The sequence below is a fragment of the Caballeronia sp. INML1 genome (genome assembly GCF_023631085.1).
GTDB lineage: Bacteria > Pseudomonadota > Gammaproteobacteria > Burkholderiales > Burkholderiaceae > Caballeronia > Caballeronia turbans.
Genome location: NZ_JALQDT010000075.1, coordinates 57,672 through 115,342, shown reverse-complemented (window position 1 = coordinate 115,342; position 57,671 = coordinate 57,672). Strand labels below are relative to the sequence as shown.

Genomic DNA, 57,671 nt, shown 5'->3' with positions numbered 1-57,671 from the left:
CAGCCTGTTGATGCGCACCGCGCGCAGCGTCCGCGACGAGACACCGCCTGCATGGAAGCCGGCGCTGATCGAGATGGACGAACGCTGGAATTCGCCTGAAATCTGGCGTCTTTTGAAGCGCGCAGCGACCTCGCCGACGCCGGACTATCTGCTCGCCGCCGTCGATGCGCAAGTGACGCCGCAAGGCAACGTCGCATTCGTGCCGGATAACTCGTCGGTGTATCGACAGGCGTTCCTTCGCACGATATCGATCAGCGCGTCCGTCACGCTGTTGTGCCTCGTGCTCGGTTATCCCGTCGCATGGCTGCTCGCCAATCTGCCCGCGCAGAGCAGCAATCGGCTGATGCTTTTCGTGATCGTGCCGTTCTGGACGTCGCTGCTCGTGCGCACGACGGCGTGGTATGTGCTGCTGCAACCGGGCGGCGTCATCAACGGTCTGTTGATGGGGCTCGGCCTTGCGACGCATCCGGTGCCGCTCATCTTCAATCGCACGGGTGTGTTGATCGGCATGACGCACGTCCTTTTGCCATACATGATTCTCGCGATCTATTCGGTGATGAAAGGCGTATCGCCCGTATACGTGCGCGCGGCGCAATCGCTCGGCGCGCATCCGTTCACCGCCTTCGTGCGCGTCTATATTCCGCAGACGCTGCCGGGCGTCGGCGCGGGCTGCTTTCTCGTCTTCGTGCTTGCGCTCGGTTACTACATCACGCCCGCGCTGCTCGGCGGCGCAGGCGATGAAATGATCAGTCAGCTCATCGCGCTGCAAACGAACACGCAGCTCAACTGGGGGCTTGCGGGCGCGCTATCGGCGTATCTCGTGATCTTCACGGCGATCTTCTATTTCCTGTTCAACCGCATCGTCGGCATCGACCGGTTGCGATTCGGTTGAGGAGTCCTCCTTCCATGAAAGAGCAACGCAACAAGGTATTGACCGAACGCATCGCATCGCGCTGGGTGCGCGTGCATACCGCAATCGTGCTGTTCTTTCTCGTCGCGCCGATTCTCGCGATCATTCCGCTCTCGTTCAATTCAGGATCGTATTTCTCGTATCCGTTGCAGGGTTTTTCGCTGCGCTGGTACGAACAGGCGCTGACGAGCCCCGACTGGCAGCGCTCGTTATTGAACAGCATCGGCATCGGCGCGGCATCGACGTTGATCGCCACGTGTCTCGGCACGCTCGCGGCGCTCGGTCTCTCGCGTTCGCAGTTTCCGCTGCGCTCGGTGATCATGCCGATCATCATCTCGCCGATGATCGTGCCGATCGTCGTCGTCGCGGCGGGTTTCTATCTGATCTTCGCGCCGCTCGGGCTCGTGAACTCGTATCCCGGCGTGATTCTCGCGCACGCGGCGCTCGGCACGCCGTTCGTCGTGATCACGGTGACGGCTTCGTTGTTGTCGTTCGATCAGAGTCTGCTGCGCGCGGCATCCGGCCTCGGCGCGACGCCCTGGACGGCGTTCCGGCGGGTGACCTTGCCACTCATCACGCCTGCGGTCGCCACGGGCAGCGTGTTCGCTTTCGCGACCTCATTCGATGAAGTGATCGTGATCCTGTTCATCGGCGGGCCGGATCAGCGCACCGTGCCGCGTCAGATGTGGAGCGGTATCCGCGATTCGATCGATCCTTCGATTCTCGCGGTTGCGACGATGCTGATTGTGTTTGCTGTGCTGCTTTTTGCGAGCATCAACTGGTTGCGGGGGCGGGCGGCTGCGGCCAGCCGTGCCCTCGTTTGAATGCTTTCTTTTTTCGCCGGATCCCGGTTCTTGTTGGTCTATTGGCACTGCCCCTGTGCGGCGCAACGCTGATAAACCAACATCAATACGGAATCCGGCGAAAATCGCTCAAACCGTCGCTTCCACCTGCCGACGCGGCAGCATCCGATCGAACTCGCGCTTAACGATGCCGTAGCATTCACACGCGCGCTCTTCCAGCTCTGCGCGATCCAGGATCTTGATGCAGCCGCGGCTATGATGAATCACGCCCGCGTCATGCAGCTTGCCTGCGGCTTCGGTCACGCCTTCACGGCGCACGCCGAGCATGTCCGCGATCATCTGCTGGGTGACACGCAGTTGATCCGACGGCGTGCGATCCGTCTGGATCAGCAGCCAGCGGCACAGTTGCTTCGACAGCGAGTGATGGCGGTTGCATGCGGCCGTCTGCGCGACTTGCGTGAGAAGAGCTTGCATGTACAGCAACATCACGCGGCGCAGAAAGTCCGAGCGACCGAAGTGCTCGCGCAGCGCGCCCGCACTCATGCGATACGCGAATCCCGCGCATTGCACCTGGACGCGCGTGGGCATGGTGTCGCCGCCCGTGAGCACCGGAACGCCGGACATCCCTTCACGACCGACCGCCGCGACTTCGACGGAGCCGCCGTCTTCCATCGTATGCAGCAGCGAAATAATCGCCGTGGTCGGGAAATAGACGTGGTGAATGCGCTGACCGGAATCGCACAGCAACTGCTCGGTGCGCAACTGGACAAGTTCGAGATGCGGCGCAATGGCTTGCCATTCCTGTGCCGGAAGCGCGCCCAACAGATGATTGCCGTGCAGATCGGATTGGAGAGTCAACATTTTTTTTAGTCTCGTGCGTGTGCGCCTGGCGCTTTTGATTTCTTCTGGCTCGCAACAGGATTCGCGTATGCATCTGTCGGCGTACATCGAACCCTGTTGCGACCAGCCCCGTAGCACGAATTCACCGCTCTTATCTGTTGTTGAAGGATCGCGGTGACCTTCGTGCGTGGTCATACATTAGCGAGAGGTGTGCCAGCGCACGCCAATCCTTATACCAGTTGGGGTTTGCGCGAGTCCGCACGCAGCGCGCGGCGGCGCGTGCTCGACTACGAACAAAATTGATTCAAACATGAAAGGCGACCTTCATACGGATCGAACGCGACATCGCGCCCACGCCAAACGTTTTCGTCTGGCGAATGCCTTGTCGGGTGGGGCGCCGGGCGAGGGGTCCGTCATCAAAACGTTGCTGATTGCGGGCCCCGAAGCCTTGTCACAGCGGAAATGGTGCGCGCTCGCAAAATGTTGCAAACGTGGTTAACGGCTTCGGATGCGCCTTTTGAAGATCAGGCGTTGCGCTGGCGTCAGGCCTTATTGCACGGGGCTCCGCGCGCTACGTGCGCGTCGTCGAGCCGAGGCTCGCGTTATGGAGGGCGGTTTAGCGTCGGCGCGAAAAACGTTGCATTGCTTATACCTAAGGGGAATGCCGACTCCACAGAGGCTTAAAAATATCAGAGCGGGTTCCGCGCCGGGTCAGCGTATCTCGTTCGACAATCGCCTGACCAAGGCGGGTTCGTATTCCTTCTCGCGCTGCGGCACCGCACGCGCGACCAAAGATTGTCGAGGATGTGGGTCTCGACGAAGGCACCGGCGTTCGCCGCATAGCCGCTCATGATGATGTGTCGGCTCACAGCGCGACAGCCAATTGCAGAACGAGCCTGTCGGGCACGCCGTTGAAACAGGCATGGCGCAAAGAATCGATCTTCGCGATCGATCGAAATAGTTTTTCCTTTTCGTCCGCTAACTCACTCGGCCTGCAGATATTCGATCAACGGCATTCGTTAAGGCAATCGCTCGGCTGCAAGTTCGGAGCGAGCCGCGATGGCCGCCTTGAACGCGGCGCGTCGCTCCAGGGCACATATCGGCGGGCAGAAGTAGGGAAGAAACACGTTTGAAGAAGCGCGGGCCGCATGGGCGGCAACCCATACGACCCGCTGACCACAACCAACTCATCTGAGGAGTTGACTATGGCTGACGCCAATCTTAAAGCATCAACCGCTCTTGCCGAGCGACACATCAAGAGAAACGGCCGTTCGCGCTCGGCCTGTTGGATCCACGGATAAAGGGGCGCAGGAGTCTTGCGCGGCCGGTAAGCGTGAGAGTGCAAGTCGAACACGGAAGACTCGTCATCACGCCCGCTTGAACCACTCCCACAAACAACAAACCCAGCTCGAAGCAGGGTTTGTTGTTCTGACGCCCCAACCCTGCGTCCCGTACGACACGCCCACGCTCGAACTGCTCGACTCGTTCGTGCTGCGCGTCGAATCCGTGTCCGTCGTGTTGACCAGGTTGACCTGATTCTTCGCCGCGAGCACCACATCGGTTGCGTTGACATTCGAGCCCGCGATCGTCACGTTGCCGCTGCCAGGCGTGTCGCTGCCCGTCGCCGCGAACATTGCCGTACCGCCTGCCTGCACGTTCGAGCCGCGCTGCGTCGTCGTGTCTTCGGTGAACGTGTCCTTGCTGTGGCTGCTGCCAAAGCTCAGTTCGACCTTGACGTCCGGCTTGCCGCTTGCCATCGATTCACCGGCCGCCGCGAGGCTCCCCGCCGCCGCAATCGAATGAAGCGTCGAGGCGCGGGAATCCTCGCTCTTGCCCGACGCGTCCGCCTGATCCGCCGCCGACTGGATCATGTCGACCAGACCGCCCTTGACGCCGAGCGAGACACCGCTTTGCTTCGTCTCATGCGTCTCGTCGTGATGCGACGTGTCGGTCGCCGCATCGATCGTCACGTTCGCGCCCGTACCGATCATGTCCTTCGCCGCGATCAGATCGCTTCCCGTGACGTGCAGGTCATTGCCGGCCGACAGATGCACACTGCCATCCGTGCTACCGATCAGGCTCGCGTTGTTCCTCACCGACGCGTCGTTGCTCGTGTCCTTCTGGTCGTGCGTGCCGTACGAAATGGCCGTACCCGATGCGCCCATGCCGGTCTTCGTTTCCTGATGGAACGATGACGACTGGCTCTTATCCTGCGTCGTGTCGATCGTCAGATCATGGCCGGCGCTCAGCGCCACATCGTTCGTCGCCGCGACCGTCGAACCGCTGATGGTCATGTCACGACCGGCCACGCCCATGACCGTATCGCCCGAGATCGTCGAGCCGTTCGCATACACCGCGTGCGCGTTCGCCGTGTCGGTCGTTTCAGTGTTCGCAAGGAAGCCCGAACTGTTCTGATGCGACCAGCTCTGCGAATCATGCGTTTCGCTCACGCTGCCGATGTTGATGTCGCCCGTCGAAACAAGCGCGATGCCGCCCTTGTCCGCCGTCACGTTCGAGCCGAGCACGGACAGATTGCCGCCGCCGTTCTGACCGGCCGCCAGCGTTACGCCGTTGCCCGCGCTCACGGTCGATCCATTGACCGATTCGTCATAACTCGAACCGATGTGCTGAGCGTTCTTGCCGCCCATCGTGAGTTAGAGCTGCGCCGTCAGACGAACGCGGCGACCATCAGCATCAACTCGGTGGACCGTCAGGGACAGACGGTGATCGGGTCGGGCGTGACGGGCGGCAGCGCGGACGGCACGCAAACCGGCATGATCACGGGGCAAGGCGGCAGCGCGGAAAACATCAGCGGCAGTAAGGCGCAAGCCGTGAGCGGCCAGTCGAGCGCGCCGCAGACGGTCGGTGGCGCGACGGGCGGCATTCCGAACCTGAAACTGCCGGTCAATGGCCTCTACACGTACAACACCGCGCCGGGCGCGAGCTATCTGATCGCGACCGATCCGCGCCTGACGAGCTACACGAAGTTCATCAGCAGCGACTACATGTTGAGCGCGCTGGACCTCGATCCGGCGAAAACCATCAAGCGTCTGGGCGATGGCGTCTACGAACAGACGCTGATTCGCAACCAGATCACGCAGTTGACGGGCCACACGTTCCTCTCGGGCTTTAACGATGCGATGGACGAGTACACCGCGCTGATGAACAACGGCGTGGCGTATGCGAAGCAGTTCGATCTCGCCATCGGCATCGCGCTGACGCCGGCGCAAATGGCGCAACTCACGACCGACATGGTGTGGCTCGTCGAGCAAGACGTAACTTTGCCCGACGGCTCGCATCAGAAGGTGCTCGTGCCTACGGTGTATCTGGCGCAGGCAAACGCGGTCGATCTGACGCATAGCGGTGCGCTCGTCACGGGCAACACCGTGAACCTGAACGCCAGCGGCGACGTGACCAACAGCGGCCACGTGACGAGCAATCTGGCGACGACGATCATCGGCAACAACATCGTCAACGGTGGCGTGATCGGCAGCGGCGGTACGACGGCGGTGGTCGCGGTGCAGGACGTGCGTAACACGAGCGGGCGCATCGGCGGCGGCGATGTGCTCGTGCAGGCCGGGCGCGATGTCATCAACGAGACGCGCACGTATGGCGTATCGAGCGATTTCGTATCGAACGGCGTGGCTGGACGCGTGACCGGAACCGGCGTGGATGCACTCGGCACGATTTCGGCGACGAACACTGCGACGGTCATCGCGGGGCGTGACGTGAACCTGAATGCCGCGGTGATACAGGCGGGCGGCAACGCGGGCATCGCGGCGGGACGCGATCTGAACGTCGGCACGACGGAACTCACGAGCACGCGCGAAGTGCATTCCTTCGACGGCCAGAACGGCAGTCACGATGAAGTCAGTCAGCAACTCGGCAGCGCGATCGTTGCGGGCGGCAATGTCACGACCCTTTCCGGGCACGACACGACGTTCACGGGCGCGGCCGTCAAGGCGGGCGGCGACGCGACGATGATCGCGGGCGGCGATCTGACGGTGACGGCATCGAAGGACACGGCCACGCATCACGAACAATCGATGGGCGGCAAGAACGCTCAGCACATCAGTTCGAGTTATGACGAATCGGTCAATGGATCGAACGTGAGCGCGGGCAACGGCGTAACGCTGGCGGCCGGTCAGAACGGCGGCGGCAATCTGTCCGTGCTCGGCTCGAACGTGACGGCGGACAAGGGCGGCATCGCGCTTGTTTCGACGGGCGACATCAACATCGGCAGCGTGAGCGAAACGCATGATTCGCAGAGCTGGTCGGGCCATGCGCCGGTGAAGCTCACGAACGTGGCTGACGGTACGGAGAATCCGGATGCGGTGAACTTCGGTCAGTTGAGCTCGCTGTCGAGCTCGGCTTCGACCGGCCTCGACTCGCTGTCTACGGGCATCAGCTCGCTGTCGACCTCGACCTCCACGGCGGTGAGTTCGCTGTCCACGGGCGTGAGTTCGCTGTCGAGCTCGACCTCGACGGCAATTAGCTCGCTGTCCACGGGTGTCAGTTCGCTGTCCACGTCGACCTCGACGGCAGTGAGCTCGCTGTCCACGGGCGTGAGCTCGCTGTCCACGGGTATCAGTTCGCTGTCCACGGGCATGAGTTCGCTGTCGACTTCGACATCGACCGCGATCAGCTCGTTGTCCACGGGTAACCGCGCGTTCCATCCGAACTAATCCAACCAGTCCCATCAGTGGTCATTTTCGCACCATCTCCAACCCAGGCTTTCCCAAGTTGATCAGCCTCTGCCGCCGTACCAGTCTACGTGCAAGTGTCGAAGCGCTTCGGCGCGATCGGCATTCGCGGCGGCATCCCAGCGAAATACGCGGGTTTCAGCTACGACCTGTTCGCTGGCACGCCCATCTACAAGCCGTCGGCATTTCCGAGTTCGCGTGTGACGGCCGGGTTTCAGGTGGCCGCCGCCGCGCCGCTATTCTTCACGTCGGTGGCGTTGACCGTGACGTCGTTACCGATGACGGTCGCCGTGTTGTCGAGCGTCGCGCTGTGGGTCGTGACCGTATCGCCTTCGATGCGCCCGGCGTTCGTGATCGTTCCCGCCGCGTTGACGGTGGTATTGGACGAGTTGATGTCCGCGCCCGCCGCATTCACCACGGCCTGAGCACTTGCGGTGAGCGCGCCCGCTGCTTCGAGCGTGCCTGTGTTGGTGAGCGTGCCCGTGGCGCTCAGCGTCATGTCGCCATCGGCGTGCAGGTTGTTCGCGGCGTCGTTGGTGTAGTCGCCGGCGACAGCGAGCCCGAGATTGCGGCCTGCGATCATCGCGCCATCGCCCGATACGATGCCGCTCACGCTCACATCGCGATTCGCGCGGATCGAGCCGTTCGCGTTCGAAAGCGAAGCGACGTTCGCCGACACGTCGCGCCCGCCGAGGATCGAGCCGCCGTCGTTGATGACCGTCGTCGTCGCTTGTCCGACGTTCAACGCCGTGCCGCCGAAGAGTGTGCCGCCGGTGTTGTCGATGCGTTGCGCGATATTGAGATTCGCTGCACCGCCCGCGACGAGGTTCGCGCCCGCTTCGTTTTCCAGCGTCTGCGCGTTGACCGTCACGTCGCCGTTACCGCCGAGCGTGCCGCCAGTGTTCTTCACGTCCGACGCGTTGACCGTCATCGCGCCGTCGCCCGCATTGGTCAGCTTGCCGCCGGTGTTATCGACGTTGGCGGCGTTCACGCTCGCCGTGCCGTGCGCGCCGTTGGCGCTGATCGTGCCTTGCGCGTTGACGAGTGCGCCGCCTGCATCGACGGACAGATCGCCCGCCGTCTGCACGGAACCGCCCGTGTTGTCGATGTCGCCTTGCGTGCCGACGCTCAACGCGTTGCCGCCATAGATCGAGCCGCCGCGATTCGCGATTCCCGACGCCGCATTGACTTGCGCGGACTGCATCGCCAGTAACGTGCCGTTCGTGTTGTCGAGGCTCGCGCTGGTCGCGGTGAGCGCGCCGTTGGTCTGCGCACTGCCGTGAACGTTCGAGAGCGCACCGTTCGCGTTCAGGGCGAGCGTGCCGCTGCCCGCGTGCTGAATGTTGCCGCCGTCGTTGACGATGCCTTGCGCATCGACGTTCAGGTTCGTCGCGTTGCTCGCAATCGTTCCGCCGCCGTTGTCCAGCGTGCCGCCTGCGTGAATCGACTGATCGGACGTACCGTATTGCGTGAGCTTGCCGCTTCGATTGATCAGATCGCCCGCGCTCGACACGGATAACGAATCACCTTCGATGTCGCCGTTGGTGTTATCGATTGCCGTAGCCGAGACGGTCGTCGCCGCTCCCGAAAGCGTACCGCCCGCGTTGTTGAGCGTGCCGCTCGTCGTCACGTTCAACGCACCGCCCGCGACCACGCTGCCCGCATGGTTGTCGATGCTCTGCGCGTTGAGCGTCGCATCGGTGGCCGCGTTCAGTTGCCCTTGATTCGACAACGACGCGGCGCTCAGATCGAGCGCGCCATTCGCGCCGATCATGCCGCCCGCGCCGTTCACAAGCGCGCCGGTCGTCGTCACGTTCGTGCCGTCGGCGTTCTACGAAACGATGCGTCCCGCGGTATTGTCGAGCGATGCACTGCCGATATCGGCGCGCCGTGCCGCCTGAATCGTGCCCTGTCGGTTGTTCAGCGCGAGCTCGGCCTGAAGCGCCAGCGCGCCATTGGTGACGATTTGCCCGTTCGCGTTCGAGAGCGCGCCTTTCGAATTCACGGCGAGCGCGCCCGCGCCCGAGTGCAGCAGCGCGCCGCCATCGTTCGCGATGCTTTGCGCGCCGACGCTCAGGTTGTTCGCATTCGATGCAATCGTGCCGCCCGTGTTGTCGAGCGCGCCACCTGCCGTGATGCTTTGATCGCTCGCGCCGTACTGCTTGATCTTGCCGCCACGATTGATCAGCGCGCCCGGCGTCGAAACGGCGAGCGTGTCGCCGTCGATCGTGCCGTTCGTGTTGTCGATCGACGCGCCGGAAACCGTCGCCGTGCCGCCCGACAGCGTGCCGCCCGCGTTGTTCAGCGCGCCGGGTGTCGTCGCCTTGAGCGCGCCACCGGCCGTCATGCTGCCCGCGTGGTTATCGATGCTTCGCGCGTTCACGGTCGCATCGCCCGAGGCCGTGAGCTTGCCCTGATTCGTCAGCGTTCCCGCCGACGCCTCAAGCGCGCCGTTCGCACCGATCGTGCCGCCCGCGCCGTTCACGAGCGCGCCCGTGGTCGTGACCTGCAAGCCGTCGCCATTGAGCGACAGCACGTTGCCTGCCGTGTTGTCGAGCGAACTCGCATGAACCGTCTCGCGGCCGGCGGCCTGCATCGTGCCGCCGCGATTGTTCAGCGCGCCGCTCGCGCTTGCATCGAGCGTCGATTGCGACACGAGCTGACCATTCGCGTTGGAGAGATCGCCAGCCGTGACTTGCATCGCCGCGCCGCTCGACAGCTTGCCGCCGTCGTTGGTGAGCGTGCCCGCGGCGTTGGCGACGAGTGCGCCGCCCGCGGTCGAACTCGCGCCCGCCAGGTTCATGTCGCCGTTCGTCGCGGCCAGCGCGAGCGTGCCATTGGCTGACGTGTTGCTGCCCGCGAGATTGAGCGATGCGCCCTGAATCGTCGTGTTGCCGCCGCCCTCGTTGCGCCCGGTCGCCGAAACCGCGCCGCTCGATGCCACGTTCAAGTCGCCTGAATTGGCGATCGTCCCGTCGCTATTGACGCCAGCGCCGAGCGTGCCGGTCGAAGCGACGCTGCCCGCATTGATCGTCGTGTTGTTCTGCGCAGCCAGCACGCCGCTGTTGGTCAGCGCGCCCGAAGTCGATGCGACGACATTCTGCTGCGCGTAAGTCGTGCCGCTGTTGTCGATGCCCTGCGTGGCGCTCGCACTGATCGAACCGCTCGCGTTCGTCGCACCGGCAAGCACGAGCTGCCCGTTGGATTGAAGCGTCAAGTCGCCAGCCTGCGCCGCCACGACACCGCGATTGCTTACACCGACACCAAACTCATTCGAGACCAGATAGATCCGGTTGGCATACATTCCGCCCAATGCGCTCACATCGATCGCGATGGACGGCGCAGGACCGTTGCCCGCAATAGGCGTCGCAGCAAGCGTGTTGTGATCGATCTGATTCGAACCGGCGATCGCATTCAGATTATTGGCATAGATCGCCGCGTTCACCTGTATCGCACGCGCGAGCAAATCGACCTGATCGACGTTCGTGGCGTTCAGCCCCGCGCCCTGCACGGTGATATTGCCGCCATTGACGTTAAAGCCCGTCAGACTGCCATTCGCCCCGATGTTCGGCGTGCCCGTCGTGAGAATCGCGCGAGAGGTGTTGATGAAGCCGCCGCCATCGACCACGATGCCGTTCGGATTCGCGATCACCACTTCGGCCTTCTGCCCGGCGACTTCGAGATAGCCTCGCAATTGCGAAGGCGAATTGCTCAACACCTGATTGACGATGATGCCCGCCGACTGCCCCGGCGCGAGATTCGGATTGCCGTTGATGTAACCCGCCTGCTGCGTCTGAACGATGGTCGGCGAATTGTTCAAGACCGCGCCCTTGCCCGGCACGTCGAATTGCGAGTAATTATTTAGCGATACGCCGGCACCGGACGGTTTGGCGATGTTGACTTGCTGGAGGCCGTTTTGCGTTTGAATCACCTGCGCACCGGACCCGGGCGCCGCGACGATCTGCGCATACGACACGGACGCGGCGGTGCCCAGCATCAGCATCGCGGCAAACGCCACGGCGCGCATGGAAACGACCAAACCGATATTTCGAAGCGGAGCGACCGACGCACCTTGCGTCCCGCTGCTGCCCCTTGCGCCTTGCCCCGTGGCGAAATCCGCGACCGCCACCATCATCTGCCGCACGCGGCTAAAGACCAGCTTATAAAACCTGTTATTCATTACTTGGATTTTTTTCTTCTTTTCTGGGTGCAGGATGCCGACAGCGGCCCCGCAAAAGGCCCCGAATTCTTCTCGTACCTGACGTCTCGTAATATGGGAGCAGTCTGAATTCAATGCCGCCGCAACAGCGCAATAGCGACGATCTTTCGCAGACTTGATCTGCGTCGCGCGGTGGAAACCGCGTCGCCCTTTTTTGTATGATTGCAGGCCATCCATTTCCGACAGTCCAGGGACCATCGCCATGACCGCCGCAACGCAATTCGATCAGGTTTCCGTCATCAAGCGCGCCAACGTCTACTTCGACGGCAAGTGCGTGTCGCATACCGTTCTCTTCGCCGACGGCACGAAAAAGACGCTCGGCGTGATCCTGCCCGGCACGCTCAACTTCGGCACCGACGCGCCCGAGCTCATGGAAGTGCAAGCCGGCCAATGCCGCATCCGCCTGGATGGCAGCGACGAGTGGAAAACGTACGGCGCAGGCGATTCGTTCCCGGTGCCGGGCAAGAGCCGCTTCCATATCGACGTGATCGAAACGCTCGACTACGTTTGCAGCTACCTCTAAGCGAATCGGTTGTCCAATTTTCAGCGGTGTCCACGTTTCGTGTACACTTCGAATAATTGGACAACGAGCCGCATCATGCCGCCGCCCGCCGACAGCCACGCCGAGCAACTCGTCGAAGCCGCCGCAGCCGCCTTCAGCGACGCCACCGGCCTCGCCGCGCGCCGCGTCAAGCCGCCCGCGCGCGGCGAATACGACGCCGCCATCGAATTCCGCATCGGCGGCGCGCGTGTCAGGCGTCCCGTCATCGTGCGGGAAAACATCGACCGGTTCAGCGCGCTGTCCGCGTTCAGCGCATCGGTCATGCGCGACAGCGGCGCGAATCCCACGCTCGTCACCCTGTATCTCTCGCCGGACATGATCCGTGCGTGCCGCGAAACCGGCGTCGATGCACTCGATCTCGCTGGCAACGCGACCCTCATTGAAGGCAATAGCGTCGTGATCGTTTCGGGCCGTCCGCGCACGGCGCGAGGCAAGGCGCATCGTTCCAGAACCTGGACCAAATCGACACTGCGCGTCACGCTGGCGCTGCTCACCACGCCTTCGCTGCTGGAGCGCGGTTATCGCGACATCGCGCAAAACGCGGGCGTCAGTCACGGCACGGTGCAGAACGCCGTGCGCGCGCTCATCGATCATCGCGACGTGTTCGAACGGCCCGATGGCCGCGGCCTGCAATTCGCCGACAAGCAACGGCTCATCGATGAATGGGTCACGCTCTATCCGCGGCAATTGCGTGAATCGCTCGTCATCGGCCGTTATCGCGCGGAGTCGAACGACTGGTGGCGCGACGCGCCCGATCTGCCGGGTCGATGCCAATTCGGCGGCGAGCCCGCAGCGGCCATACTCACGGAATACCTGAAGCCGGCGACGGTCACCGCCTATTGCGCCGAAACCGTGCCGCGCGAGTGGATCATGCAGGCGCGATTGCGGCCCGATCCCGCCGGAAATGTCGAGTTCCTGCGCGCGCCCATCGCGCTCGCGCCCATCGACGGATTGCCGGCGAACGTCGTCGCGCCGCTGATCGTCTACGCCGATCTCGTCGCGAGCGGCGACCCGCGCAATCTCGAAACCGCCAGGATGCTGCGTGAACGCTACCTCGCCGCTTGAACTGCTGCCGCATCGCCCGCTCACCGGCGTCATGTCGGCGATGCTGCGTGAGGTCGTCGCCGCATCGGTCGCGACCCGCATCGCTTGGTTCGTCGGCGGCGCAAGCGCGCGCGACATCCTGCTCACGCACGTCCACGACATGGAGGCGACACGCGCGACCGCCGACATCGACATCGGCATTTCGATTCGAAGCTGGACCGGCCACGACACGTTGCGGCAAGCGCTGCTCGCCTCGGGCAATTTCACGGCGCCGAAGGGTTCGGCGCATCGGCTGAACTACCGCGCGCCGCAGACCAGCGAGCGCACGTGGCTCGACATCGTGCCGTTCGGCGGCGTGCAGGACGAGCACGGCGAAATCGCGTGGCCGCCGGACGGGTCGGTGCGGATGAACGTCGCCGGTTTCAGGCAGGCGCTCGATGCGGCGATTGCCGTGCGCATCGACCGTGATCTCGTCGTGCCGGTTGCATCGCTGCCCGCGCAGGCGATGCTGAAGATCGTCGCATGGCAGGACCGGCACGCGGCGGATCGCAAGGACGCGATCGACCTGCTCTTTCTGATGGCGCGCTACGCGCAAGCCGGCAACCTCGACCGGCTCTATTCCGATGCCTTCGATCTCGTCGAGCGCCACGGCCACGATCCGGATATCGCGGGCGCGGCGCTGCTCGGGCGCGACACGGCGGCCATCGCAAACGACGGCGAGCTGCGCGCGCAGATTCGCGCGATCCTGCACGCCGACGATCCCGCGCCGCCGATCCTCACGCACATGCTCGGCTCACGCATGCCGGTCTTCGAAGCCGATACGTCGGAACGGACCGCCGCGCTGTTCTACGCGTTCCGCGACGCGTTCTAGAGCTAGCCGTTGCGGAACAGATAACTGTACGCGTTGAGCGCGGGCACGCCGCCGAGATGCGCGTACAGCACCTTCGAGCCTTCGGGGAATTCGCCGTTGCGCACCATCTGGATCATGCCGTCCATCGACTTGCCTTCGTAGACGGGATCGGTCAGCACGCCTTCGAGCCGCGCGCACAGACGGATCGCCTCCAGCGTGCCTTCGTTCGGCAAGCCGTATTCGGGGCCGCCGAAGCGCGTGTCGAGGATCACATCCTCGCGCGTGATGTCCTGGCCGAGCCCGACGAGTTCCGCCGTGTGCTTCGCGATGCGCAGGATCTGGTCGTGCGTCTGCTGCGGTTTCGCCGATGCATCGATGCCGATCACGCGCCGCGCCCGGCCGTCCGCCGCGAAGCCGACGACCATGCCGGCCTGCGTGCTGCCCGTCACCGAGCACACGACGATGTAATCGAAACTGAAGCCGAGTTCCGCTTCCTGCGCGCGCACTTCTTCCGCGAAACCGACGAAGCCGAGCCCGCCCAGCGGATGCTCCGAGCAACCCGCCGGGACCGGAAACGGCTTGCCGCCCGCCGCGCGCACGCTGTCCATCGCGTCCTGCCAGCTTTTGCGGATGCCGATATCGAAGCCATCGGCGACGAGCCGCACGTCCGCGCCCATCATCCGCGACATCTGGATATTGCCGACGCGGTCATAGACGGCATCGGAGTAATTGACCCAGTTCTCCTGCACGAGCACGCATTTCATGCCGAGGTGCGCCGCGACCGCCGCGACCTGGCGCGTCTGGTTCGACTGCACGCCGCCGATGGACACGAGCGTGTCGCAGCCTTCGGCGAGCGCCTCAGGAATCAGATATTCGAGCTTGCGCGTCTTGTTGCCGCCGAACGCGAGGCCGCTGTTGCAGTCCTCGCGCTTGGCATACAACTCGACCTTGCCGCCGAGATGCGCGGAGAGGCGCTTGAGCGGCTGGATCGGCGTCGGTCCGAAAGTCAGCGGATAACGGGGAAAACGTTGCAGGTTCATGATCGGCATCCTCGTGGGGGTGGAACACCATCGTAGAGATTGTCGGAATGGGTCGGGTTGCGAAAAAAATGCTTTCGACCTAACGTTCTCGAAGGACTTGATGCCTATGCAAACTTTTATTTCGCCTGACTCAGACATAGAGCAATGAAAAAAACCACGACCGCTTCGAACCCGCTTCCGGCGGGCGTCCAGACCGATCGCGTCGATCGCGCGATTCTGCGTCAGTTGCAGCGCGATGCGTCGATCTCGAACGTCGCGCTCGCGGAGAAGGTCAATCTCAGCCCGCCCGCGTGCCTGCGGCGAGTCGAGCGCCTGCGCGAAGCGGGACTGATCCGCGCGACCGTCGCGCTGCTCGATCCGAAAGCGCTCGACGCCGGCATGCTCGTGCTGATCGGCGTGATCCTCGACCGCTCGACGCCGGATTCCTTCGCCGATTTCGAAAAGGCCGCGCAGAAAGTGCCCGGCTGCATGGAGTGCCATGTCGTGACGGGCGAGTTCGATTTCTTCATGCTGATCCGCACGCGCGACAGCGAGAGCTTCAACCGGCTCCACGCGGAGAAGCTGCTTTATCTTCCCGGCGTGCGCCAGATCCGCACGTTCGTCGTGCTGCGCGAGATCCTCTCGACGACGGCGTTTCCGATCGGCGAGTCGGCCGGCGCGCGCACGCCGCCACCTCGATGACAAATTTGCGAAAGACCTGCTGAAAAATTACGCTACGATTCAGGGTTTTCCATGTCCGGGCATCCCGTTTCGTTGTGACCGCGTCTGATTTCAAAGCCTTGGCCAAGGCGACTCTGGCTCGCCTCGCGTCGCGGCTGCGTCCGCATCTGCGGCCCCGCACGCTGCTCCTGCTGCCCGCGCTCTTCCTGCTCTACGTGCTGGTGCTGATTCCGTTCACACCCGGCATCCGAGATATCCGCCGTGCAAAGGTGGACCAGCCCGCGCAGATCTATTCCGCCGATGGCAAGCTGCTCGCCGAGTTCAAGCCGACGCATCGCGAATGGGTGAGCCTCAAGCAAATCTCGCCGCAAGTGATCGACGCGCTCATATCGACGGAAGACCGGCGTTTCTATCAGCATCACGGGATCGATTTCAGGCGCACCGCCGGCGCGGCGCTGCATACGTTCTCGGGCGACCGTCAGGGCGGCTCGACACTCACCCAGCAACTCGCGCGCAATCTGTATCCCGAGGAAATCGGCCGCTCGCAGACGCTCACGCGCAAGCTGAAGGAAGCGATCACCGCGTTCAAGATCGAAGCGCTCTATTCGAAGGACGAGATCCTCGAAACCTATCTGAACACGGTGCCGTTCCTCTACAACGCCTACGGTATCGAAATGGCCGCGCGCACCTATTTCGATAAATCCGCGGGCCAGCTCGACGTGCTCGAGAGCGCGACGCTCATCGGCATGTTGAAGGGCAACAGTTATTACAACCCGGTGATCAATCCCGAGCGCGCGCTCGACCGGCGCAACATCGTGCTCGGGCAGATGGTCAAGTTCGGCCACCTGCAAGCCGCGAAGCTCGATGCGCTCAGGAAGCGCCCGTTGCGCATCGACTTCGAGCGGCAGACGGAAGAGCCGGGCCGCGCGCCGCACTTCGCGCAGCAGTTGCGCAAGTGGCTGATCGGCTGGGCCGACGACAACGACTACAACATCTACTCCGATGGTCTCGTCGTGCGCACGACCATCGACTCGCGTCTGCAGGCAATGGCGACGAACGCGCTCGCGCTACAGGGCAATCAGTTGCAGTCGATCGCGAATGCGGCGTGGGGCGCCGGGCGAGGACAAGGCGGCTGCGCGAACACGAACGCGGATCTCGGGCACGCGTTCATCCGCGAGACGGATCAGTATCGCGCGCTGCGCACGAGCGGCGCGAACGACGCCGATGCCATCAAAAAGCTCGGCGCCGACCGCGCATTCATGCAGGCGTTGTGCGAGAACAAGACGCGCGTGCAGGCCGCGTTTCTGGCGCTCGATCCGCGCAACGGCCAGATCAAGGCGTGGGTCGGCAGCCGCGATTTCACGCAGGATCCGTTCGACCACGTCGCGCAGGCGCGCCGCCAGCCCGGCTCGACGTTCAAGCCCTTCGTCTACGGCGCGGCCTTCGAGCGGGGCGCGAAACCGGCGGACACGTTCATCGATCAGGCCGTCGAAATTCCGGTGCGCGGCGCCGAAACCTGGCGTCCGACCGACGACTCGCCGCCCTCGGGCCGCCCCGTGAGCCTGCGCGACGGGATCGCCTATTCGAAGAACCGCATCACCGCGCAACTGATGGAACAGGTCGGGCCCGGACGCGTCGCACGGCTCGCACGGGACATGGGCGTGCGCGACAGTCATCTCGACGTGGTGCCGTCGCTCGCACTGGGCACGAGCCCGGTCACACTCAAGGAAATGGTGTCGGCGTACGGCACCATCGCCAATGACGGTAGTTATATAGAGCCGCTGCTCGTTACGCGCATCGAGAACAAGGACGGCGACGTCCTCGCGCAGTTCGAAAGCGCGCCCGAGCGCGCGCTGTCCGTCGATGCGACCCGCAAGCTCGTCGACGTGATGCGCGACGTGATCAACCGCGGCACGGGCACGGCGATCCGCACGCGCTTCGGCATCCGCGCGGACGTCGCGGGCAAGACCGGTACCACGCAGGACAACGCGGACGGCTGGTTCATCCTCATGCATCCGCAACTCGTGGCGGGTGCGTGGGTCGGCTTCAACGACAGCCGCGTCACGCTGCGCAGCGATTACTGGGGACAGGGCGCGCACAGCGCGCTGCCGATCGTCGGCGACTTCGTGCAGCGCTCGCTGCGTTCGCATCTGATCGACGCACGCGCGCGCTTCGACACGCAGGAAACGCCGGGCATGTGGCAGACGGTGTCCACGCGCGTGAGGACCTGGTTCGACGAGACGTTCTCGAAAGCGCCGAAGCCGGGCAAGCCGAAAACCGCGCAGACGGCGGCCCAGCCTCCGGTGCGCACGAAGCGCGCGGCTTCGGAGCCGGTGGCCGAAGTGACGGAAGAGCCGCCGCAAGCGCCGGTGTTCACGACCATGCCGCCGATTCTGCCGTCGCCGGGCGAAAGCACGAGCGATGCGGCGGCGGCGTCATCGCCCGAAGCCGCCTCCGGCGCGCAGCAATAGCGCATTACGGCCTTTTGTGACGATATGCGCGCCCGCGCACAGCGCACGGGCGCGAATGATGCTCCGATGCTCGATGCGTCAAGGCGAAGCAATCAGCTGAAGATTTCGCCGCGCGAAACGGCGCGCTGTGGCCACACGCGCCAGCCAACAGGAACGCGAACCTGACGTTCCGAACTCCCCACTCCAAGGACGTCGCCGTGTCGCGCGAAACGTCCACTTCATGTCTGGCTGGTTTCGGAGAACAAGTTGATCAAGCAATTCAGTCGCAACAGGCGAGCCCTCGTGGCCACCGCGCTCGCCCTGCCGCTTTCGTCGTCCTGTTTCGCCCAGAGCATCAGCGCCACCTTGCCGTGGACCGGCACATGGAGCGCCGCGCCGATGGTCACCGGAGACGGCGGCTTCAATAATCAGACGATCCGGCAGATCGTGCGCACGAGCATCGGCGGGACGGCCGCCGGCGTGCAATTTTCGAATCTTTACGGCAGCGATCCGCTCGTGATCGGCGACGTGCACGTCGCGCTACGCGCGAGCGGCCAGCGCACCGTGCCCGGCACCGACAAGGCCGTCACCTTCGAAGGGCAGCCGTTCGTCACGATCCCGCCGGGCGGCGCCGTCATGAGCGATCCGATCGCGTTTCAGGTGCCGGCGCTTACGGATATCGTCGTCAGCGCCTATCTGCCGCAGCGGACGCCGAGCGAAACGACCGGGCACGCCGAGGGCCTGCAGGACGTGTACATCGCACCCGGCGACGTCAGCGCCGACCCGGACTTCACGGGCGGCGTGCTCAACGCACTCGGCGCGCAGTCCTATTACTTCCTCACCGACGTCGTCGTGCAGAACGCCAGTGCGACGGGCGCCGTGGTTGCCTTCGGCGCGTCGATCACCGACGGCATCGCGTCGCAGCCGAACACCAACGGACGCTGGCCGAACTTGCTGGCCGCGCGTCTGCAGCAAGCCGGCATGACGGTCGGCGTGCTGAACCAGGGCATCTCCGGCAACGACTTCTTCACGAACGATTCCGGCGAGGCGGGTCTTTCACGCTTCCAGCGCGACGTGCTGAACCAATACAACGTGAAGTGGGTCATCATTTCCGACGACGCGGTCAACAACCTGATCGGTGGCGCGCCGCCGACAGCCGCCAGTCTGACCGGCGCGTTCAGCCAGCTGACGCAAAGCGCGCACGCAGCGGGCGTCCGCGTGATCTGCTCGACGCTCACGCCGTTCGAGGGTGTTTCGTCGTGGACGCCGGACATCGAGGCGACGCGCGCAGCGGTGAACGCGTTCGTCGCCACCGCCGACAGCGGATGCGACGCCGTGCTCGATCAGGCGGCCGCGCTCGGCGATCCTTCGAATCCCCCCGTCATGCTCCACGCATACGACAGCGGCGATCATCTGCATCCGAATCAGGCGGGACTGCAGGCGATTTCCAATTCGGTGAATCTCGGCTGGTTCAAGTAGCGGCGTCATGTCACGCCGCAAAAACGCAAAAAACGCCATGCGGAGATGAGCTTTTCCGCATGGCGTTTTTCCTTCGTCGCCGATTACGACTTGACGATCGTCGGGTTCGTGACGTTGATGCGCGGACCCGAGTTGTCCCACTGCTCGACGATCAGCGGGTACTTCCACTTCGGATTCGAGCTGCTGATCTGGCCGTTCACGATGTAGCCGTCGAGCGACAGACCCTGAACCGCGAACGAACCGCCCGGGCTCGTCGTGTCGACGTGGTTGTTGATCGCGATGGTGACCGTCTTGCTGATCGGACCCGGCAGCGAGCCGAACCACACGTTGATGCCGCCGCCCTTGCAGTTCGCCGTCGTCGGGCTGTTGATCGTGATGCTCTTGAACACGGCCGAGTTGTCGTTCGGTTCGAAATCGAGACCGCACGCCGGCGCCGTGCCGGTGATGTTCTGCCACACCGGGCTGTTGAACGTGATCGTGTCGCCCGAGATGATCGACACGCCCTGACGACGGCAGCCGTCCGCCTTGTGGTTGTCGACGGTCAGGTTGTACGTCGGCGTGTTCTTCTTGGTCTGGCTATCGTTGATGTAGATGCCGTCGCCCCACGTGTTGATCGTCGTCGGCGAGATGAGATGCACGTTCTGGCCGCCGATGATCGAGAAGCCCATGCCGTGCTCGCCGCCCGAAGCCGAGTTCAGCTCTTTGCTGCCGTCGAGATACGCGTTTTCGACGATGACGTTGCTCACGTCTTCGATGAGCATCATCTGGTAAATGTCGGCGTTGTGCGGCAGCAGCTTGATCGAAGCGCCCGACGCAAAGCGGATGTGGCTGTTCGTGCGCAGCTTGAGGCCGGTCGTGTCGATGCGGACCTGGCCGGAGATCAGCAGGATCTGGCCGACGGAGCCGTCGATGGCAGCCTGGAGCGCGGCGCGGTCGTTGGTCGAGCCATCGGCCTTCACGCCGAACGACGACGCGTTGATGGTGCCGGCGGTGTTATCGGCTGCGGCGGACGTCGAGCTGGCAGGCGTTGCCGCGCTGGCGGGGGCCGCCGCGCTGGCAGTCGTCGTGGACGAAGCCGAGCTCGCGGGCGTCGCCGTGGAGGCGCCACCGTTGTTTCTCCTTCTCCAGCGATCCGCGACGGAATCAGGCGTCGCGCCATCGCCGCCGCCGCCGCATGCGGCGAGCACGAACGCACCGCTGCCCGCGATGAGCGAGGTCAGCAGCTTGCGACGGGTTGCAATACGGGCGCCGACGACGGTGTTGTCTGCTTGGGTGTCTGCCTGAGTGTTGTTAGGAAGCATTAGTCTTTCCAATTGGTCGTGCGTTATCGACGGACGATCCCGTTCCTGCGACATCGGCCGCACGCAACGTTTCTTAATGGGCAATGAGATGACCAACGCAAAAAAGCAGGCGCAAACGATTGCGCCGCTCAGCGCTCGACAGCCGCACACGGCGACTCCGAAAGGCATCTCGGCGAAAAACAGGGCGACTTCGGGATAAGGAACCAGATATGCCGGAAGACCTATTCACCCCATGCCCGATCGTCCGTGAACGGACCGCCGGAGCACTGAAGTCTGACGGAAGTAATTACCGTCTTTTATTAATACTACCGATTGTTACGAGGCGTTTCTACCCGCGACTTGTTACAGAATGTACGCTTGTAACTTTTTATTTTCTTTTTTGAGCGCTTTATCGTTACGCATTTTCTCTTTCATTCACCGATGAGTGAATTAATCCAGGTCGTTTTGATTGTTAATACCGTAGATGAATGACACCACTTCAAACCACCTTATATAAGATGATTGACATTCATATGAACATTTGCGACTTAGAACGTGAACCTTCACTCGCCGGGTCGGTAAAACGCGCTCGCGGAAAGCCCCGCAAGGCTTCGCGAAGCGCCTTTCGTATGCCGAAACGACATCGATTCGCCAGATTAATCACCGTTAATGACCGATTATTCGGCCGATAATTGTAATTCCACACGCCAGAATGACCGCTTTCTATCGGATTACATGCAAAAATTACAACATGAAAGGTGGCTTCTTGCTGTTTTCAACTGATCAATACGATTTTGTAAATGCGACGCCGGAAATTTTTTTAAATACGAAACTAAAAGACCCTACCGTGAATACCCTTATCGGGTTAATACGCACGACGGTCTAAACGGCCAGATCGACCGCCGCCACTGGTCGGCGGCTGAATATCTAATAATCTGATTAAACAAATCAGGTATTCAGCAGACAAATTAATCGAAATCGGCAGACCTTGCCGCACGAACCGTCCATGTGTTCCATTTCGCACCGAATGCACCAGCACTAATCACTAGTCTCAACGTTGGCGCCGCTCGCCGTGCTTCTCTCCGAAGCGGCGGGGGAAGTCCTGAAAGCGTCCATGCCAACGAAAAAGACACGCTGCAATGAAAACCTTCGATCTGATCAAGAGCGACCTCTATCGCTACAGCGGCGAGTACAGCCTCATGCTCCTCCTCGAGCAACTGGTGTTGAACGAAGGGTTCAACTACATGTTCTGGCTGCGCCTCGCGAGCGCGGCGTCGTCGCGGCCGGTGCGGCTCGTGCTCAACCACATCGTCCGCCTGAAGCAGCGCAGGTTCGGATTCGTGATCAGCCCCCGCACGAAGATCGGGCCGGGCTTCTATATCAGTCACGTCGGTTCGCTCGTGGTGAATCCGACCGCGGTCATCGGCGCCAACTGCAATATTTCCCAAGGCGTGACGATCGGATCGAACCACGGCAAGGCGGCGACGATCGGCAATAACGTGTATATCGGGCCGAACGTCTGCATCGTCGAAGACGTGACCATCGGCGACAACGTGACGATCGGCGCGGGCAGCGTCGTGACGAAAGACATTCCATCGAACGTGACCGTGGCCGGCTGCCCGGCGCGAATCCTGACGAACGATGCATCGCCCGATCGCGCGGCGCGCTACATCGTGCGTCCCTGGAGCGTGCAATCGTCGTAAGAAAAGACGCGCTTCGCGTCTTCCGGACGGCAAGCGCGCCGTCATCGGCGTTGCCGGGTGCCTTGGCGAACAGTCGCGGCGCCCGTTTTCGTGCATGCTCGTCACTCTCACGCGAAAGCCGGCGGCTTTCGCGTATCTCATCGCATGGCGATTTCAACCTGACGTCGAGCCACGCGACGAAAGGCTCCAACGCAGGAGGAGTACACGTGCTGAGCACAGCTGTGCAATCGGTAAGACGACGTCTCGGCGGCGTGCATCAGGATCACAAGCGGATCGCGAGAAGCGCGGTCGTTCTGCTGATATTCGTGATCGCCGGGAAATGTATCGGCGCGTCGAAGGAAATGGCGATCGCGTATCGCTACGGGATCAGCGGAACCGTCGACGCGTATCAGTTCGCGCTCACGCTCGTCACCTGGCTGCCCTCGATGCTCACGAACGTGCTGGCGGTGCTGCTCGTTCCCGCGCTCGTGTCGCTCAAGGAAGACAAGTCCCAGCGCGACGGCTTTCTCGGCGAGCTGGAAGGCATCGGGCTCGTCCTCGGCCTCGCGTCCTCGCTCCTGCTCTGGCTCTTCTGGCCTTATCTCGCGGATGTGATCGCGGGCAGTCTCGCGGAATCCACGCGCGACATGTGCCGCGACATGATCATCAGCATGACGCCGGTCGGCGTGCTGACCTTCACGATCTGCATCTCGTCGTCGCGCCTGCAGGCTTCGGGCAAGCACATCAATACGTTGCTGGAATGCGTGCCGGCCATCGGCCTGCTCGTCTTCGTGCTTGCCGCGCGCAACAACACGTCGATCATGCCGCTCGTTCTCGGCACGTCGCTCGGCTTCGTGGTTCAGGCTGCGTGGCTGCGGGTGCTGGCCAGACGCGCCGATTCGATGGCCGTACTGCCGCGCGTCTCGGCGCGCGCGACACAGTGGCCGTCGACGATCCGCTCGATGGGCATGCTCATGATCGGTTCGGTCGTCGCGAGCCTCTGGCTTCCCATCGACCAGTATTTCATGGCGCAGCAAGGCGACGGCGCCATCGCGACGCTCGGCTACGCGAACCGCCTGCTCTCGCTCGTGCTCAGCATGGGCGCGCTCGCCATCACCCGCGCAACCTTGCCGATTCTCGCGGAGATTCTTCATCGCGGCGATCATGCGCGCGCGCGCAGCACCGCGCTGAAGTGGTCGGGCATCATGACGATGCTCGGTCTCGTCGGCGGACTCTTCGCGTATGCGCTCGCACCGTACGTGGTCAAGCTGCTGTTCCAGAAAGGCGCCTTCACGGCCGAGGACACGATCGCAGTGACCACGCTCTTTCGCTACGGGCTGCTGCAAGTGCCGTTCTACTTCGGCATGTGCGTGCTCGTGCAGTTGTTCGCGAGTGAAACGCGTTATCGGGCGATCTCCGTCATTTCGCTGATCGGCTTCGGGACCAAGATCATCGGCAACGTCATTCTCGTGCGTCTCTATGGCGCTCAGGGCGTGCTGCTCGCAACCGGCATCGGCGCGATGGCGGTGCTTGCGAGCTACATCTTCTGGACGCGCTTCGCGCCGCCCTTCACCGGTAATGGTCCGCAAACCGAAGCCGGCACGTCCGAATGAAATACGGCCTCCCGAAGGAGGCCGTTCTGTCGTCGATTTCGCGCGCGCTCACGTCTGTTCGAACACATGCCGGAACATCGGCACGAGGAAGCGGTTGCCGTATTCGCTCATGTGGTGGAAGTCGGAATAGAGCGGCCGGCCGTCGTGCGAGCCCATGCATTTGCCGTCCGGGCACAGATACGGGCGCGGGTCGAGCAGATGGATGCCGCACTCGTCGTGGGCCTGGCGCATCGCCTGCAGCAAACCGCCGTTGCGCTGGACGTAATCCGAGAGCGTGATCGACAGATCGGGCGCGTGCGGGTCTTTCATCTTCTCGCGCGCGAGCACCAGCGGCACGTTGAAGTCGAACTCCGGAATCGGCTCGACCAGATAGACGGGCCGGATCTTCGAAATGCGGCAGACCGTCGACAGCAAATGCTCGCGATACGACTCGGTCGAAAACGGCGTGGGCGTCTGCGCAGGCCGCTCCGGATCGACGAACGAATAATCATCCGGGGACGGTCCCGACCAGTACTGCGACCAGTGATTGGCGATGATGACGGGCGTCTTCGCGGTCTGATCGCGGCTCAGGATATCGATGTACTTGCGGTCCTGCTCGAAGCAGTCGCCGTCGCCGCGACGGATGCCGTAGATCGTCGGACAGCCTTCGATCGTGATGAGCAGCACATCGTCCGGCTTGCCGTTCGGCACGGCATCGACGACTGCTTCGGCGATCGCCTCCGCGTGGCTGTCGCCGAGGACGACCGCGCGGCTATCCTTCTGCTTGCTCGCGACGTCGCACGGATCGATCATCATGTGACACTTCGTGCGGTGCGGATTCGTGTCGTAGGTCTCGCTGTCGGCGATGAACACGGAGCGGTCGAAGCGATTCGGCACGCCCTGGTTCGCATAGATGCTGCCGCCGCCGATTGCGAGCAGCAGCGTGAACACGAGAATCGGGCGCAGCGTGATGAACTTCGGAAACGCGCGCGCCTCGCCATGCGACGGCTTTCTCGTCTTCGACTCGACGAGCGCGTACGACAGATACCCCATCGCGAAACCGCCGGCGATGGCGCCCACGCGCCACGGCAGCGAGCCTTCTTTGTCGAAGTACGTGAGCGCGACGACGAACGGCCAGTGCCAGAGATACACCGAGTACGAAATCTTGCCGATGAACTGCGCGAGCGGATTGCACGTGAAGATCGAATGCTTGCGCGCCGCGAGGATCACGAGCGCCGTGCCCAGAACCGGCACGAGCGCGAGATAGCCGGGCCACGCATTGTTTTCGTTGAAGGTGAGCGTGCCGTACACGATCATCGCCAGGCCGGCGATTTCGAGCGTCCGGCGCAGGGGTCTGCGCGGCGTTACCGGGAACAGGTACACGAGACCGCCCGCGAGCATTTCCCATGCGCGCGTCGGCAGCAGGAAGAACGCAGCCGTCGGCCATTTGGTGGGATCGGAGAGATAGACGCACACCGCAAGCGACGCGAGCGCGGTACCGATCATCGCGATCACCGTCCCGCGATGCCCGAACAGCTTGCGCACGAGGAGGATGCCGAGCGGATACAGAAGATAGAACTGCCACTCGACGGAAAGCGACCACGTGTGCAGCAGCCACTTCAGGTGCGAGCGGACATCGAAATAACCCGCCTCGCGCCAGTAGACGATATTGGAGAAGAACCCGAGGCTCGAAGCCGCCGCCTTGCCGAACGCGCGGAATTCGGAGGGCAGGAAAACGAGCCAGCCGAGCACGAAAAGCGCGAAGCAGAGAAACGCGAGCGCCGGAACGATGCGCCGCGCCCGATCGCCATAGAACTCGAGCACCGAGAACCTGCCCTTCGCGATGCGCCTGAAGATGATGCTCGTCATCAGGTAGCCGGAGATCACGAAGAACACGTCGACGCCGAGAAAGCCGCCCTTGAAGCCGGGCACATCGAAGTGGAACAGGACGACCGCGAGGACCGCGAACGCGCGCAAGCCGTTTATGTCGTTACGAAAATTCATCGCACTTCCCCCTTTGTTCTTATCCCCGGCGCGCGCCGGCGCGATGCAATGGCCATCGCCCGTGCATCGCACCCGCGGTGCGGGTCGTTTTCTAGTGTCTTGTTGTTGCTTCTTCGAACTTGGTCAAACGAACAGGCCGAATTCCATCTCCGCAAGCCGGCTCTCTTCGGATTGCGTCGCGCGCGCGACTTCCGCCATGGTCGCGGGCTGCATGCCGTAGGTGTCTCTCAGATGCGCCTGATGCTTGAGCACCGCTTCGAGCACCGCGAGGTTTTCGGCGAGATTCGCGCCGAAGTTATGCGGATGCCACCACAAATGAAACGAGCGTCCCGTGCGCGCCGCCGAAGTCATCGACTGCTTGATCCGATGGATGCGCAGCCATTCCAGCGCAGCCTTGTTGCGCGCATAGGGACGCAGGAAGCGGCTGGAGCGCACATCGACGAGCCCACCACCCGAAGGGCGCGGATCGAAGGCGTGATCGCCCGAGAGATTGACATAGGCATCGGCGAGACGCGCGGCGCGGCGCAGCGCGGCTTCATCGGCGCGCGATGTTTCGCGATACATCCAGTTGCGTTCGGTGCCCCGGTACGCGATCAGTCCCGCTTCCGCGCACACCGAAAGGTACGCGTTGTTCACCTGATTGCGCGGAAACACGATGCTCGCGGGCGGATCGGCGAGACGCCGGATCGACGCGACGGACGCTTGCATGTCGGCGGCGAATTGCGCCTTGTCCTGTCCCGCTTCGAGGCAGTAGTAGTGACAGAAGGTATGGCTTGCGAGCTCGCTGCCTTCGGTATCGACGATCTGTCGCGCGAGCGACAGGCCGTAATGGTAGGGATCGCTTTTCTCGTCCGTGCCGATCGAATCGATATAGCCGTTCGCGTACGGACTGAGTTTCGTATCGTTATAGGTCGGGCGGATGTCGGGCAGATTCGCGAGCAGGTCCTTCTTGTTATCGAAGAGCAGCATGCCGACCGTCGCCCATGTCGCCTTCACGCGGTACTTCGTGAACATCGCGAGCATGGCCGGAATCGCCTCGCGCACGCCGAGGATGTTCTTTCCGTACGTAGCGATCGAGCGATGGTCGCGCACGCCCCACATCAATTCGAAATCGAGCGAAATCAGGAAGTAGGACATCGTCGTCAGGGCATCAGGAAGTAGTGATAGACGCCTTCGAAATAACTCTTCGTTGCGTCGGCGGCGACGGCCACGAACACGCCGAAGGTGATGACGAGAACGGCCGCGTTCTTGAACTTGATTTCCGGCGCGAGGAACGGCAGCAGCAGCGGCACGCAATACCAGACGCGGCCCTTGGCGAACGGGAACACGAAGAACGCGACGACGAGATACACGAACAGGCCGAAATGCATGATCGACAGGCGCGTGTAGGCGATTTCCCGCTTTGTTTCCGGCGAGCGCCACGACGAGTACAGCACCATGACGGAGGCCATCGTGTAGAAGAACAGCAGCGCCAGCAGCTTGATCGTGAAGTTTTCCTGATAGCCGGTGTATTCGTCGATACGGCGTCCGCCGTAGTTCGCGAACAGGAACTTCGCCGCCGACGCCAGCACGATCGCCACCGCGCTGACCACGATGAGCGAGCGCTTTTTCTCGCCGCCGAAACCCGCCGCGAGCAGCAGCGCAGTGGGCACCGCGAAGGTCGTGTGCACGAAGCTCGCGAGGCCCATGCCGAGCGTGGGGCGGTTGAAGCGGCAGGTGAACAGCATGGCAATTGCGAGCCCGAAGCCCTGCCGGATCTGGAACAGGCCGACGGTCGCGAGCGCATACGGAATGACGAGCCACAGAAGCAGGCCCACGAGCGGCCGCCGCGTCTGCAGCAGCGAGTACATCACGATCAGGTTGAGCAGCACGACCGTCGTGCGAATGCCGCCTTCGGGCGTCACGCCGAACGCGTTGAGCAATATGACCCACGAGCGCCAGCCGAGCTCCTCGGTGATCAGGCTGATGAGAAAGCCCATGTCCGACTGGCGGTTCTGATAGAACTGCACGAGCCAGTGCCAGTCCGTCGACCGGAAGTACTGGATGTACGCTTCCTGGTCGAAGATCAGCCCGACGCTGCGCTCGCGGAACGCGACGATCGAAATCGCGGCGGTCGCCAGCACCAGGAACGCCCATCCGGAGGGCGTCAAGAAGTACGCGAATCCGCGCACCCGCTTCGCGGGTGCGCGCTGCTGCGCCGTGTTGTCCATTGTCGTTGCTTGCATCGTTCTGGCCTTTATACGCTTTAGTTATTGTCCGTGGGCGCGGCTGTCATGGCACGAGCCTCAGGTTGGTGACGACGATCTTCGGTCCCGCCTTGTCGTAATCGATGCTCTCGACGGTGGCAAGCCTCGGGCTGACCCACGTCGGCGAGTGGCTCGCGATCTGCCCGGACACCTTTCGTCCTTTCAGCTTGAGCGACGACACGGCGAACGCCGCATCGCTCGCGCCTTCGTCGCGATGATTCGTGATGCCGATATCGACATGCTTGGGCATCGGCCCCACGATCTCTTCCAGCCACACGATGATCCCGTAGCGGCACTTGCGCGTCGTCGGATTGACGATGCGGATGTTCTCGAGAATGTCCGCGTTGCTGTTCGGCTCCGCATCCATGCCCGCCTCCGGCTGCGTGCCGCCGATGTTCTCCCACAGCGGATTCTCGAACACGATATTGCGCCCGCTGATGATCGAGAGGCCCTGCCGGCGGCAGCGGTCCGCATGATGATTCACCACGCGGATGCCGCTGCTGTACTTGAACGGCACGTTGTAGCTGTTGGCGATATAGATGCCGTCGCCCCAGCACCCGACCGTCTTCGGCGAGACGAGCGTGACCTCCGTGCTGCCGGCGATGGAAAAACCCATGCCGTGGCCGTTTTCGCGCAGCTCGGGCTTCGCGGCGTTCAACTCCTTGCTGCCGTCCAGCACCGCGTTTTCGACGAGCACGTTGTTCACGTCCCAGATGCGAAACATCGAATAGAACGACGTGTCGTGCGGCAGCAGCTTGATCGACGCGCCCGGCGCGAATCGCACGTGACTGTCGCGGCGCAGATCGAGACCCTTTTCGTCGATGCGGCACTTGCCCGTGATCAGGAGCGTCTGGTCGACGGACCGGTCGATGGCCGTTTGCAGCGCGGCGCGGTCATTGGTCTTGCCATCGCCCTTGACGCCGAACGACTTGTCGGTGACGACATCGCGCCGTCCGGCCGCGCGCGCGCCGAGGCCGAGCGCACCCGATCCACCGGCGACGGCGCCCATCAGCAGCGAGTGGATCACGCGTCGCCTGTCGACCATTACGCTTTTTCTCCCGTGATGGTGCGCGGATACGCCGTGCTCTTGCCTTCGTCGCCACGCGTGCGCGCGCCGAGCTGCGCGAAGATGGCGTCCCACTGGCGCAGGATGGCCGGCGACGAATAGCGTTGCCGCACCGAGGCCGCCGCCTTGCGTCCGAGCTCGGCGCGCAGCGCGTCGTCCGACATCACGCGCCGCAGCGCATCGATGAGCGCGGACTTGTCGCCGGGCGGCACGAGCACGCCGTCCTCACCGTCGCGCGTCAGTTCGCGCGGGCCGCTCTTGCAGTCGAACGCGACGGTCGCCAGTCCGAGCGCCATGCCTTCGAGCATCGCCATCGGCAAGCCTTCATAGCGCGACGACAGCACGAACGCGTCCGAGCGCGCCATTTCTTCCCAGGGACTCGTAGTCTTGCCCGGCATCAGCACGCGCTCGCCCATCTGCAAGCGGGCGACCTGCGCTTCGAGCGCCGCGCGCTCCGGGCCTTCGCCCCAGATCCACAAGTCCCAGTCTGGAAACTCGGGCGCGAGCGTCGCGAACACGTCGATCAGCAAGTCGAACTGCTTCTGCGTGTTCAGACGCCCCACCGCGACGAGCCGCTTGCGCGCACTCTTCTCGACGGTCTCGGGCTGCAACAGCAATAGTTCGTCCGGCAGCGGATTGGGCACCACCTCGATGCGCTTCACGCGCGGCACCATCTTCCTGAACGATGCCTCCATGTTGTCCGTGAGCAGCGTGAGCAGATCCGCGCTCGGATAGACGAAGCGGCACATCTGGCTCATGAGCTGCGAGCGGCCATCGGCGGAAGGGTCGATGTGCTCGCACGCGATCACCGGAACGCCGAGCCCGCGGGTGGCGAGAATCGTCGTGATGTTCACGTTCGAGAGAAACGACACGACGACATCCGGCGCGCTCTCGCGGATGAGCGCGCGCAATGCGCGGAACCGCGCGGGATATTGCAGCATGCGCGCGCCGGCCTTCACGCGATCGGCGAGAAAGATGCAGCGCACGTTCTCCGCGAGCGGATAGAAGCACGCGCCGCGGCCGCTGTACGTGATGACGAGCGTCACGGTGTCGCCGCGTTGCGCCCACGCATTGACGAGCGAAGCCGCGACGCGCTCGGCGCCGCCGCTTCCCATCGAACTGACGACGAGCATGATTTTCATGGGCGGCTCCTCATCGCTCGGCAACGGGAACGCGCAGGTCCGCCGCGCGCCGCGGAACCTTCACGCCGGACTCTTCGAACACTTCCTGCCACAGCGCGATGGTCTTCGGCAGCGCGAAGGTCTCGTTGACCGATGTCGCGCACAACGCCATGCGATGACGCTCGGCGTCGTCCCTCATCAGCGTTTCGAGCGACTTCGCGAGCGCGGCCGCATCGCCCACCGGATTCACGAGCAGGCCGTTCGTGCCGTGCGTGACGATCACGCGCGGGCCGGAATCGCAGTCGTAGCTGACGGCCGCGCAGCCGCTCGCCATCGCTTCGACGAGCGTCATCGAGAAGCCTTCGAAGTGCGAGCTCAGCACGTAGAGATCCGCGCGCTCGTACCAGTCCGCCACGTTGCCGGCGCGGCCCGGCAGGAACACGCGGCCGCGCAGCCTTGCCTCCTCTAGGCGCCGCTCGAGACTCGCGCGCGCCAGGCCTTCCCCGACGATCACGAGATCCCATTGCGGCAGCGCGCCGGCGATTTTCCTGAACGCGTCGATGAGACTGTCGAAGCCCTTTTCAGGCGACAGCCGTCCGACCGCGAGCAACACGCGGCGCTCGTCACCGACGACGCTGCGCGGCTCGATGACCGGATTCGTCCGCGCGATCGGCAGCGTGAACGGCGGCGGAATCACCTTGACGTCGGTGCAACGGCAATGCGTTTCGATCCATTCGCGGGTTTCGTCGGTGAGCGCGACGACCTTGTCCGCGAAGCGGTACGTCAGCAGCCGCAGACGCTCCCAGAACGGCGTGAGCGGTGCGCGCGGCGGATGCGTGTGCTCGCTCGCGATGATCTTGTAGGGCAGGCCGATGCCCGCGAGAACGGCGAGCACGTTGGCGGTCGCCATGACGCCGAGCGCAACCGTCGGCTTCGTCTCACGCAGCACCTTGCGGAAGGCGAGGACGCGCTTCAGGTTCGCCATCACCGTTCGCAGCATGCCGCCGCCTTCGACGCCGCCCGCGAGTCCGAGCTCGATGCGCTTCACGCGCGGATGGAACGGATAGACGTCGCCCTCACCGGCCGTCAGCGTGACGACGGTCACTTCCCAGCCGAGCGCCGCCCACTCGTTCGCGAGATTGGCGGTGACGCGCTCCGCGCCGCCGCCGTGCATCGAGTAGATGAAAACGACGATCTTCATGCGGGCCTCGCCGCCATGTCGGCTTCCGCCGGCACGAGCCGCCGCTCGGAAAGGAAGCGGATGTACCACGGCATCGCGATCGCGAGCCCGTCCGCAAGCGCAATGGCGTTCGCGTAGCCCAGCAACTGCGCGGCCTTGTCGACGTTGGCCTGCGAATGGCGCACGTCGCCGGCGCGGAACGGCGCGTACACCGGGCTGCCGTCGTTCGGCACGCCGTTCTCGGCGAGCACGCGCTTCAGCGCGTCGTACAGCTGATTGAGCGTCGTGCGATCGCCGACCGCGACGTTGTAGACCTGGTTGCGCGCCGCCGCGTCGGACAGCGCCGCGAGGATGTTCATCTGCACGACGTTATCGATAAAGCAGAAGTCGCGGCTCGTTTCGCCGTCGCCGTTGATGGTCACCTGCTCGTCGTCGATGAGCGCGGCCGTCCACTTCGGAATCACGGCCGCATACGCGCCGTCCGGGTCCTGACGCTTGCCGAAGACATTGAAGTAACGCAGGCCGATGGCGTTCAGGCCATACGTGCGCGCAAACACCGATGCGTACAGCTCGTTCGCGTATTTCGTCACCGCGTACGGCGACAGCGGCTGGCCGATACGATCCTCGACTTTGGGCAAGCCCGGATGATCGCCATACGTCGAGCTCGACGCCGCGTAGGTAAAGCTCTCCACCTTCGCGTCGCGCGCGGCGACGAGCATGTTCAGAAAGCCGCTGATGTTGACTTCGTGCGTCGTGATCGGATCGTTCACGGAACGCGGCACCGAGCCGAGCGCGGCTTCGTGCAGCACGTGGGCGGCGCCCTTCACCGCGGCGCGGCAATCGTCGAGATTGCGGATGTCGCCCTCGATGAAGCTGAAACGGTTCCATTGCGCGGGGCTCACGAGCGAGCGCACTTCGTCCAGATTGCGCTGATGGCCCGTCGCGAAGTTGTCGAGCCCGACGACTTCCTGGTCGAGCTTGAGAAGCGCTTCGAGCAGGTTCGAGCCGATGAACCCGGCCACGCCGGTGATCAGCCACTTGCGCGGAGCGCGCGTCAGTTGCTGGCGGATCGATTCGTAACGATCAGACATGAAAGTCTCCAAGATTACCGACGGGCGCGGCATGTTCGCGGCGCTCGCCTTCGATCGCGATCGAGGGCACCAGCTCGCGATACACGGCCAGCGTCTTCTCGATGACGATGCGTTCGTCGAAATTCTTCAGTGCCTTTTCCCGCGCGGCGAGGCCGAGCTTTCTCGCGAGCGCGCGGTCGTCGTCGAGCTGGCGAATCGCGTCGGCGAGCGCGCGGGCGTCGCGCACCGGCACCTGCAAGCCATCCACACCCGACTCGCTGACCACTTCGCGGCAGCCCGGCGCATCGGTCGTGATGAGCGGCAGCGCGCAGCCGGCGGCTTCGATCAGCGCTTTCGGCAAGCCTTCGCGATAGCTCGGCAGCACCATTACATCCACTTCGGTGAAGAGTTTCGGCATGTCGCTCACATGGCCGAGCCATTCGACGAGCCCTTCCTTCACCCAGCCCTGCACCATCGCCGTGCTCACCGACGCCGGATTCCCGTCATCGGGCGAGCCCGCGAGAAGGAAGCGCACGGTGCGATTCTCGCGCCGCAACATGCGCGCCGCCTCGACGTATTCCTCGATACCCTTGTCCCACACGAGCCGCGCCGCCAGCAGGATGCGCAGCGGCTTGCCCGCGTCTTCGGCCGATTCCTCGCGCACCTTGAAGCGCGTCAGATCGACCCCCGATCCCTTGATGAGGCGGATCCCCTGCGTCTCGACGATGCGCGCGGCCTCGAACAGCTTGATGTCGTCCGGATTCTGCAGGACGAGAATGCTGTCGCGGCCGTTCAGCGCCGTGCGCATCACCTGGCGCACGACCGGCTTCAGGATACGCGCCTTGAGGTCGCGGCTCGTGAAGACGTAGCCCATGCCCGCGACCGCGTTCACGCGCGCGGGGACGCCGGCGAGCTTGCTCGCGAACGAGCCGTACACCGCGCTCTTGATCGTGAAGCCGTGCACGAGCTGCGGCTTTTCGCGCTGGAAGAAGCGCGCGAGCCACAGCACGAGCGCCAGTTCGCGAAGCGGATTCAGGCTGCGACGGTTCATCGGCACCGCGTGCCAGCGAAAACCGAGATCGCGCAGCTTCGGGCCGTACTCGCCGTCGGGTGACAACAGAATGACTTCGAAACCCGCATCGCGCAGTCTGCGAGCGAACGAAAGGCGAAAGTTATATAGATACCAATCGGTGTTGGCGTACAGAACTACCTTGGGCATCTTCATTGCGAACTCCGAACGTCCGGTTGACATCGCCGCGGGCAACCCCCGAATGTCGAGGGCCGAACCGCGGCGATGTTGTGCGACGGCCTGCATCGGCAGTCACGCCGATGCCACCGAGCCTCAGAGACGCATGTCGCTCGACTCGAGCGGCAGGATGTACTTGAGGTCGCACAGCACGTGCTTCGCCTTGCCGTATGCGTGGATGCCTTCCGCGCCTTCTTCGGCGAACTGCTGGTGCGCGACGGCGAGCACGATCGCGTCGTACGCGCCCTTGGCCGGCTGCTCGATCGGATCGATGCCGTACTCGTGCCGCGACTCTTCCTTCGACACCCACGGGTCGTACACATCGACCTGGACGCCGTATTCCTTGAGGTCGGCGATGATGTCGACCACGCGCGTATTGCGCAGGTCCGGGCAGTTTTCCTTGAAGGTGAGGCCCATGATGAGCACGCGCGCACCGGAGATGGCGATATCGCGCTTGGTCATCGTCTTCACGAGTTGCGAGACGACGTAATTGCCCATGCTGTCGTTCAGACGCCGCCCCGCGAGAATGATCTCCGGGTGGTAGCCGATCGCCTGCGCCTTGTGCGTCAGGTAGTACGGGTCTACGCCGATGCAGTGGCCGCCGACGAGGCCCGGGCGGAACGGGATGAAGTTCCACTTCGTGCCGGCCGCGAGCAGCACGGATTCGGTATCGATATTCATCTTGTTGAAGATGATCGAGAGTTCATTGATGAGCGCGATGTTGACGTCGCGCTGCGTGTTCTCGATCACCTTGGCCGCCTCGGCGACGCGGATGCTGCTCGCCTTGTGCGTGCCCGCGGTAATGATGCCGCGATACAGCTCGTCGACGAAGTCGGCCACTTCGGGCGTCGAGCCGGACGTGACCTTCTTGATGTCCGGCAGACGGTGCGACTTGTCGCCCGGGTTGATCCGCTCCGGGCTGTAGCCGACGAAGAAGTCCTCGTTGAATTTCAGGCCCGACATCTTCTCGAGCACGGGCACGCATTCTTCCTCGGTCGCGCCGGGATAAACCGTCGATTCATAAATGACGACATCGCCCTTCTTCAGCACGCTGCCGATGGTCGTCGATGCACCGATCAGCGGCGAGAGGTCCGGACGCTTGTAGTGATCGATCGGCGTCGGCACGGTGGCGATGAAGACGGTGCAGCTGCGCAAGTCTTCGACTTCGGCGCTGTATTGCATGAACGTCGCGGAGGCCAGCTCGGCATCGTCGACTTCGAGCGTCACGTCGCGGCCTTCGCGCAGCGCGTTGATGCGCGCGCGGTTGATATCGAAGCCCACGACGGGATGACGCTTTCCAAATTCAACGGCGAGCGGCAGGCCGACATAGCCCAGGCCCACGATGCCGAGTTTCAACTCATGCGGCGAGAACATATTCACTTCTCCTCGTTATACGACTCAGGACGTTTGTTTAGTACTACTTTTTGATTCGGGGTCCGGCAGGAGCGCATGCCGGATGAGTCAGCCTCTAGTCAGCCTTCTCGGCCTTGTAGGCAGCGTAGGCGTAGCCGCCGTACTGACGCGCCTGGGCGTAGTTGCCGTAATGCACCTTGAAGCCGTTGAGCAGTACGCCGGTGACGCTTGCGCCCGACTGTTCAAGCCGCTTCACGGACTCCGAGATTTCCCCGGAGCGCGTATCCCCATAACGCGCGACCAGGAAGATCGAACCCGCGACGGGCGCCATGATCGCCGTGTCGGACACCGCCAGGATCGCCGGCGCGTCGAGCAGCACGATGTCGTATTGCTCCGATGCGCGGCTCACCGATTCCGTGAACGCGTTCGACAGGAGCAGCTCGGCCGGGTCCGGCGGATAGAAGCCGCACTGCACGAAGTCGAGGTTGTTCAGCACCGAGCGATGCACGGTCTCTTCGAGCGTGCTGGAGCCGTTGACGATATCGACGAGCCCCTTGCCGCGCGGCAGGCCGAAGTACTGGTTCAGGTGGCCGCGGCGCAGGTCGCAATCGACGAGCAGCACGCGCTTGCCGCCGGCCGCGAGCAGCGTCGCGAGATTCGCCGACACGAACGACTTGCCGATACCCGGCAGCGGGCCCGCCAGCATCACGACGTTGTTCGGCGCATCCATCAACGCGTAGTGGAGGGAGGAGCGCATCATGCGCAGGCCTTCCACGGCCGGGTCCGTCGGGTAACGCGAGGCGAGCGCGAGCTGTTCGGGCCGCTTGTCGGCGATGCGCTTCGCGAGTTCCTTCTGGCGTTCGCTGTCCGGAATCGTCGCGAATACCGAAAGACCCGTCTTCGATTCCAGTTCCTTCGGGTCGAGCACGCCCTTGAACAGGAAGTCGCGAGCGAAGGCGAGCACGATGCCGATGAAGAGTCCGAGGCCTGCTGCGATCACGAGCACCAGCGCCTTGACCGGCTTGACGGGACGCTCGGGCACTTCGGCGCGGTCGAGCAGTTCCACGGTCGGCACGCGGCCGGCCCTGATCAGGCGCATCGTTTCGATGTTGTTGCGCAACGCCGAATACACATCGGTGCTCACGCGCACGTCGCGTTGCAGGCGAAGCGCGCCCTGCTCGGCTGCCGGCATCGCCTTGACGCGCGCTGCGAGGTCGTTGATGTACTTCTCGGTCGCCGCAATCTGCTGGTCGATCACCACCACGCTCGGATGCGACGGCGAGAAGTGAACTGCCAGGTCCGAACGGCGGCGCTTCAGGTCGAGCAACTGGGCGTCCGCCTGCGAAGCCTGCTGCATGACGATGCGGCCTTCTTCGTCCGGATTGAACAGCGTGCGGCTGTTGCGATAGGCGTTGTAGTTGTCCTCGGCCGTTTCCATCTGACGTTTCGCGTCGGGCAACTGCTGCTCGAGATACTCGAGCGACTTCGCGGCGTTGATCCCGCGGCGATCGGCGTTTTGCCGGACGTACATCTGCGAGAGTTCGTTGATGATCGCCGCCACGAGCACCGGATCCTTGCCTTCCAGCGACGTGCTGATCACGCCCGACTTGTTGCCCTGCTCGGCGATCGTCAGCGAGTTCTGCAGCCGGTCGATGGCGGACGTGCGCGAATTACGCGTGAGATCGAATTCGACGCCCTTCTCGCCGTGAATGAAGCCGACGAGCAGCGAGATCGGGCCCGCTTCCGTGTCGAAGCGCTGCACGGTGCCGACCTGGCCGCCGACGCCCGTTTCGACGCCCGGACCGCGAACCTGATACTGGCCGTTGCCGAGATAGCGCAGCGTGTATTCCTTGCCTTCGAACTTCTTCGGCACGTCGAACGCGGACACGTCGATCGATTCGGCGCCCCAGGCGTAGCCGCCACGGCCGAAGAGACCCGGCGTCGACGTTTCGTCGTTCATGCGCGCGACCATCCCGCCGATCAGCGGGAAGCGATGCGGCGCGGCCTGGATATACAGCTTGAGGGCATCGACGACGGGTCCGAGCACGAACTTGGAGCCGATGACCTGGATCTCGCCTTCGGCCGTCGCCCGCTGGTCGAACATCGCGGCAGCGGTTCTTACCATGTCGCGTGAATCGGTCGGCGGCGCGGCGGTCGAGTCGTCGACGCGGACCAGCATGCCGGCCTGGTAAATCGGCGCGGAGAAATACGCGTACACCACCCCGATGCTGAAGACGACCGCCACGGTCGTCGCGATCATCTTCCAGTGACGGCCCAGCGTTTCGAGAATCGACGTGAGCTCGATCTCTTTGTCGGTCTCGGCCGTTACGGCTGACGCCTGATTTTTAACTTTCATGGAACGTCTCGTTACAGGCTCTTATGGGACCGGCGCGACATGCGCACCGGATGCGGATCGAAACACTTGCAGCGCGCCCAAAGGGGCGCAAACACTATTTCCTTATTCTTGAATTCAGGTCGACATTCGGAGCCGTTAAAATCCCGCCCCGGCATTGCAGTCGTATTGAAACACACGACTCAAAAAAAGAGAAATTCCAACAGACGATTTTTGTTGTTTAACGAACCTTTCAACGCGATCGAGTGTTCTATAACCCACTTTTAAGAATTTATTGAGTATGCGGGCCATTTGAGCAAATCGGAAGCTATCACAACGCGTATTGCTGTATGCGCGCCACCGCACATATAATCGCTTTTAATCGAACTGCTAATTTTATGAAGAAAGCCGGTTTAGCCGGGGTTCGATTTGCGGACATTTTTTCGCCTGCCGCCGTGGTTCTTTTAGCCTATGCTAGGCGTAGAGACGACCTGACGGCCTTTTGCCGCGGCAAAACGTACCGGCCCCACGAAGAAAATGCGCCCGAAAGTGGGCTTGCGCACCGACGACGCACGATTTCTCTAAAGCGATTTTTTAAGTCCGTTATATGAAAATCGTGTTTTAACGGGATTTTAAAAGCCGGTTTGTATGAATAATCGGGGGAAGTCCCGATATAATCCCGATAGGCTCGGTTTCACACATTAAAGCGCCATAAATGCGTGGACAATGGCGGGGGTTGTACCTACCATACGTTTTCGGGTTTTGATATTCGAAAAGAGATGCGCCCTCTTCGTGAGTGAAAAAAATGTTAAACCTTGCGCTTGGCTTCATCAGTTCTTTCTGCATGACGCTACTTATAGTTCGATTCGCGGGACGCTACGGGGCGCTTTCCCTGGATCACGATTTGAACGGGGTTCAAAAGAATCATTCTCATCCGGTGCCGAGAATCGGCGGCATCGCGCTGATGGTTGCGGCCTGCGTGACCTTTCCCATCGCCGCGATTTTCGGGGGTAATCCGCGTGAGGAGTCCCTGCTGCTGCTGCTCTGTGCGGCGCCGGCATTTGCGAGTGGCGTGATCGAGGATCTGACCAAGCGCGTGAGTGTTCGTGCACGCCTTCTCAGTGCGATGCTCGCGGCGCTCCTGGGCGCGTTCCTGCTCAACGGCGTGGTCAGCCGCGTGGACCTTCCGCTCGTCGATCCGATTCTCTCCGTCGCGCCCATCGCGATCGGCCTGACGGTGCTCGCGGTCGCGGGCCTCACCAATGCGGTCAACATCATCGACGGTTTCAACGGGCTCGCCGCAGTCGTGGCGATTCTGATCTTCGGTTCGATCGGCTATGTCGCGCATGAAGTCGGCGACCTGCTCGTGATGAGCACCGCGCTCACGATGATCGGTGCGATCGGCGGCTTTGCGATCTGGAACTATCCCGCGGCGTCGATTTTTCTCGGTGACGGCGGTGCGTACTTCATCGGCTTCACGATCGCGGAGCTGCTCGTGCTGCTGGTCGCCCGCCACCCGAGCGTCTGCGCGTGGTATGCCATGGTCGTGGCGATCTATCCGCTCTTCGAAACGCTGTTCTCGATCTACCGCCGCAGGATCGTGCGCGGCCGGCCGGTCGGCGCGCCCGATGGCATCCACCTGCATACGCTGATTTTCAAGCGTATCGTGCGCAAAGGCTCCGACCCGCGTCAGCGTCAGCGCAGAAACGCGCGGACGTCGCCGTATCTGTGGGTGCTGAGCATGATCGGCATCGTGCCGGCCTCGCTCTTCTGGCACAACCCGGTGGTGCTCGCGGTGACCGCGGTCGTGTTCGCCGTCGCGTATGTCTGGCTGTACACCGCGATCGTCCGGTTCAAGACGCCGCGCTGGCTGGTGGGCAGCAGACAGCCCGTCGTTCCCCGCGCCGTTCCCGAGCAGCATCACAAGTAGGCGTGCAATTCCGGGCGCGAGGCGCGCCGGAGAATGGCAGAAAGACGAAAGGCCCTGGTCGATCAGACCGGGGCCTTTTGCTTTGGCGGTGCCCTCGTGAGCCGAGCGTCGACCACGCTCTTCGTGGATTCTCTCAACGGGAAACGGGGGAATCGGGCGCGTCGATCGCAGGCGTTCGCGCACGAACAAAAGGCCGTTCGTCATCCGGCCGGGGCCTGACAGATTCGGCGATGGCGTAACCACGCCCTGCCCATGTTCGCCCTTGATGAAACGGGGAGAATCAGGCGCGTCGATCGCGGGCGTGTGCGCGCAAGGAGACGCCCGTGCCGATGCCGTAATCGGCAGCGCATCGGCTACGCCTGCCCATATTTGCCCATCATGAAACCGGGAGAAGATCGCAGGCGTGTGCGCCCAGGCAAAAGGCCCTGGTCCGGTAGACCAGGGCCTTTCGTCATGGATGTCGTCACGGGCGGCGCGCCTGCGCCGCGCAACGATATCAGCTCTCCATGCCAGCGAGATCGGCCGCAGGCGACGTGAACAGCGGGATCGACGAAGCATGCTGATGCTCGAGCCACTGCTGGAACATCAGCACGTTCCACAACTGCCGGTGCCAGTTCTGCTCGCCCGACAGATGCTGCTGCCATTTCGCCCGCACGATCGTCGGATCGAAGAAGCCCTCGCGACGCAGCCGCGATGCGTCGAGCAGCGCTTCGGCCCAGTCGCGCAGCTCGCCGCGCAGCCAGTGCGTGATCGGCACGCCGAAGCCCTGCTTGGGCCGCTCGATCATCGCGCGCGGCACATGACGATAAAGCACCTGGCGCAGCGCCCATTTGGTTTGTCCGTCGCGCACCTTCATCGACTGCGGCAGGCGCCACGCGAACTCCACGACACGATGATCGAGGAACGGCACGCGCGTTTCGAGCGAGACGCCCATCGCGGCGCGATCGACCTTCGTGAGAATGTCGTCGGGCAGATAGGTGATCATGTCGAGCGCCATCATGCGCTGCACGTCGTCGAGGCCGGTGAAGGCCGGCGCGTTGCCGGTCATCAGCGTCGGCGGCTGGTGACCGCCGATCACGAGCGCGGCCGGGTCGTTCCATTGCGACATCAGGTGCAGATAAACCTCGTCGCGCGACTGGCACGACAGCAGTTGCGCGCCCTTGTGCAGCTTGTCGCCGACTTTCACGCCGCGCAGCGACGACGGCAGAATCGGTTCCATCAGCCCCGCCATGCTGTTCCAGCGCTTCGGCGATATCCCGACGATGCCCGATGCCGCCAGCTTGCGCAGCGCCGCTGGCAGCACCGTCATCTTGTCCCACATGTCGGGTGCGGTCCGGTAGCGCTGATAGCCGCAGAAGAGCTCGTCGCCGGCGTCGCCGGACAGCGAGACCGTCACGTGTTGCCTGGCGAGCTGCGACACGAGGAACGTCGGTATCTGCGACGAATCGGCGAACGGTTCGTCGTAGAGTTCGGGCAGACGCGGAATGACGTCGAGCGCCTCACGCGCCGTCACGTACAACTCCGTATGGTCGGTGCCGAGATGCGCCGAGACGGCCTTCGCGAGCTTCGCTTCGTCGAAGTCGCTTTCGTTGAAGCCGATCGTGAACGTCTTCACCGGACGCGACGATTGCTTCTGCATCAGCGCGACGATGGTCGACGAGTCCACGCCGCCCGAGAGGAACGCGCCGAGCGGCACGTCGGAGAGCATCTGCTGGCGGATCGCATCGCTCAGCAGGTGCTCGAGTTCGTCGACGGCGTCCTCCGGGCTGCCCGCGAAGCCGCGTGCCGCACCGTTGACGGCCGCCTCGACGCCGGACCAGTACGGCCAGATGCGCGGCTCACGCCGTTCGAGCGACACGGTGAGCATCTTGCCCGGTTCAAGCTTGTAGATGCCTTCGAAGATGGAATACGGCGCCGGCACGCAACCGTGACGGATCTGCAGCGTCAGCGCGCCGCGATCGACGTTGTTCTCGAACGCGGGATGCTCGCGCAGCCCCTTGAGCTCGGAGCCGAACACGAACGCGGCTTCTTCGCCCTGTCCCTGCCAGCCGTAGTAAAGGGGTTTTTCGCCGATCCGGTCGCGCGCGAGCGTGAGCTGGCATTCCTGCCGGTCCCACACGGCGAACGCGAACATGCCGACCGCGCGTTCGATGGTCGCCTGAATGCCCCACGCATCGAAGCCGGCCATCAATGTTTCGGTATCCGAACTTCCGCGCCAGACAGGCGCGCGCTGCGTGTCCTCGAGCTCATCGCGCAGATCGAGATGGTTATAGATCTCGCCATTGAAGACGATGACATAACGGCCGCTGCCCGATGACATCGGCTGATGCCCCGCCGACGAGAGATCCTGAATCGCCAGCCGGCGATGGCCGAGCGCGATGCCGCGCAGATCATCGGTCCACTCGCCCGCGTCGTCGGGTCCGCGATAGGCGATGGCGAGCGCCATCTTCCTGACCGTTGTCTTCGAGTCGCCCGGGCCGATGCCGCGACCACCCAGAAAGCCGACGATACCGCACATGTTCGTTCTCCTTCAGTTGCGGCCAGAGGCCACGCTTATGCGATGCTCACTTTTCTTCGACGAGCCGCAGGTAGATATCTTCGAAACGCTCGCGCGCGCGCATCATCGTGAATTCGGCATGGATGCGCGCTTTCGCCATCTGGCCGAGACGGATGCGCTCGTCGGGTGTCATGTCGACGACGCGGGACAGTCCGGCCGCGAGCGCGTCGGTGTTTTCCTTCGCGACAACCACGCCCGTATTGGCGACGAGCATGGCCGCATCGCCGACATCGGTGACGACGCATGGCAGCGCCATCGCCATTGCCTCGCCGACCACGTTCGGAAAGCCCTCCGTGCGCGACGAAAGGCAGAACACGTCCATCGCCGACAGGCACGCGGGCACGTCGCGCCGCTCGCCGAGCAGCACGAAGCGCGACGCGAATCCCGTCTGCGCGATCCAGTCGGCGAGCTCGCGATTGTTCGCGTCGAGATCGCGCCCGACCATCATGAAACGCACGTCGGGATGGCGCGCGGCCAGGATGCCTGCCGCGCGCACGAAATTCTGATGATCCTTCACCGGATGGAAACGCCCCAGGATGCCGACGACGACCGTGCCATCGCCGAATCCGCATTGCTGGCGGATCGCGGCGCGTTGCTCGGGCGTCGCGGCAAGGCGTGCGACATCGAATCCGTTCGGCACGACCATCATGCGGCTCGCGTCATAGCCGACCAATACGTGCGCCCGGCGCGATGCCTCGGCCGCGCACACGATCGCCTGCGGCACGGAGTACGACAGCCACGCGCAGACCTTGCGCAGCAGCACGGTCACGCGCGAGCCGCCCGATCTGACGTCGGTGGTGCGCACGCCCCAGACGATGCGCTTGTGCGCCGCGAGCCGTCCCGCGAGTCCGCCGAGAAAGTCGGCGTGATACATCCACGTCTGAATGATGTCGGGGCGTACTGCGCGAATCAGTTTCACGAGTTGCCACAGCGCGCGCGGAAAGCCGAGCGGCGAACGCATGCCGAGGCTATGCACGTCGATGCCGCGAGCGGCAAGTTCCTCACCGACCTTGCCGGTCGTCGTGAGCGAGCAGACGACGTGACGAAACCGCGGATCTTCGATGTGCGACTCGATGAGTCGCTGGAGCATGCGTTCAGCGCCGTCCGCATTGAGCGCAACGATGACATGGAGAAGCTTCATGGTCCCGGCTGCCGTTTTTCTACGATGGGCCCGTCCCCAGGCAACCGACGCGCGCGCCGCTGGCGGAGATGCTGGTGCTGTGACGGGTGTTTTATGGCGATGGGCTGCCTCGCCGGAGGACCTGCGTGACGCGCGCTAAAGACAAACGCGCGATGCGGCTTCCAGTCTCCGATGAATCACCAATGTAAGCCGGCGCCGTGGCACGCACTGTGCGACGTGCCACACGCCGGTTCTCTTGCCCGTGCGCAGCCGCCGACGGGCGCCTGTCGCGTCATGCGCGCCTCATCGGCCCGCGCCAGGGATTCCACTTGCGAAGCTGCGTCTTCAGATCGATGACGGTGATCCCGCCGACTGCATTCCACGTGTGAAGTCCCTGGTGGCCGCGCGGCGGCGTGCGAATCGACACGGTCCGCTCGGCATACGTCGTGGTCGTGAGTTCGGTGATCTCGCGGAACGTCAGCGCGGCGCCATATTCGCGCTCGCAATTCTGCGCGGGACGAATCAGGCGGTTCTGCGCGTCCTTGAACAGGTTGCCGGCCATGCGGGCGAGACGGCAGTCGGAGACGACCGGGTTCATCGGATGCGCGGTCCATTCGCCGAACGGGCTATCCGAATAGAAGATCGACAGTTCGTCCCAGTTCGATCCGCCCTCTTCGGTGATGCTCGTGAACATCCACCAGGTCTTGCCGTCGTGATGGAGCGTCGTATCGGCGGCGACGACATCGCGCATGATCACCTTGTGCAGCGCCCAGTCGGTCGGGAATGAAGCGGCCCGATACATCTCGATCGTGCGATTGCCGCAGGTCTCCGGAATCATGAAGACCTCGCCTTCGTGCTCGAAGAGAAACGGGTACGACAGGTGATAGCTCTTGTCGAGCACGACGCGCGGCGTCTCCTGCCATGTCTGCTTGACCGGATCGAACGCAATATGGCTGATCGTCCCGCGGTTCGTGTCGTAGGGAAGGCTCTCGAAGAACAGATGGTAGTCGCCGTTCTTGCCGCGCCAGAGGAACGGGTCGGCGTGAAATTGCGACGTCATGCCGGGAAGCGTGACCCAGTTGCGGCTTTCGTCACCGTCGACACTGCTCCCCGCGCGCAACTCGGAGGGCGTGTCGGTGCGACGGTACGCCAGCACCCAGTGTCCGCGCTGCACCAGCAGCTTGAGCGGCTGATTCAGCACCTTGCGGCCGAGATGCCGCAACGCGAAGCACGCCGACGTGAGAGCCGAAAGTCGCGCCGGCTGCGCCTTCGCCTTGACGAGCGGAAAGTCACGCGGCGACGAAGCGGACTCCAGACGCTTCTGCGCCCGCCCGACGAGAACGGCGACACGCCGCAGGCTCGTCTGAAGCGACTTCAGGAAGAAGAGCTTCTCCGGTATCGCGACATACGACTCCGCCAGCAGACGCATTTCGTCCGACTCGGGCGACTTCCAAACAACCTGGATATGCGGCGTTCGGCATTGGAGCAGCGCTTTCCACAGCGCTTCGATGTTCTCACAGCCGTCGTACAAGACCATGATCGGTGCACGGACAAGAGAGCGGCTCTGCGGAGTCTCGTCCGAGTCACCATAGAGCCGCTTTTCGACGCGCGTCCACCATTCAAGCACGGAAGGATATGCGGGTTGCGCCATTTCTTTTCCCTCAGACAGCAGCCATTCGCCAGTCGACCCGATGCAGGTCTTTAGCTAAACGCTTAACTGTCTTTATATGTGTTGTGGTCCGGCGCTTTTGAAATGATGAACAGTCCATTTCATGCGTGTGCCGGCGAAGAAAGACTAGAGTCTGGGGAAAGCGCGTGCGGTGCGTTATCGCACAGTTGCGAGAGCTAATTAATGCGAGGGATTTGAACGGATGTGCCGAAAATATGGCACTGCTTCATGATCGGCAGGCTGGTGGCGGCTGTGTCAGCCGGCTCGGGAGGGTACGCTAAGCTGTTGGCGGATCAGGAAAATTTGGCGTCGATCAGGGCTCGTCGCGGCGCACGGCGACTTCGCGCCTGCGATACCAGGTCGGCCGCTTGTGGCCGTGCTTGCTCGTTTCATTTGCCTTATGTTTGGCAAAAGGCGAAAAGATAATTTCGATCACGGCCAGCAATGCAAGACCGATTATTGCGAAAAAAACAATTGCGCCTATGACACCGACTACTGACATGCTTCCTCCGCGCTCATACGCGTTGAATCAAGCATTTGATAAAACCCGTGACTGAAAGTTTTGACCGAATGAACTTTGATTTATCGACGATTATATCACATCTCAAATTCGCCGATTTCCGGCATGCGAACTGTAGGCATGATTTTCGGATGCATCCGACGCGCGCAAATCCCTGAACAAAGGGGTGAAAGCAGGTCTGTTCGATCGACCGTCGACGCGCGCCGCGCCCGGCGGCACTTGGCCCTTGCCCCGCCGGGCCTGGCATCGTCGCGCCGCCGGAGCAAAGGGCGTCCGCGATAATGGAATTATGATGCATCGCTCATTATCACTGTCGTCTGGTTATAGAAAGACAGCATTTCGCATTCGAATGCCTTCAACTGAAATTCGACGTTTCATGGACAGCCGGCTCATCGATTTGACCGACAATTAAACGGTCATTCGGCGGTCTGAAAGAAAGCGCCGTGTTACGCGAGCCGTTCTTTCTCTGCGGGTTTGTCGGATGGCGTCAAGAGAATGTCCGCAACGGCCAATAAGGAAAGGCCGACGACGGCCACGAATCCGACGGTTCCGGCAAACATGCTGACGAGCTTCATGGTTTCCTCCGCCAATCAGGGGCGAATGCTTCCGTTGCTCAATGGCAGGTGCGGGCGCTCGACCTTCGCTCGAGCGCCCGCAACCGTTCAAACGGTAGCATAGGCCCAACGTCGCCGAAAAAGTATTCATTTCGCAGCGAAGTACGCGCCTGCGTGGTTTGCGCAGACAAGAAATACAGTTAGCTGGAAACAAGCCGAAGCGACTTAGCGGCCGCGCCTCCCAAAACCGGCCGCGGCCTCCTGCTCCACCCCACCGTTGCTCCACGCGTGCCGCGTGGACTCACGGCCGCCGCCCATTGCGCGCGTCAGGATCGCCCGGGTGCCCGGAGTCGCGCTGACATGCGCGAGCTGATGCGCCTCCACCCAAAATAGCTCATGGAATCTGGCTCCGGCTTTCGGCCGCAGATGGACGTCGTCCGGTATCGCGATGCGAAAGACATGATGCAGATGATGCGCCGATGCCTGCTGAAACAGAAAAGCGGCGGCGCTCGCCTGCACCCCGGTGTCTTCGTGCAGCGCTCGGATCGCCGCAATAATCGTCAGTTCGTCGAATGCCACCGCGCCGCCCGGCAGCAACCACGGTCCGCCGCGTTCCCGGACCAGCAGTACTGACTGGTGACGAACCAGCAGCACTGTTGCTCGTTCTCTCATCCCCGTCTCTCCGTGTTGCACCCCAATTCGTTGTTGGATTCGATGGTGCGATACGACGCGCGGCGTGCCATTTTGATTTCACCGTCGCGTCGAGCTCAAGCGTGAACTGGCGTGCACGCTCGATCTTCACAGGGTTCGTCGCGCTTCGCAATGCGTGATGTCCCACGTATGTGCGCTGCACGACGAGCCGCGATCGGAAAAAAGTCCCGCATGCGCGGGGTTGGGCATGAGAGTTCGCTGGTCGGCGTTGCCTACTGCGATAAGGAAGTCATTCTTGCGATCGAGATCATTCCCCGAGCGCGGGATCGCTCATGCTGTCGCGGCCGGTCTCGACGTGACCGGCGAGGCGGCGCAAGAATGCGCGATCGGTGTCGACCTTGACTTCGACGTCGTACCAGCCGTGCGCTTCGCGCAAATCGAGGTAGACCTGCTCGGTGTCGCCGCCCCGCACGCGTCGCGTGATCGTCTTCGAGGGATCGTACGCATTGGTCACGCTGAAGGTGCACGCGGCCGTTCCGCGATTCGCGAGCCGCAATTGCAGATTGCCGTTGGCGACGTCGTAACCTTCCGCGACATCGGGCGCGGCCTGCTCGCGCGACCACCAGCCGTGCGACTGCGCGCCCGCCTTGCCGGCGATCCGCCGGAGAAAGCCGTTCGGGCCGTGCACGACGAAATCGAAGCTGCCGTCCGGATTCGCCGCGACGCGGTCCGCGAGACGCTTGCGCGCTTCGACCGTGTAGGTGCGCGGCGCGTCCGCGCTCGCGTTGCGATAGAGCAGAAATACCGCGCCCGCGCTGCCCGTGTTGACGAAATCGAACGAGACGGTGTCCTTCGACGCATCCGCGCGCGTTCGCACGAACAGTTCGTAAGGCAACGCGCGCGCGGCGCGAACGCCCGGCTCCTGCTTCGGGATCGCCTGCGCGACGGGCGGAACAGGCACGTAGTCTGGATGCCGCAGCTTGTCGGGCGGAACGTAGCCGCTCGTGGCGGGCAGCGTGGGCGTCGCGGTGTTCGGATTGCGGAAGTCGAACGCGGATGTGAGATCGCCGCAAATCGCGCGGCGCCACGGCGAGATGTTCGGTTCGGCCAGGCCGTGCGCGCGGCCGAAGCGCTTCTGGATGAAGCGGATCACCGACGTGTGGTCGAAGGTTTCGGAGCACACCCAGCCGCCTTTCGACCACGGCGACACGACGAGCATCGGCACGCGCGCGCCGAGTCCATACGGGCCGCTCGCATATTTCGCGGTGCCCGGAAAGATCTCGCCGCCCGTATCGACGGTCGAAAGTCCGTTTGCGCTCGAAGTCGGCGGGAAAGGCGGAACGAGATGGTCGAAGAAACCGTCGTTTTCGTCGTAGTTGATGAGAAGCGCCGTCTTGCTCCACACATCCGGATTCGACGTGAGCACCTGCAAGACCTGATCGACGTACCAGGCGCCATAGTTCGCGGGCCAGTTCGGATGCTCGGAGAACGCTTCCGGGGCGACGATCCACGAGACCTGCGGCAGCGTGCCGGCTTGCACATCCCGCTTCAGAATCGCGAAGTAGTCGTCGCCGGCGGCCGCGTTCGTGCCGCGACGCGCCTTTTCGTACAGCGGACTGCCCGGCTGCGCGTTCTGATATTGCGTGAAGTAGAGCAGCGAGTTGTCGCCGTAGTTGCCGATGTACGCGTCGTCAGTCCAGCCCCACGCGTTTTTCGCGTCGAGCCCGGCGCCGATGTCCTGATAGATCTTCCAGGAGATGCCCGCGCGTTCGAGCACTTCGGGGAACGTGGACCAGCCGTAGCCGGCTTCCGCGTTGTCGACGACCGGACCGCCGCCCGCGCCGTCGTTGCCCAGGTAGCCCGTCCACATGTAGTAGCGGTTCGGATCGGTCGATGTGTTCGTCGAGCAGTGATAGGCGTCGCAGATCGTGAAGGCGTCGGCGAGCTGATAGTGGAACGGGATGTCGTCGCGTTGCAGGTACGCCATCGTCGTCGTGCCCTTGAACGGCACCCACTGATCGTACAGACCGCCGTGGAATGCGCCCTGCCCGCTCACCCAGTCGTGCGGCAAATCCTGCAGGAACTGCAGGCCGAGGTTCGACGCGCCGGGATGAAACGGCAGCACTTCGCCCGCGCCGGCCGCGATCGGCTGGTTGAAAACGGGCTTGCCATTCGGCAGCGTCACCGCGCTCTTGTCACCGAAACCGCGCACGCCGCGCAAGGTGCCGAAGTAATGATCGAACGACCGGTTTTCCTGCATGAGCACGACGATATGCTCGATGTCCTCGATCGATCCATGACGGTTGTTCGCGGGAATCGCGAGCGCCTGGCGAATGCCGAGCGGCATCACGTTGAGTGCGGCGGTCGCGCCTGCGGCCTCGACGGCCGCGCGCAGAAAGTCACGACGGTTCTTGTTTTTCATTCGTTTCGCGGGGGAAGTGAATAGGAAAGGTTAGTCCACTGTGTGCATCACCGGTGTTGCGAGCGGCTCCGATGCGGCCCGTGCCATGGCGGGTCGCGCGGCTTGAGCGGATGCGCCTCCTGTCGCCTGCTTCGCCCAGTCCTGAAGCTCGCTCGTGGCGGCTGTTTCGGACGGCTCGCTGCGCATGACGGCGACCGGTGACGGCGAATCCGCGTCCGGCTTGCTGCATCCGCAAACGATTGCGCTGACGCATACGGCGAAACAGGCCACGCTCACGTAGCGGCACGAGACGATCGACATCGGGTTCTCCGGCAGGGTCGCGCAGATCCATACAGCGCAGCGAAGCTTAGCCATGACGTGTGTAAGCAATGTGACCGGTCCGCGATACCATAGGCCGGCAGACCGACGACATGACAAGACGAATCGCCATCCATAGGACGACAAGAGCGTGAGACAGCGTGACGATGCGAGCGCAGACCTTCGCGAGAACAGCCCAGCCCCTTCCCGCGCGATCGTCTACGAGGCCGATCGCAGACACGCGCTCTTGCTCGCGGTGGCGTTGTCGCTCGGGAGCGCCATCGCGCTCGGGCTCGCGCGCTTTTCATACGCGCTCCTTCTGCCGCCGATGCGGCTCGACCTCGCGTGGAACTTCGCCCAGGCCGGCGCGATGAATACGGCGAACGCGTTCGGCTATCTGCTCGGCGCGCTCGCGTTCTCCCGATTGTCGATGCGCGTCGCGTCACGCACGCTGTTCATCGCTGGTTGCGCGCTCACCGCTTTGCTGATGGCGGCGAGCGGCGCAACGACCGCTACCGACGCCCTGCTCGTGCTGCGCGTCGCGACAGGCATCGGCAGCGCGCTCATCTTCGTGAGCGGCGGTGTGCTGGCCGCCCGGCTCGCATCGATGTCTCCGCGCGATGCGGGGCTCGTGATCGGCCTCTACTACGGCGGCACGGGCTGGGGAATCGTGATTTCGTCGCTGCTCGTTCCGGTCGCGGTCTTGCCCGTTGCGCACGGCTGGCGCTTCGCGTGGTTCGCGCTCGCCGCCGCCTGCGCCGCTTTTTCCGGCGTCGCGGTCTGGGCCGCGCGGCGGATCGAATCCGCGCATCCGCTTTCGTCGGCGCGCCACGGCACGGATGCCGTGTCCGGCGCACCTGTGCAACGGCGGCGTTTCGCGCTCGCGCTCGCCGGATATGGCTGCTTCGGCATCGGCTATATCGGCTACATGACGTTCATCGTCGCCCTGCTTCGCAACGCGGGCATGAGCGCGGCTGTGGTGAGCGGCTTCTATATCCTTCTGGGTGTAGCGACGGTGGTATCGGCGCGGATGTGGTCCGGGCTACTCGATCGCATGCGCGGCGGCCAGGCGCTGGCGATCCTCAACGGGCTGCTCGCCGCGGCGACGCTCATCCCCGCGATGCTCGTGCATCCGTTGGCGGCATTCATTTCGGGCACGCTGTTCGGTGCGACGTTCCTGTCGGCGGTGGCGTCGACGACGGCATTCGTGCGGCACAATCTGCCCGCGAATCAGTGGCCGACCGGCATCAACGCATTCACGATCGTGTTCGCGCTGGGGCAGATCGTCGGGCCGGTGGTGATCGGGCGGGTGTCGGATAGCGCGGGGCTGACGCGCGGCCTCGTTTATTCCGCGCTCGTGCTGGCGGCGGGCGCGGTGCTCGCGGGTTGTCAGAAACCGCTGAAGCGGCCTGGATGACGGGGTAGTTGGATACTACGAATTGCGGATCATCTCGCAGCGCCTCGTACGAATCAGATCCGGCTGCCCGCGCGCGCCTTCTTCAGCTTCGCGTAGACATGCGCACAGAACGCATCGGCGACCACGCGATTGACGGTGAGAATGTTGTCGGCGCTGACGCTTTCGCGTGAAAGACCCTGTTTCTCGATGAGCCGCTGCGGAATCAACTGGCTTACGAACGAATGGCAAAGCTCCTTGCGCGACGGAGCGTCGACCGATTCGAAATACTCGCGGCCGGCCCGGATCTCTTCGCTCATCTTGGCCTTCGCCGTGTCGTTCTGGACCTGGATGCTGGCTTCGAGGTGCGCCTTCACCGTATCGCGCGAACGGCGGTCTTTCTTGTCGTCCTCGAGTTGCTTCGCCTTGATCGACGCCATCTTTCGATCCGCATCGCCGATCCGGTAGTTTCCCTCCAGCGCCTTGAACAGATAGCCGCGGGGACTGACCGTCACCTTGCCCTCGTTGAGCTTGAAACGCGTGTATTCGATGGCCTGCTCGAGCCGCTCGTCGGTCCAGACGTCGCGGCGCTTGGCGAGGCGCTCGAAGTCGGGCGTATCGAAGGCGAACTCGTTGTGCAACAGGAGATACATCGAATCCTGAATGCCGGCGCGGGCGGCATCCGCGCCCTGCTTCTTCGTGAAGCGAAACCGGATTTTCAGCTTGTCCGCGGTAACGCGTTCGGCATTGGGCTCCCAGCTGACATCGAAATCCGAGACATCGTTGAGCTGGTCGATCGCGGGCTCGAGGAAGCGCTTCTTGAACTCTTTCACTTCCTTGCGCGACTCGCCGACCTTTCCCGGCCACTCCAGCACGTCTTCGAATGCGAACCACTCGGTCACGCCGTGGCCTTCGCATGGGATGAGGCGGTCGTAGATTGCCCGGGCGAGCGAAAGCGAAAACGCCGTCGATGCCCGCAGGCTCAGCCAGTGCGCCTTGTACGGACTGATCAGATACTTGATGACGCGTCCCGCAAGCAGGATGCAAACGACGTTGCGCTCGATGTAGCAATCACCCAGCAGACTGATGGTGCCCCACGAGTCCTTTTCGGTCAGTTCTTCGATCGACGGGGCCGTCATGATTTCGACACGAGCCCGCGCCGCAGATCGCATCTGGGCGATCAGATGGCTGTGGTTGCGGCTGTCATACCGCATCAACCATTTGAAGTAGTTGATGTCGGCCGTGAACGTGTACACCTTGTCGTCGATGAGCTCTTCAGGTGCTTTGGTCGCGACGATGAAGTACGCCGCATCGAGCACGCGCCGCGCGGCAATGCCCAAGCCGCCGACCCGCGTGAAGATGTTGTTGCGCAGGAAACCAATGTCCCGTGTCGATTCGCAGATCGCCGAGCCTTGCGCGGACATGTCTTCGTAGATGTCCAGTGCCAACTGCTTCGGCGTGACAGTGAGGTCTTGGTTTTCCATGCTTCCGATTCGGCTTCGATCCCCGGCACTCTATCAGGCGAGCAAGGGGTGTCAACACAAAAACCACCCCGCGCGATTCACGAGCCTAGCCGCACAAAAACCGCCCCGATCGCTGGACTCGATCACAATTTCCGCCCCGGTCGACACAATTTCCGCTCCCATGAGCCCAATTTGCGGAGCATCCAGCACAAAAACCGTCCCGTGCTTCACAAAAAGCGTCCCTATCCACAGGGACGGTCGTTGATTTTTAAGCAAAATGAGGGTCTTTGTTTGTTGGTGGGTGGGTCTAGGTTTACAAAAAAACAAAACGGACTCGGTGGAAGTTTACGGACGGATTTTGCATTCGAATTGCTAAGTCATTGAAAATGCAGCGTAAATAGAGAAACGGATCGTTGACCAAAAACCGCCCCCCGGGGTGCTTTTTGTGCTGTCGGCGAGAGAGGATTCGGGTGGCGGAAGCGCGTCGGAGCCGTTATGGTCGTGAAAGATAGTCGGTTGATATCCGCTTGGGCATAAAAAGACCCGAAAAATCAATCGGATGTCGGTCTCGATGTAGCCGAAGCGTCATTTCTCGACGCAATACAACCTTGTTTACGCGTATTCGTGTATTCTGCGCTTCGACGTCAATACATGGAGAAAGCGCAGAATGGCAAACGTAGGCACCCTACCTATGGAAGACCGCAAGGTCACCCTTCGCGAAGTGGCGGAGTTCGCCGATAACCTTGAACCCTTTTCGGACAACCTCCGGGAGCAGATCCTCGCTCCGCGCCCTCGCAAGCTCGCGCCTTTTTATACGATCAGCGAACTGGCCGAGATGTGCAATCTGACCCGCCAGCAGATCCAGTATCTGGTGACGAAGGGAGAAGGAGGGTTGCCACCGGGAACGCTGAACGGCAGCGGCCGCAGTCGAACGTTTACTCTGCCCGAGGTACGGGTCTGGGTGAAGATGGCATCCGATATCTATCAGACTCGCCTTGGCGACGGCGACAGTGCCTTCAGGGGCAAAGTGTTGACGACCGCTCAATTGAAGGGCGGTTCGGCGAAGACCACGACGACTGTTTGCCTGGCACAAGCGTTGACGCTTCTGGGCCGCAAGGTGTTGCTCATCGACCTCGATCCGCAGGCTTCGGCTTCGGAGTTGTGTGGTCTTTATGCCGAGAAAGAAATATCCGGCGACGACACGGTGCTACCCTATATCTATGATCAGAACGTGGAAGGAGGTCTCGGAGCAAGCGTCCAGTCGACGTATTGGGATGGCCTCGACATTATCCCCGGACATACCTTCTTATATGGAGCAGAGTTCCTGCTCCCCGCTCGTCAAAAGACGATTCAGGGTTACCGATTCTGGGCAGTGCTGCGCGAGGGACTCGAGCCGCTGCGATCGCAGTACGACTACATTTTGATCGACACATCGCCGTCGCTGTCGTATATGAATCTTAATGCGCTGCTCGCAGCGGACGCGCTCGTCATGCCGATGATTCCGGAGAATCTCGACTTCATTAGTTCACTCGCGTTCTGGCGGCTATTCTCCGATGTTGCCGAGGATTTCCTTCCGTATGAGGAAGACAAAGTCTACGACTTCATTTCCATCCTGTTGTCGAAGGTGGATTACGGCAAGACCTCGTCTGCGCCGGTTGTACGTCAATGGGCGCAAAGCGCGTATGGTCGCTGGCTCGATCCGTTTGAGATTCCGGCTAGTTCTGTAATGAGCGGTGGCGCGCTTTCTTTCTCGACCGCTCTTGACGTCGTCAGTACGCATTCCACGGCGAAGTCGCTTCAACGGGTGCGGCAACCCATGATGCAATATGCCAAATGGCTGGATGATATGTTCGTCAAATCGTGGAAGGAGCCGGCATGAGTAATAACATCCGAGAACAACTCATGGCCAAGACGGCCAACTTGCCAAAGCCGGCGGATTTCAAGAGTGAGACCAAAAAGGATAAGTCGAACCGCGGTCCGCAAACGATGCCGGGCATCACGAGCGCGTTGGCCGCGGCGCAACTTCGGATTCAGGAACTCGAGGCGCGGGGCGTCGAGACGGAGATTCCCGTTGACGCCATTGTGCCCAACCCGTGGCAACCGCGTCGTCAGTTCAGCGAGGCCAAACTCGCTGAGTTGGCCCGCTCGATCGGAGAAGTCGGATTGCTGCAAGCAGTTACCGTCCGGCGCGTCGGCGAGGCGTTTCAGCTCGTCGCGGGCGAGCGACGCTGGCGCGCGCACAAACTGATTAACAAGACGTCGGTTCGTGCGGTGGTGATCGAGTGCACGGACCAAGATATGGCTGCGTTGGCGCTCATGGAGAACGTCACGCGCGATGATCTCTCTGACTACGAGATTGCGATTGCGATTCGCCGGGCAGAGTCGGAGTTTCCTAATCGGACGCGGCTTTCGGAAGCGATGGGGATTACGCGGAGCGATCTCTACCGATTTCTCGCCTACGATTCGCTGCCGGACTTCGTGAAGCGCGATTTGGATTTGAATCCTTCTGTTCTGGGGGCCTCGGCAGCGCAAGATATCGTCAACGCGCTGAAGAAGACTGGCGAGCAAGGATTGAGGGCGCTTCAGGAATTGTGGCCACAGGTTCTTTCCGGTGATCTGGTGCAGACTAAGGTAGCGGCGAGTTTGAGCGCGCAGGCGAGTCGGGGAGAGTCAGCCACGGATGCCGGCGGTCGAAGCATTCTCAAGATATTCGCGGGGAAGGTTCAGGCTGGGAGCATCACGAAAGACGTGAAAGGGCTCACGTTCAAGTTCAAAGCGGGTGTCATGACGGAGGAGCAGGAAAACCAGCTTAGAGATCATATTGGGAAGATGTTCTCGATACGCTCTGAGTGAGCCAATGGACAGCCCGCTTCGGCGGGCTTTTTTTATGGTCCGCGATCGAGCGCAATCGAAAAATACGCCGGGCGTTGAAGGAGTGTCCGAATTCGGACACTTAGGGCGGAGGCAAACGGATCATCAACCTCTGTCGCTCGATTCGTCACGGTACGCACCGACTGTCCGAATTCGGACACTTTTCGGTCCCTGCAGCATAGCGCCCCAAGGAGGAACCTTGGATCAACTGGGTAGGAAATCCTCGAACAACTACCCGAGAATCAGCCAGCGTTTGATTTTTTGAACGCTAGCATTTGCGCACGCCTAATTCGAGCCGGGGCCAAGACCTGGGCTACCCCCAGCGGTTTCGTAGACAGTTGATCTGAATGCCTCCAGCCAAGATGAAGCGTGAGCCAGGTGTCCTCTCGAGGATTTTTGGGGCTAGCATCGTAACCGCGCGGTGAAATCGAGCCTAGATGCGAGCGTCTGACACGCCTAGTGTCCGAATTCGGACACTCGATCCATCGCTATGGAAGCTAACGCTTTAGTCCGCACGCCATGTTGTACTCAGGCCGGCGGGCGGCGAGACCAAAGCCTTGTACTCTGAACGCACCCGGCCAAATGACTGCACTCGACAGTCCGGGCCACACGGCAAACTGTGCGCGAGTGCCGATCATAAGAACCGTTATCGGGCGCAGCTATTTGACGCCATTGCTCGGGCGATGCTCGGCAAGAGACGGCATCTTGCAGGGCACCACTTCGCCCTTCGAAGAACGCGTTGAATAACGGCGCCGGGGAGTCGGCGCTTTCAGTTAGAGACGTCCTGCGAAAATGAGACGAATCGAGCGCACTTTGCGGCCACGTGCCGCGTTGTTGATTTTTGCGATCATCGCCATAAACATCATCGCGAATCGAACGATACTTCATCGGTTACGTGCAGGTCGTGATAGGCCGCTGAAGGCGTCAACCCGTCCGGCAGTATCTCCGCCATTCCGGAGCGGAGTGATCGAGCAGCGGAGGGTATTGGTCTTCGCCGTGAGTGAAGCCTTTCCTATGCCCGTGAAACAACGGTAATCCAACTTCGCCCAAAAAAAATATATAAATTTCAATAGCTTATCGAGATAACCTGAATTTGTTTCACGAAACGCGGCCGTTTTATCGCACTTGGGTCCATTTTCAATCGCGTCCATTGCGACGGCCTCACCCCGAAGCGATCCAATTGGTCAAGTGTATCGATTGATACAGGTTGCGTAGTCACCCTTAGAGTAAAACTGCGCGCGCGCCGGCGAGGTGAAGGTGGTCACCTGCGCAACTAACTGACGGAGTGCCCGCCTTCCTCGTCAATGGAACATGAACCAAATCGCGCCGACACCAACGACGCCAAACGAAGCCACTCCATCACAGCATGCACGCTGCGTTCTATCGCGAGGATCAAGATGGCACATGGCGCGTCTTTGATCAGGATGCGCGGCATCCCGACCTAAAGTTCATCGAGGAAAAATCGATCTGCGCACTTCCGCGCGTGCAGCGGCTGATAAGGCTCGCCCGCCTTGAACCGTTCGAGCCGCTCGCTCGCGACCGAAAGCGCCCCCAGGGACGCCCGCCGCAACTGATGATCGTAAAGCGACACGATTGCGGCGAGCCGGTCGAAGTCTTCTGCCGCGAGCGTCCACGAGCCGGAGGTGCGGCCGGCGTCGAACACGGCGGCCATCGCCTGATCCGCGCGAAGCAGTTCGTCGTGAGCGAAGTCGCCGTGGCCGGCTTCCGCGAGGAATTTCGCGAGATACATCGCCTCGGTGATGTGCTGCGCGGGCGCGATATCCGGCGAGCCCGAGCGCAAAGCCGTCAGCGACATATGCGCCGCGAGCGCGAGCTCGTCGGCCACCGCGCGCGGGATGGGAAGCAGCTGTGCCTTGCTGAGCCGTGCGCGCGTCGCCTGAGGCGAGCGCTGGAAAGGTAGAGTGCGTGACATGCGAGGATCGGTGGTTGACCTTCTCAGGTTAACGTTCATCGCTCGCCGAATCTGAAGGGTGCTGACCGCGTTCCTGTTCGAAATGTTCGACAACCGCGATCGCGCGCTCGCACTCGTCGGCGTCGAGCGTGTGGATGCTGCACTTGTCCGGCTCGACGCCGATCGTCTGCGCGAGCCACTTCATTCCCTTGGACCGCGCCTCGAAAACATTGCAGCCGTCGCGCCGGACCTTGGCCTGGACGAGCGGCTCGAGCGCCGCATGCAGCTTCACTTTCAGATCGCGCAATCGCGCATCGGCGAGACGGCCGAGCGGGACGTTGCGCGTGCTGCGCGGAAAGATGCCGATCCACGCCTGACAATCGGCGCACATCCAGAGCGGGCCGTGGTCGTCGCGATAAGGATAGGCTTCGTCGCCCGCGCGTGTCAGGGTCGCGGGCGCGTTGCAGTAGTCGCAGTTCGGATGAGGCAGAGGTTTGACAGGTCGGCCGACACGCATTGCCAGAAACTCCCGGGCGGGAAAGCCAATATATCAAAACCGGCCGGCCGCTTCGCGTTCCGG

43 protein-coding genes and 1 pseudogene (1 of these 44 only partly in view) are annotated in these 57,671 nt (G+C 62.6%); 18 read left to right on the top strand and 26 right to left on the bottom strand.

Annotated elements, in window-relative coordinates; translation table 11 throughout:
* Positions 1-892, top strand: the 3' portion of a protein-coding gene (locus NCR38_RS30050; RefSeq protein WP_061119556.1) for an ABC transporter permease. It extends 362 nt beyond the left edge of the window; 892 of the gene's 1,254 nt are visible here — the last part of the coding sequence; its start codon lies off the left edge, out of view; it ends in the stop codon at positions 890-892.
* A 14-nt stretch (positions 893-906) separates the two neighbouring features.
* Positions 907-1,734, top strand: coding sequence for an ABC transporter permease (locus tag NCR38_RS30045; protein ID WP_061119555.1), 828 nt, complete (start codon positions 907-909; stop codon positions 1,732-1,734).
* 108 nt (positions 1,735-1,842) lie between these two features.
* Here NCR38_RS30045 and NCR38_RS30040 read toward each other — a convergent pair whose 3' ends face one another.
* Positions 1,843-2,574 carry a Crp/Fnr family transcriptional regulator gene (locus tag NCR38_RS30040; RefSeq protein ID WP_061119554.1) on the bottom strand — a complete coding sequence of 244 codons (732 nt, stop codon included), beginning with the start codon at positions 2,572-2,574 and terminating at the stop codon, positions 1,843-1,845.
* 785 nt (positions 2,575-3,359) lie between these two features.
* Between NCR38_RS30040 and NCR38_RS30035 the strand changes: the two genes are divergently transcribed.
* Entirely contained in the window at positions 3,360-3,686 is a 327-nt protein-coding gene (locus NCR38_RS30035; RefSeq protein WP_143756366.1) for a hypothetical protein, read from the top strand.
* Between the two features lie 234 nt (positions 3,687-3,920).
* Here NCR38_RS30035 and NCR38_RS30030 read toward each other — a convergent pair whose 3' ends face one another.
* The gene (locus tag NCR38_RS30030) at positions 3,921-5,201 is read right to left on the bottom strand and encodes a hemagglutinin repeat-containing protein (RefSeq protein WP_061119553.1); all 1,281 of its coding nucleotides are present in this window, start codon (positions 5,199-5,201) and stop codon (positions 3,921-3,923) included.
* Here NCR38_RS30030 and NCR38_RS30025 point away from each other — a divergent pair.
* Both NCR38_RS30025 and NCR38_RS30020 read left to right on the top strand, forming a co-directional pair.
* Positions 5,178-7,238, top strand: a complete 2,061-nt coding sequence (locus NCR38_RS30025; protein WP_250478082.1) for a hemagglutinin repeat-containing protein — start codon at positions 5,178-5,180, stop codon at positions 7,236-7,238. The genes NCR38_RS30030 and NCR38_RS30025 overlap by 24 nt on opposite strands.
* A gap of 116 nt (positions 7,239-7,354) precedes the next feature.
* Positions 7,355-7,483 (top strand): annotated as a pseudogene (locus NCR38_RS30020) (peptide transporter); the annotation flags it as partial.
* Here the strand turns inward: NCR38_RS30020 and NCR38_RS34375 are convergent.
* A complete protein-coding gene (locus NCR38_RS34375) occupies positions 7,471-9,069 on the bottom strand; it encodes a hypothetical protein (RefSeq protein ID WP_311765938.1) in 1,599 nt (532 codons plus the stop codon). The pseudogene NCR38_RS30020 and the gene NCR38_RS34375 sit on opposite strands and share 13 nt — an antisense overlap.
* Positions 9,070-9,087: 18 nt before the next feature.
* Positions 9,088-11,436 carry a filamentous hemagglutinin N-terminal domain-containing protein gene (locus NCR38_RS30010; RefSeq protein ID WP_250478081.1) on the bottom strand — a complete coding sequence of 783 codons (2,349 nt, stop codon included), beginning with the start codon at positions 11,434-11,436 and terminating at the stop codon, positions 9,088-9,090.
* Positions 11,437-11,677: 241 nt separating this feature from the next.
* On the opposite strand from NCR38_RS30010, the gene NCR38_RS30005 reads away from it, so the two are divergent.
* From NCR38_RS30005 to NCR38_RS29995, 3 genes are all read left to right on the top strand, one after another.
* The gene (locus tag NCR38_RS30005) at positions 11,678-11,998 is read left to right on the top strand and encodes a pyrimidine/purine nucleoside phosphorylase (RefSeq protein ID WP_061119551.1); all 321 of its coding nucleotides are present in this window, start codon (positions 11,678-11,680) and stop codon (positions 11,996-11,998) included.
* A 75-nt stretch (positions 11,999-12,073) separates the two neighbouring features.
* A complete protein-coding gene (locus tag NCR38_RS30000) occupies positions 12,074-13,102 on the top strand; it encodes a type IV toxin-antitoxin system AbiEi family antitoxin (protein ID WP_061119550.1) in 1,029 nt (342 codons plus the stop codon).
* Complete coding sequence (locus NCR38_RS29995) at positions 13,080-13,952, top strand: nucleotidyl transferase AbiEii/AbiGii toxin family protein (RefSeq protein ID WP_250478080.1); 873 nt, start codon at positions 13,080-13,082, stop codon at positions 13,950-13,952. Before NCR38_RS30000 ends, NCR38_RS29995 begins: the two co-directional genes overlap by 23 nt.
* 2 nt (positions 13,953-13,954) lie before the next feature.
* On the opposite strand, the gene NCR38_RS29990 is transcribed toward NCR38_RS29995, so the two are convergent.
* Positions 13,955-14,971 carry a 1-aminocyclopropane-1-carboxylate deaminase gene (locus NCR38_RS29990; protein WP_061119588.1) on the bottom strand — a complete coding sequence of 339 codons (1,017 nt, stop codon included), beginning with the start codon at positions 14,969-14,971 and terminating at the stop codon, positions 13,955-13,957.
* 144 nt (positions 14,972-15,115) lie between these two features.
* Here NCR38_RS29990 and NCR38_RS29985 point away from each other — a divergent pair, with 144 nt between their 5' ends.
* The 3 genes from NCR38_RS29985 (at position 15,116) to NCR38_RS29975 (ending at position 19,560) form a co-directional block, all read left to right on the top strand.
* Positions 15,116-15,652, top strand: coding sequence for an Lrp/AsnC family transcriptional regulator (locus NCR38_RS29985; RefSeq protein WP_061119549.1), 537 nt, complete (start codon positions 15,116-15,118; stop codon positions 15,650-15,652).
* Positions 15,653-15,726: 74 nt separating this feature from the next.
* Positions 15,727-18,102 (top strand): penicillin-binding protein 1A, encoded by a 2,376-nt coding sequence (locus NCR38_RS29980; protein WP_061119548.1) that lies wholly within the window; start codon positions 15,727-15,729, stop codon positions 18,100-18,102.
* A gap of 282 nt (positions 18,103-18,384) precedes the next feature.
* Positions 18,385-19,560, top strand: coding sequence for a GDSL-type esterase/lipase family protein (locus tag NCR38_RS29975; protein WP_061119547.1), 1,176 nt, complete (start codon positions 18,385-18,387; stop codon positions 19,558-19,560).
* 83 nt (positions 19,561-19,643) lie between these two features.
* Here the strand turns inward: NCR38_RS29975 and NCR38_RS29970 are convergent, their stop codons facing one another.
* Positions 19,644-20,861: a hypothetical protein gene (locus NCR38_RS29970; protein ID WP_061119546.1), complete on the bottom strand. Its 1,218-nt coding sequence runs from the start codon at positions 20,859-20,861 to the stop codon at positions 19,644-19,646.
* Between the two features lie 1,118 nt (positions 20,862-21,979).
* Here NCR38_RS29970 and NCR38_RS29965 point away from each other — a divergent pair.
* Positions 21,980-22,543, top strand: a complete 564-nt coding sequence (locus NCR38_RS29965; protein WP_061119545.1) for a serine O-acetyltransferase — start codon at positions 21,980-21,982, stop codon at positions 22,541-22,543.
* A 206-nt stretch (positions 22,544-22,749) separates the two neighbouring features.
* On the top strand, positions 22,750-24,135 hold the full coding sequence (gene murJ / locus NCR38_RS29960; protein ID WP_061119587.1) for a murein biosynthesis integral membrane protein MurJ: 1,386 nt from the start codon (positions 22,750-22,752) through the stop codon (positions 24,133-24,135).
* 48 nt (positions 24,136-24,183) lie between these two features.
* On the opposite strand, the gene NCR38_RS29955 is transcribed toward murJ, so the two are convergent.
* From NCR38_RS29955 to NCR38_RS29910, 10 genes are all read right to left on the bottom strand, one after another.
* Entirely contained in the window at positions 24,184-26,118 is a 1,935-nt protein-coding gene (locus NCR38_RS29955) for an acyltransferase family protein (protein WP_250478079.1), read from the bottom strand.
* 123 nt (positions 26,119-26,241) lie between these two features.
* Positions 26,242-27,255 carry a polysaccharide deacetylase family protein gene (locus NCR38_RS29950; RefSeq protein WP_250478078.1) on the bottom strand — a complete coding sequence of 338 codons (1,014 nt, stop codon included), beginning with the start codon at positions 27,253-27,255 and terminating at the stop codon, positions 26,242-26,244.
* Positions 27,256-27,260: 5 nt separating this feature from the next.
* Positions 27,261-28,343, bottom strand: a complete 1,083-nt coding sequence (locus tag NCR38_RS29945) for a hypothetical protein (RefSeq protein ID WP_250478077.1) — start codon at positions 28,341-28,343, stop codon at positions 27,261-27,263.
* Between the two features lie 46 nt (positions 28,344-28,389).
* The gene (locus tag NCR38_RS29940; RefSeq protein ID WP_061119542.1) at positions 28,390-29,409 is read right to left on the bottom strand and encodes a hypothetical protein; all 1,020 of its coding nucleotides are present in this window, start codon (positions 29,407-29,409) and stop codon (positions 28,390-28,392) included.
* Positions 29,409-30,572: a glycosyltransferase family 4 protein gene (locus NCR38_RS29935; protein WP_061119541.1), complete on the bottom strand. Its 1,164-nt coding sequence runs from the start codon at positions 30,570-30,572 to the stop codon at positions 29,409-29,411. The genes NCR38_RS29940 and NCR38_RS29935 overlap by 1 nt, the downstream gene beginning before the upstream one ends.
* A 10-nt stretch (positions 30,573-30,582) precedes the next feature.
* Positions 30,583-31,752: a glycosyltransferase family 4 protein gene (locus NCR38_RS29930; RefSeq protein WP_061119540.1), complete on the bottom strand. Its 1,170-nt coding sequence runs from the start codon at positions 31,750-31,752 to the stop codon at positions 30,583-30,585.
* The gene (locus NCR38_RS29925) at positions 31,749-32,822 is read right to left on the bottom strand and encodes an SDR family oxidoreductase (RefSeq protein ID WP_061119539.1); all 1,074 of its coding nucleotides are present in this window, start codon (positions 32,820-32,822) and stop codon (positions 31,749-31,751) included. The genes NCR38_RS29930 and NCR38_RS29925 overlap by 4 nt, the downstream gene beginning before the upstream one ends.
* On the bottom strand, positions 32,815-34,026 hold the full coding sequence (locus NCR38_RS29920) for a glycosyltransferase family 4 protein (RefSeq protein ID WP_061119585.1): 1,212 nt from the start codon (positions 34,024-34,026) through the stop codon (positions 32,815-32,817). Before NCR38_RS29920 ends, NCR38_RS29925 begins: the two co-directional genes overlap by 8 nt.
* A 117-nt stretch (positions 34,027-34,143) precedes the next feature.
* Positions 34,144-35,421, bottom strand: coding sequence for a Vi polysaccharide biosynthesis UDP-N-acetylglucosamine C-6 dehydrogenase TviB (gene tviB / locus NCR38_RS29915; RefSeq protein WP_061119538.1), 1,278 nt, complete (start codon positions 35,419-35,421; stop codon positions 34,144-34,146).
* 94 nt (positions 35,422-35,515) lie between these two features.
* Positions 35,516-37,756 carry a polysaccharide biosynthesis tyrosine autokinase gene (locus NCR38_RS29910; protein WP_061119537.1) on the bottom strand — a complete coding sequence of 747 codons (2,241 nt, stop codon included), beginning with the start codon at positions 37,754-37,756 and terminating at the stop codon, positions 35,516-35,518.
* A gap of 781 nt (positions 37,757-38,537) precedes the next feature.
* On the opposite strand from NCR38_RS29910, the gene NCR38_RS29905 reads away from it, so the two are divergent.
* Positions 38,538-39,662, top strand: a complete 1,125-nt coding sequence (locus NCR38_RS29905) for a glycosyltransferase (RefSeq protein WP_061119536.1) — start codon at positions 38,538-38,540, stop codon at positions 39,660-39,662.
* A gap of 496 nt (positions 39,663-40,158) precedes the next feature.
* Here the strand turns inward: NCR38_RS29905 and asnB are convergent, their stop codons facing one another.
* From asnB to NCR38_RS29875, 7 genes are all read right to left on the bottom strand, one after another.
* Positions 40,159-42,180, bottom strand: a complete 2,022-nt coding sequence (gene asnB, locus NCR38_RS29900; RefSeq protein WP_250478076.1) for an asparagine synthase (glutamine-hydrolyzing) — start codon at positions 42,178-42,180, stop codon at positions 40,159-40,161.
* Positions 42,181-42,226: 46 nt separating this feature from the next.
* Complete coding sequence (locus NCR38_RS29895) at positions 42,227-43,360, bottom strand: glycosyltransferase (RefSeq protein WP_061119534.1); 1,134 nt, start codon at positions 43,358-43,360, stop codon at positions 42,227-42,229.
* 271 nt (positions 43,361-43,631) lie between these two features.
* A complete protein-coding gene (locus NCR38_RS29890; RefSeq protein WP_061119533.1) occupies positions 43,632-44,990 on the bottom strand; it encodes a hypothetical protein in 1,359 nt (452 codons plus the stop codon).
* A 331-nt stretch (positions 44,991-45,321) separates the two neighbouring features.
* The gene (locus NCR38_RS29885; protein WP_143756365.1) at positions 45,322-45,510 is read right to left on the bottom strand and encodes a hypothetical protein; all 189 of its coding nucleotides are present in this window, start codon (positions 45,508-45,510) and stop codon (positions 45,322-45,324) included.
* A 464-nt stretch (positions 45,511-45,974) separates the two neighbouring features.
* Entirely contained in the window at positions 45,975-46,103 is a 129-nt protein-coding gene (locus tag NCR38_RS34235; RefSeq protein WP_284502443.1) for a hypothetical protein, read from the bottom strand.
* A 204-nt stretch (positions 46,104-46,307) separates the two neighbouring features.
* Entirely contained in the window at positions 46,308-46,736 is a 429-nt protein-coding gene (locus tag NCR38_RS29880) for an NUDIX domain-containing protein (protein WP_250478075.1), read from the bottom strand.
* 304 nt (positions 46,737-47,040) lie between these two features.
* Positions 47,041-49,155, bottom strand: coding sequence for a phosphocholine-specific phospholipase C (locus NCR38_RS29875; RefSeq protein ID WP_061119532.1), 2,115 nt, complete (start codon positions 49,153-49,155; stop codon positions 47,041-47,043).
* Between the two features lie 154 nt (positions 49,156-49,309).
* Here NCR38_RS29875 and NCR38_RS34230 point away from each other — a divergent pair, with 154 nt between their 5' ends.
* Together NCR38_RS34230 and NCR38_RS29870 are read left to right on the top strand one after the other, a co-directional pair.
* The gene (locus NCR38_RS34230; RefSeq protein WP_284502442.1) at positions 49,310-49,435 is read left to right on the top strand and encodes a hypothetical protein; all 126 of its coding nucleotides are present in this window, start codon (positions 49,310-49,312) and stop codon (positions 49,433-49,435) included.
* Between the two features lie 168 nt (positions 49,436-49,603).
* Positions 49,604-50,869, top strand: coding sequence for a YbfB/YjiJ family MFS transporter (locus NCR38_RS29870; protein ID WP_409219315.1), 1,266 nt, complete (start codon positions 49,604-49,606; stop codon positions 50,867-50,869).
* A 53-nt stretch (positions 50,870-50,922) separates the two neighbouring features.
* Here NCR38_RS29870 and NCR38_RS29865 read toward each other — a convergent pair whose 3' ends face one another.
* A complete protein-coding gene (locus NCR38_RS29865; RefSeq protein WP_061119531.1) occupies positions 50,923-52,329 on the bottom strand; it encodes a replication initiation protein in 1,407 nt (468 codons plus the stop codon).
* 646 nt (positions 52,330-52,975) lie between these two features.
* Between NCR38_RS29865 and NCR38_RS29860 the strand changes: the two genes are divergently transcribed.
* Positions 52,976-54,187, top strand: a complete 1,212-nt coding sequence (locus tag NCR38_RS29860) for an AAA family ATPase (protein ID WP_061119530.1) — start codon at positions 52,976-52,978, stop codon at positions 54,185-54,187.
* Positions 54,184-55,161 carry a ParB/RepB/Spo0J family partition protein gene (locus tag NCR38_RS29855; protein ID WP_061119529.1) on the top strand — a complete coding sequence of 326 codons (978 nt, stop codon included), beginning with the start codon at positions 54,184-54,186 and terminating at the stop codon, positions 55,159-55,161. Before NCR38_RS29860 ends, NCR38_RS29855 begins: the two co-directional genes overlap by 4 nt.
* Positions 55,162-56,620: 1,459 nt before the next feature.
* On the opposite strand, the gene NCR38_RS29850 is transcribed toward NCR38_RS29855, so the two are convergent.
* Positions 56,621-57,112 (bottom strand): hypothetical protein, encoded by a 492-nt coding sequence (locus NCR38_RS29850; protein WP_061119528.1) that lies wholly within the window; start codon positions 57,110-57,112, stop codon positions 56,621-56,623.
* 28 nt (positions 57,113-57,140) lie between these two features.
* Positions 57,141-57,608 (bottom strand): zinc-finger-containing protein, encoded by a 468-nt coding sequence (locus tag NCR38_RS29845; protein ID WP_061119527.1) that lies wholly within the window; start codon positions 57,606-57,608, stop codon positions 57,141-57,143.
* Positions 57,609-57,671: the final 63 nt, after the last annotated feature.

Bases quoted from the DNA above. Each gene is read 5' to 3' on its own strand.
- NCR38_RS30045 (WP_061119555.1), top strand. From the start codon at position 907: ATGAAAGAGCAACGCAACAAGGTATTGACCGAACGCATCGCATCGCGC.
- NCR38_RS30040 (WP_061119554.1), bottom strand. From the start codon at position 2,574: ATGTTGACTCTCCAATCCGATCTGCACGGCAATCATCTGTTGGGCGCG.
- NCR38_RS30030 (WP_061119553.1), bottom strand. From the start codon at position 5,201: ATGGGCGGCAAGAACGCTCAGCACATCGGTTCGAGTTATGACGAATCG.
- NCR38_RS30010 (WP_250478081.1), bottom strand. From the start codon at position 11,436: ATGAATAACAGGTTTTATAAGCTGGTCTTTAGCCGCGTGCGGCAGATG.
- NCR38_RS30005 (WP_061119551.1), top strand. From the start codon at position 11,678: ATGACCGCCGCAACGCAATTCGATCAGGTTTCCGTCATCAAGCGCGCC.
- NCR38_RS30000 (WP_061119550.1), top strand. From the start codon at position 12,074: ATGCCGCCGCCCGCCGACAGCCACGCCGAGCAACTCGTCGAAGCCGCC.
- NCR38_RS29990 (WP_061119588.1), bottom strand. From the start codon at position 14,971: ATGAACCTGCAACGTTTTCCCCGTTATCCGCTGACTTTCGGACCGACG.
- NCR38_RS29985 (WP_061119549.1), top strand. From the start codon at position 15,116: ATGAAAAAAACCACGACCGCTTCGAACCCGCTTCCGGCGGGCGTCCAG.
- NCR38_RS29970 (WP_061119546.1), bottom strand. From the start codon at position 20,861: ATGCTTCCTAACAACACTCAGGCAGACACCCAAGCAGACAACACCGTC.
- NCR38_RS29965 (WP_061119545.1), top strand. From the start codon at position 21,980: ATGAAAACCTTCGATCTGATCAAGAGCGACCTCTATCGCTACAGCGGC.
- NCR38_RS29955 (WP_250478079.1), bottom strand. From the start codon at position 26,118: ATGAATTTTCGTAACGACATAAACGGCTTGCGCGCGTTCGCGGTCCTC.
- NCR38_RS29950 (WP_250478078.1), bottom strand. From the start codon at position 27,255: ATGTCCTACTTCCTGATTTCGCTCGATTTCGAATTGATGTGGGGCGTG.
- NCR38_RS29945 (WP_250478077.1), bottom strand. From the start codon at position 28,343: ATGCAAGCAACGACAATGGACAACACGGCGCAGCAGCGCGCACCCGCG.
- NCR38_RS29940 (WP_061119542.1), bottom strand. From the start codon at position 29,409: ATGGTCGACAGGCGACGCGTGATCCACTCGCTGCTGATGGGCGCCGTC.
- NCR38_RS29935 (WP_061119541.1), bottom strand. From the start codon at position 30,572: ATGAAAATCATGCTCGTCGTCAGTTCGATGGGAAGCGGCGGCGCCGAG.
- NCR38_RS29930 (WP_061119540.1), bottom strand. From the start codon at position 31,752: ATGAAGATCGTCGTTTTCATCTACTCGATGCACGGCGGCGGCGCGGAG.
- NCR38_RS29925 (WP_061119539.1), bottom strand. From the start codon at position 32,822: ATGTCTGATCGTTACGAATCGATCCGCCAGCAACTGACGCGCGCTCCG.
- NCR38_RS29920 (WP_061119585.1), bottom strand. From the start codon at position 34,026: ATGAAGATGCCCAAGGTAGTTCTGTACGCCAACACCGATTGGTATCTA.
- tviB (WP_061119538.1), bottom strand. From the start codon at position 35,421: ATGTTCTCGCCGCATGAGTTGAAACTCGGCATCGTGGGCCTGGGCTAT.
- NCR38_RS29910 (WP_061119537.1), bottom strand. From the start codon at position 37,756: ATGAAAGTTAAAAATCAGGCGTCAGCCGTAACGGCCGAGACCGACAAA.
- NCR38_RS29905 (WP_061119536.1), top strand. From the start codon at position 38,538: ATGTTAAACCTTGCGCTTGGCTTCATCAGTTCTTTCTGCATGACGCTA.
- asnB (WP_250478076.1), bottom strand. From the start codon at position 42,180: ATGTGCGGTATCGTCGGCTTTCTGGGTGGTCGCGGCATCGGCCCGGGC.
- NCR38_RS29895 (WP_061119534.1), bottom strand. From the start codon at position 43,360: ATGAAGCTTCTCCATGTCATCGTTGCGCTCAATGCGGACGGCGCTGAA.
- NCR38_RS29890 (WP_061119533.1), bottom strand. From the start codon at position 44,990: ATGGCGCAACCCGCATATCCTTCCGTGCTTGAATGGTGGACGCGCGTC.
- NCR38_RS29885 (WP_143756365.1), bottom strand. From the start codon at position 45,510: ATGTCAGTAGTCGGTGTCATAGGCGCAATTGTTTTTTTCGCAATAATC.
- NCR38_RS34235 (WP_284502443.1), bottom strand. From the start codon at position 46,103: ATGAAGCTCGTCAGCATGTTTGCCGGAACCGTCGGATTCGTGGCCGTC.
- NCR38_RS29875 (WP_061119532.1), bottom strand. From the start codon at position 49,155: ATGAAAAACAAGAACCGTCGTGACTTTCTGCGCGCGGCCGTCGAGGCC.
- NCR38_RS29865 (WP_061119531.1), bottom strand. From the start codon at position 52,329: ATGGAAAACCAAGACCTCACTGTCACGCCGAAGCAGTTGGCACTGGAC.
- NCR38_RS29860 (WP_061119530.1), top strand. From the start codon at position 52,976: ATGGCAAACGTAGGCACCCTACCTATGGAAGACCGCAAGGTCACCCTT.
- NCR38_RS29855 (WP_061119529.1), top strand. From the start codon at position 54,184: ATGAGTAATAACATCCGAGAACAACTCATGGCCAAGACGGCCAACTTG.
- NCR38_RS29850 (WP_061119528.1), bottom strand. From the start codon at position 57,112: ATGTCACGCACTCTACCTTTCCAGCGCTCGCCTCAGGCGACGCGCGCA.
- NCR38_RS29845 (WP_061119527.1), bottom strand. From the start codon at position 57,608: ATGCGTGTCGGCCGACCTGTCAAACCTCTGCCTCATCCGAACTGCGAC.